Here is a 57,671-nt window from a genome sequence, read left to right on the forward strand (position 1 = left end):
GACCTCAAGCTCGACCCGGCCGGCGTGCAGGCCCGGCTCGCCAACGAGACCAAGGCCGGCAAGGCCGACCTGTCGCTGCGCAAGTCGCTCGGCGGGGCCTACGGCGGCGGCTGGCTGTCGGCCGACGCGAAGACGTTCACCGTCGGCGTCACCAGCGAGGCCCAGGCCGCGAAGGTACGCGCCGCCGGAGCGACCCCGCAGCTAGTCGCCCGCAGCCTCACCCAGCTCGACGCGGTCAAGGCCCAGCTCGACACCGTCGCCGCCAAGGCCCCCAAGACGGTCCCCGGCTGGTACGTCGACGTGACCACCAACCAGGTCGTGGTGCTCGCCAAGTCGGGCGCCGACGCGGCCGCCTTCGTCAAGCAGAGCGGAGTCGACGCCGCCGCGGTGCGCGTCGAGGCGAGCGCCGAGACCCCGGTGCCCTACATCGACGTCATCGGCGGCAACGCGTACTACATCGGCAGCGGCAGCCGCTGCTCGGTCGGCTTCTCGGTCAACGGCGGCTTCGTCACCGCCGGCCACTGCGGCAGCACCGGGGCGACCACCACCCAGCCGAGCGGCACCTTCGCCGGGTCCAGCTTCCCCGGCAACGACTACGCCTGGGTCCGGGTCAACTCCGGCAACACCCCGCGCGGGCTGGTCAACAACTACGCGGGCGGCACCGTGACGGTGTCCGGCTCGACCGAGGCCGCCGTCGGCGCGTCGGTCTGCCGGTCCGGCTCCACCACCGGCTGGCACTGCGGCACCATCCAGGCCCGCAACTCGTCGGTCACCTACCCGCAGGGCACCGTCAACGGCCTGATCCGCACTAACGTCTGCGCCGAGCCGGGCGACTCCGGCGGCTCGCTCATCGCGGGCAGCCAGGCGCAGGGCGTCACCTCCGGCGGCTCCGGCAACTGCTCGTCGGGCGGCACGACCTACTTCCAGCCGGTCAACGAGATCCTGTCGGCGTACAGCCTGACCCTGGTGACCGGCAGCGGCCCGCCGCCGTCGTCCCCGCCGCCCGGCGGCAGCGGCTGCACCGGCTACGAGTTCAGCCGCAGCGGCTCGCTGTCCAGCGGCGGCAGCGCCTACCAGCCGGACAACAGCTACTACCAGTCCACCAGCTCCGGCACCCACCGCGGCTGCGTGGCGGGCCCGTCGGGCACGGACTTCGACCTCTACCTGCAGAAGTGGAACGGGTCGGCGTGGGCGAACGTGGCCTCCGGCACGACCCCGTCGAACGCGGAGACGCTGACCTACTCCGGCACGGCCGGCTACTACCGGTACCGGGTGTACGCGTACAGCGGCTCGGGCTCGTACGCGATGGGCTTCACCAACCCGTGACGGCCTGCTGACCCCCGAAACGCCGGAGCCCGGTTCCTGGCCAGGAACCGGGCTCCGGTCTTGCCCGGTGGGCCGTGGGCGAGCTTTCCGCCCAGCTCACGAGGCGGATTCCGAAAGCCCCGATTGTGTTAGCGTGCATTCCTCATATTGGGGATGGACGACCGCATGCAACTCATGGCGCACCCGACGCCCGCTGCCCCGACCACGGTGCAGCCGACGCCGACCGACCGAGGGTTCCGGCCCGACATTCAGGGCCTCCGGGCGATAGCGGTCATGGTGGTGGTGCTCTACCACCTCTGGCCGACGCACCTGACCGGCGGTTATGTGGGCGTCGACGTGTTCTTCGTGATCTCCGGCTTCCTCATCACCGGACATCTGTGGCGTGAGATCGAGACGCGCGGCACCATCCGGCTGGGCTCCTTCTACGCGCGGCGTGCGCTGCGGCTGCTGCCCGCGGCGGGGCTGGTGCTGGTGGCCACGGCGGTGGCCAGCTACCTGCTGCTGCCCGACGACCGCTGGGCCGACACGTTCAAGCAGCTGGTGGCGAGTGCCGCATATGTCCAGAACTGGGTGCTCGCCGGCAACTCCGTCGACTACCTGCTGCAGAACGCGCCGGACAGCCCGGTGCAGCACTTCTGGTCGCTGTCGGTGGAGGAGCAGTTCTACGCCTTCTGGCCGCTGCTCATCCTCGTCACGATGCGGCTGCTCCGCCGGAAGCAGGCCGTCGTCGCGGTGCTCTCGGCGCTGCTGGTCGTCTCCCTTGCCTACTCGGTCTACCAGACCGGCGCCGACCCGAAGCAGGCCTACTTCATCACCCCGACCCGGGTGTGGGAGTTCGCCGCCGGCGCCCTGTGCGCCCTGGTGACCTTCCGGGCCCGCGCCGTCTGGGGCTGGCTGGGCCTGGCCGCCGTGCTCGCCTCGGCCGTGCTCTACACCAAGGCCACGGCGTTCCCCGGCTACGCCGCACTGCTGCCGGTGCTCGGCACCGCCGCGCTCATCTTGGCCAGCCCCGAGGGCCGGGGTTCGGTGGGACGATGGCTGTCGTTGCGGCCGGCCACCGCGATCGGCGACATCTCGTACGCCGTCTACCTGTGGCACTGGCCGCTGCTCCTGCTGCTGCCGCTCGCGCTGGACGTGCCGCTCGCGCTGCCCGCCAAGGTCGCGGTGCTGGCGGCCACCCTGCTCCTGGCGTGGCTCAGCACTCACTACTTCGAGACCCCGCTGCGCGCGAACCGAGTGCTCAAGGTGCGCCGCTGGCCGTCGCTCGCGATCGCCGCGTCCCTGGTCGCCGCCATGCTCGGCGCGTCCGCCTACGCGAACGCGGAGCTCGACGACCGCGCCGCCGAAGCCGCCGCCAGCTACACCAGCCGGCTCGACGAGGCGGGGGGCGGGTGCATCGGCGCGGCCGTGTTCACCGGGACCGACTGCGCGCCGCCCTTCGGTTCGGGTCCGCGGATGTCGGCGACGCTGGCCGTCAAGGACCAGTCCAATCCGGAGTACACGGCCTGCGACCCGACGCTCGACACCCGCCACGTCCTGGAGTGCTCCTTCGGCCCGAAGGACGCGGCCTACCGGGTGGCCATGGTCGGCGACTCGCACGCCACCCAGTGGCTGGGCACGCTGCGCAGGCTGGCCGACGAGAACCGGCTCCGGGTGAAGACCTACTTCAAGATGTCGTGCCCGTTCGCCGAGGCGATCCGGGTCCTGCCGCGCGAGGCGAAGGAGCGCCAGGACAACTGCACGGCGTGGCAGGAGGAGGTCACCAGCCGCATCGTCGACGATCCGGAGATCGACTACGTGCTGGTCACCGCATACTCTGCCGCCTATCGGTTCGAGGCGCTGCCGGGTCGGCCGGCGCTCGCCGATCAGAACGAGGCGTTCATCGGCAAGTGGCAGCGGTTGCTGGCGGCCGGCAAACGCGTCGTCGTGCTGCGCGACACCCCGAGCATGCTCGGCAAATCCATTCCGTCCTGCGTCGAGAAGGAGCAGGCCAACCTGCGCCGCTGCGCGGTGGCCCGGGACAAGGCCCTGAAGCCCGACCTGATCTCGGCCGCGGCGGCCGCCCTCGGCGACCCCCGGGTCACCGTCATGGATCTCAGCGACGGGCTGTGCGATGCGCAATGGTGCTACGGCTTCGCTGGGGATGTGGTCGTCTACCGCGACAGCAACCACCTCACCTGGCAGTACGCCCAGACACTCGCGCCGGCGTTCTGGCAGGCCTTGGTGAAGGCCGCAGGCCCGCTTACGTAGGGACGCACAAGACCGAGGGCCCTCGTCCGTTCCCGGATGAGGGCCCTCGGCCTTCGTGCTGTTGGTAGCGGGGACAGGATTTGAACCTGCGACCTCTGGGTTATGAGCCCAGCGAGCTACCGAGCTGCTCCACCCCGCGTCGGCTGGTCCAGACTATGTCACCGTTGTCGACCGTGTCCAATCGATTATCGGCCGACATTCATGGACGCCATCCCTTGGCACGAGGGCCGCCACCGCGTTCGATGACTGGCAACAAACCTTCCAGAAAGGAGTCGGTCGATGCGAACCTTCCGCGCGGTCGCGGTCACGGCAGCCATCGCCCTGCTGGGCGCGACGATCCCCTACCTGACCAGCACCGCGGCACACGCCGCCGGACCAGTGCTGCGCGTGACGGTCACCCAGGTCAGCGTATGGGCCACCGGGTACGGCGCCGACGTGACGATCACCAACACCGGCGACGCCCCCGCCACCGCCTGGACCGTCGCGTTCGACCTGCCCGCGGGCACCACGGTCAGCTCGTCGTGGAGTTCCGTCCGCACCCAGAGCGGACAGCGCTACACCTTCACCAACGTGGGCTGGAACGGCACCGTCAACCCGGGCGCCGCGCAGACCTTCGGCTTCAACGCCGCCGGGGTCGGCACCCCGGTCAACTGCACCGTGAACGGCGGGTCCTGCACCGGCGGCCCCGGCCCGTCACCGTCCGCCCCGGCGTCGCCCAGCGCCTCCCCCAGCGCGTCGCCGTCCCCGTCCGCCTCACCGTCCGGCCCACCGCCGTCGTCGCCGCCCCCGCCCGGCGGCCCGGTCGTCGACGTCGCCACCGCCGCGCAGCTGAGCAGTGCCCTGAACAGCGCGATCCCGGGCACCACGATCCGGCTCGCGGCGGGGACCTACCGCGGAGCGTTCGCCACCACCCGGCCGGGCACGGCCGACGCGCGGATCACGCTGACCGGGCCGCGTGCCGCGGTGCTGATCAACGACGGGCCGAGCGGCACCGCGCCGTCCTGCCCGGCGCCCACCGCCGGCTGGGACTCCGGGTACGGCCTGTGGCTGTTCGGCGCGCCGTACTGGAACCTCACCGGGTTCACCGTGGCCGAGTCGAAGAAGGGGATCGTGCTCGACGACTCCCACCACGTGGCGATCAGCGGCGTGCACGTGCACCACACCGAGGACGAGGGGGTGCACTTCCGCCGCTCCTCGGCCGACGGGATCATCCGCGACTCGGTCATCGAGTACACCGGCCAGGTCCAGCCCGGCTACGGGGAGGGCGTCTACCTCGGCTCGGCCGCCTCCAACTGGGCCTGCCACGGCAACTCCGGCGGCGTCGACCGCTCCGACCGGGTCCAGGTGCTGAACAACCGCATCGGCCCGTACGTCGCCGCGGAGCACATCGACATCAAGGAGGGCACGTTCGACGGGGTGGTCCGCGGCAACACGTTCGACGGGCGCGGCATCTCCGGGCAGAACTCGGCCGACTCGTGGATCGACGCCAAGGGCATCGGCTACCTCATCGAGAGCAACACCGGCACGTTCGCCGCGCCGGGCGTGTTCGCCAACGGCTACGAGACGCACAACCCGGTGACCACCCCGTCCTTCCTGAACGGCTGCGGCAACGTGTGGCGCGGCAACAGCTCGGACCTGGGCGGCGTCGGCCAGTACGCGATCCGGATCACCTCGACCTCGAAGTGCGCCGGCAACCTCAACGTGGTGCACGCCTCCAACACGGTCGCCAACGCCACCGCGGGCCTGACCAACATCGCGGTCACACCCTGAAAGGCGGGCTCAGGCCCCGGCCGGTCGCGCCGGGGCCCGGGTCGGCCGGGCGGATTCGCCGTTCCTGACCTGCCGCATGAACACCTTGGCCACGCACCCCGGCAGGGCGGCGCTCCAGGAGTGGTCGCCGGCCCGGTAGGCGCTCGGGCTCTCGCCGACGACCTCGGTGAACCGGCTGCTGAACGAGCCCAGCGAGGTGAACCCGACGGCCAGGCAGACCTCGGTGACGCTCAGGTCGCCCCGGCGCAGCAGGGCCTGGGCGCGTTCGATCCGGCGGCTCATCAGGTAGCTGTAAGGCGTCTCGCCGAAGGCGGCCCGGAAGCTTCGCGAGAAGTGCCCCGGCGACATCAGCGCAGTCCGCGCCAACGCGGCCACGTCCAGCGGCTGCGCGTATTCGCGGTCCATCCGGTCACGGGCCTGCCGCAGCCGGACCAGGTCGTCCCTCGTCACTCTGGTCACCTTACCCACATGCAGAAGGACCCGGCTCCATCGGAACCGGGTCCTTCGTTCGTAGCGGGGACAGGATTTGAACCTGCGACCTCTGGGTTATGAGCCCAGCGAGCTACCGAGCTGCTCCACCCCGCGTCGGTTTCTAAACCATAGCCGGTTGATCGCATCGCCCGCAAATCGACACGGGGTGAGCGCCGTCTCAGCGCCCACCCCGTGTCGTCTCAGCCTGCCGTCGTCAGCCGGTGGTGGCCGGCGACGGGGATGGCGCGGCCGGGGAGGGCGAGGTAGCCGGGGGCGGCGTCGTGCCGCTCGCCTGCTCGAACTCCTTCATTGCCGCCTCCAGCGCGGCCAGCGCCTTGCCGTACGCCTCGAAGTTGCCGGACTGCTGGGCGGCCCGGACGTCGTCGATGGCCTTGTTGACCTTCTCGGCGGCGGCTGCCAGGGTCGGCGAACCCGTCGTCGGCGGCGGCTGGTTGCCGGGTGTGGTCACCGGTGGTGCGCCAGTGCCGGTGCCGACCAGCTGTTTGATGCCGTCGGTGAGGGTGTCCGCGAAGGCCACCTTGTCGCCATAGCTGACCAGCACCTTCTTCATCAGCGGGTACGCCTTCTCCCCGCTGGAGCGCAGGTAGATCGGCTCGACGTAGAGCATGCCGCCGCCGTACGGCAGGGACAGCAGGTTGCCCTTGACGACGTTGGCACCCCAGATGTTGAGGTCGCTGCGCGCCGACTCGAAGTTCTCCATCAGCTGCTGCGCCTGGCCCGGTCCGGGGATCCGGCCGTCCTTGCTCAGCTCCAGCACCTGCAGGGTCGGCTTGCCGTCGACGTACGACCCGGAGATCAGCGCCGCGAGGTTCTGCCGTTCCCGCGGGGTCACCGCGGCGGTGAGCTGGAAGCGCGGCCCGGTCTGCCCCGGCAGCTGGGTCAGCAGGTAGTACGGCGGCTGCTTGGCCGAACCCGCGTTGGCCGGGTCGTTGGGCACGGCCCAGAAGTCGGGCGCGTTGAAGAAGTCGTTGGCGTTGTTGACGTGGAACCGGGTGAGCAGGTCACGCTGCACCTTGAACATGTCCGCCGGGTAGCGGAAGTGCTCGGCCAGCTCCGCCGGGATCTTCGCCTTCTCCGTGATCAGCTTGCCGCCGAAGGCGCTGTTCCACGCCTTGAGGATCGGGTCCTTGTCGTCGAACTCGTACAGCGTGACGGTGCCGTCGTACGCGTCGACGGTCGCCTTCACCGAGTTGCGGATGTAGTTGATGTCCTGCCGGGCGAGCCGGAACGTGCCGTCGCCGGTCAGCGAGTCACTGGTCGCGTCCTGCAGGTCGATGCGCTGCGCGTAGGGGTAGTTCGCGCTGGTCGTGTAGCCGTCGACGATCCACACGATGCGCCCGCCGACCGCGGCCGGGTACGGGTCGCCGTCCAGGGTCAGGAACGGGGCGACCTTCTGCACCCGGGTGCGCGGGTCGCGCTCGTAGAGGATCTTGGAGTTGTCGTTGACCGCATCGGCCAGCAGGAAGTTCGACTCCGCGTACTTGATCGAGTAGAGCAGCCGCCGCCAGGTGGAACCGAGGTCGACGCCGCCCGTGCCGGTGTAGGTGTAGCGGGCGTCGGTGGCCTCGCCGGTGGGCCGGTCGTACTCGGCGCTGGTGCCGCCGTCGGGCTTGCCGACGATGGCGTACTCACCCATGCGCTCGCCGTAGTAGATGCGCGGCTGCTCGACCGGCAGCTTGTCGGTCGACGACGAGCAGCCCTGGTCGGCGCCCTGCGCCTGGCCGGTGAAGAAGCCGGAGACGAAGTAGGGCTGGCCGGCGCAGACCGTGGTGTTGGCGGGCGCGGCGACCAGGCCGTAGCCGTGGGTGTAGACCGTGTGCTTGTTGATCCAGTTGCTCTGCGCCTGGGTCAGTTTGCTGTACTCGATCTCGCGCACGCCGACCACGTAGTCGGCGGTCTTGCCGTCGATGGTGTAGCGGTCGATGTCGAGCTTGTCGCCGAACTGGTAGAAGCTGCGCACCTGCGACAGCTGCGTGTAGGTCTCGGCGACCACCGCCGGGTCCAGCAGGCGGATGCTCGGCACGATCGTCTTGTCCTGCGCCAGCGCGGCCGGCGGCACGACCGTGTCCGAGGCGTACGGCGTGGTCGTCGCGGTGTCGAGGCCGTACGCGGCGCGCGTGGCCTGGATCGTCCGGTCGATGTACGGCGCTTCCTTGACGTTGCGGCTCGGGTCCACCTGGAACGTCTGCACGCCCCACGGGTAGATGCCGCCGATGGCGACCGCGGAGATGGCCAGCAGGCCCAGCGCGACGCCCGGCCACACCAGGTTGCGCATGACCGCGTTCGAGAAGATCAGGATGGCGATGACGACGATCACCGAGATGTAGGTGAGCATCTCCTTGGCCGGCAGCAGCGCCTGGATGTCGGTGTAACCCGCGCCGGTCAGGTCGGTGCCGGAGATGGTGTCCAGCAGCAGCGCCCGGCGGTCCAGCACGTACGCGATCGCCTTGAGGCTGACGAACAGCGCGACCAGGCCGGTCAGGTGGGCCCGCGCGCCGGTGGTCATCCGGTCGCCCGCGCCGGACAGCCGCACCCCGCCGTAGAGGTAGTGCACGCCGAGCGCGCCGATCAGCGCCAGCACCGTCACGGTGAAGCCGGTGTTCAGCAGGTACTGCCAGAACGGCAGCTTGAACACGTAGAACCCGATGTCGATGTTGAACTGCGGGTCCGTCTGGTGGAACGGCTGGGCGTTCTCGAACAGCAGCCACTGCTGCCAGTGCCCCTGCGCGGCCAGCCCGGCGAAGAACGCGACCGCACCCGCGGCCAGCGCGAACCAGCGCATCAGGTGCGGACCGAGCAGATACCGGTAGCGCTCCAGCGCCTGCTGCTCGACCCCGGTCGGCGGCAGGAACGGGCGCAGCTTGTACGCCAGGTACAGGTTGCCGAAGAGGAAGGCCCAGATGATCAGGCCGAACACCGCGAACAGGCCTATCCGCGTGCCGAGCTGGCCGGTGAAGACCTGGGTCGCGCCCAGTTCGTCGAACCAGAGCCATTCGGTCCAGGCCTCGACCACCCAGCCCAGGACGGCGAAGAAGACAAGAAGGCCGGTCAGCACGATGAGCCAGGCTCGTCCGCGACGGCTCATGTGCGGCAGTTGACTTGATCGGGTCACCACGGTGGAAGCCTACGTTGCCGTGCAAGAGCGCGGCACTGATGGCAGGCCTTACGGAACCGTGGTGAGTCGTCTGACGTGCTGTTTCACGCGGGCCACGCCGAAGCGGACCCGCGTTTCTCAGCTTATTGACAGGAAAGCGTCGACTGCGGCTGATCAGCAGGTGGGCGGTGTGCCACCGGAGCGCACCGTCGCCAGGGCGGCCAGTGCGTCGTCCAGGGTGGCCACCTTGGCCAGCGGCAGGCCGGGCAGCGCGTTCGCCTTGGCCTCTTCGCAGTTCGCGGCCGGGGTCAGGAAGATCTTGGCGCCGGCCGCCTTCGCCCCGTACAGCTTCTGCGGGATGCCGCCGATCGGCCCGACGTTGCCCTCGTCGTCTATGGTGCCCGTGCCCGCGATGACCTTGCCGCCGGTGAGGTCCTCCGGCGTGAGCTTGTCGATGATGCCGAGCGCGAACATCAGCCCGGCGCTCGGGCCGGCGATGTCGTCGAGCTTGATGTTCAGCGTGAACGGGTGCGGCTGGTCGGTCTTGACCTCGATGCCGACCCGCGGCGTGTTGTCCTCGGCCGAGGCGGGTTTGGTGGTCACCTCGACCGTGGTCGGGGCCTTGTCGCGGGTGACGCCGAGCTTGAGGGTGGAGCCTGCGGGCTTGGCCTGGATCAGCTCCAGCAACTTGCCGTTGGAGGTCACCGCGGCGCCGTCGACCGTGTCGATCACGTCGCCCGGCTTCAGCCTGCCGTCCGACGCGCCGCCCGCGACGACCTTCTCCACCGAGATGCGCACCGGGTAGCCCAGCTCGCGCAGCGCCGCGGTCTCCGCGCTGGACTGCGAGTTCTTGAAGTCCTCCTGGCCCTGCTGGTCGATCTCCTCGCGGGTGGCCTCCGGCGGGTAGAGCAGCTCGTACGGCACGACCGCCTCCTCGTCGGACCACCACCCCCGGATCACCGAGACCAGGTCGGTCGACGACTGCACGTTGACGGTGACCAACCGCAGCTGCCCGTCGGACTTCGAGACCGCGGGACCGCCGGTGATCGAGATGACCTCGTGGCAGCCCTCCCCGGCGCCGGCAGCGCCCGGTGTACACAGCTCGCCCTTGTCGTCGACGGCGGTCAGCGTGTCCACGGTCGGGCCGGCGCTCTCCACCACGTACGGCACCCGCACCTGCCCGATGGCGAACAGCAGCAGCACGGCCAGGACCGCGCCCAGCACCACAGTCAACCCGCGACGTCTCATGGCGGCCAGCCTATCCGGGCGTCCCTCGCGCGCGCCGGACCCTGACTTGTCCCCGATCACGGGGAGGGTATGAGTCACTTCGGCTCAACTTCGCGTACGGTGGAGAGCGTGCCTGACACCCCGTTCGGGTTCGCCCTTCCTGGCGGCCAACCACCAGACCCCAACGACCCGCAGCAGATGCAGCAGTTCCTCGCCGGGCTGCAGCAGCTGATGGCGATGAGTTCCAGCGGCGGCGGCCCCGTCAACTGGGACCTCGCCCGGCAGGTCGCCACCACCTCGCTCAACAGCGAGGGCGACCCGGCCGTGACCGCCGCCGACCGCGCCGCGGTCGACGAGGCGCTGCGCCTGGCCGACCTGTGGCTCGACCCCGCCACCGCGCTACCCAGCGGCGTGGTCACCACCGCGGCGTGGAACCGCAATGAGTGGATCTTCAACACGCTGGACGTCTGGCGCAAGCTGGCCGACCCGGTCGCCGAACGCATGGTCAACGCCATGGGCGACCTGGTCCCGCCGGAGGCCCGCGCCCAGCTCGGCCCGATGGCCGCGATGATCAGCAGCCTGGGTGGCGCGCTGTTCGGCGGCCAGTTCGGCACCGCACTGGCCAAGCTCGCCGTCGAGGTGCTCTCGGCCGGTGACATCGGCCTGCCGCTCGGCCCCAGCGGCACCGCCGCCCTCGTGCCGGCCAACATCCGGGCGTACGGCGACGGCCTCGACATCGACTCCGGCGAGCTGCGCCTGTTCGTGGCCCTGCGGGAGACCGCCCACCAGCGGCTCTTCGGCCACGTGCCGTGGCTGCGCGGGCACGTGCTCAGCGCTGTGGAGGCGTACGCCAACGGCATCCGGGTAGACCGGGAGGCCATCGAGGAGGCGCTCGGCCGGGTCAACCCCGCCGACCCGGAGTCGATGGCCGAGCTGCAGCTCGAAGGCATCTTCACTCCCGACGACAGCCCCCAGCAGCAGGCCGCCCTGCGCCGCCTGGAGACCGTGCTCGCCCTGGTCGAAGGCTGGGTGACGCACGTGGTCGAGCAGGCCGCGGGCAACCGCCTGCCCAACGTCGTACGCCTCTCCGAGACGTTCCGCCGCCGCCGCGCGGCCGGTGGACCCGCGGAGCAGACGTTCGCCGCGCTCGTCGGCCTGGAGCTGCGGCCCCGCCGGCTGCGCGAGGCGGCGGCGCTGTGGGCGGCGCTCACCGAGCACCGCGGGGTGTCCGGCCGCGACGCCCTGTGGGAGCACCCCGACCTGCTGCCCGACGACGAGGACTTCGCCGACCCGGCCGGCTACGCGGCCGCCGCCGACACCGCGGTCCTCGACCTCAGCGGCCTCGACGACCTCCCCAGCCACGACGAGGGCAACCCCGACAACGGCCCCAAGCAGGACTGACCTCCGCCCGCTCGCACCGCTTTTTCATCGACGTTGGCCTATCACATCGAATCCGGGGCACGGATTTTCGATGTGATAGGCCAACGTCGATAGCGGGGCCGGCCGCCGCCGCAAGCGACGTTGACGGGGCACGTTGACGGGGCAACGTCGACGGGCGGCGGTGACGGAACGACGGCGTCGAGCGGGATGGCTATTCGGCGCGGGCGTGTTCGGCGGCGGCGATGCCCTCGAGGTAACCCCGGGCGCGTTCGGTGCGCGGGTAGCGGCCGACCAGGGCCCAGAACCGGGCGTTGTGGCTCGGCACGATCAGGTGCACCAGCTCGTGGAGGAGCACGTAGTCGCCGACCCAGCCCGGCATCTCACGCACCCGCTCGGACAGCCGGATGGTGCGGTCGGCGGGGGTGCAGGAGCCCCAGCGGCCGTTCTGATTGCCGACCCAGCGCACGGTCGCGGGCACCGCGACGGCCCCGAACTCGGGCAGATAGCGGCAGGCGAGCTGGCGGGCGCGGACTTCGAGATCGGCGTCGCTGCGCTGGCTGCGCTGATCGCGCGCGGCGAGCCGGGCGAGCATCTTGCTCACCCACTCGCTCTCCTCGGCCCGGGAGAACTGACTGGGAATGAGCACCACGACCCGCTCCCCCTCGCGGTAGGCGGACACCGTCCGCCGCCGGCGCTCACTGCGCCGGACCTCTACCACGGGCTTGCGTGCGGCGGCCATTAACGACCGGCGCAGACCAGGGGGCACCCGGGGGTAACCAGGGGGGTGTTACTCACGGAAGGGACGCTAGCGGCCCGGTGCCAGGGGGGCGCAAGAGTCAATCTTGTGATCATCGCCAGATTTGCCGGGATAGGTGGCCTTCGCCAAGAAAATTCTTCCGGCCGTGACCCGCGCCACTGGTACGCATAAGGGACATTACTCAATGCACAGGCGTCTTTAAGAAAATGCCTCATTTTCTACAAGCGTGATGACTCCGGCGTGTCCCGCGTAACCTGACTACTCAGATCGATTCGGGCAGGCAGACTTCCACCGTCACAGCGCAAGCCGCCGGGACGAGTCACCGTGGATCATGAGGAGGAATCGTGGCCGAAGAGAAGTACAACGGCTACTGCGTGAAGTGCAAGGAAAAGCGTGATTTCACCGGCAAGGTGGAGATCTCCAAGACTGGCATGCGGATGGCCAAGGGGCCCTGCCCCGTCTGCGGGACGACCGTGAACCGCATTCTCGGCAAGGCCTGAGGGACAACGCGAGACAGGAGCCCGCAGACACTGCGGGCTCCTGTCGCTTTCCCGACAATCTTCCCCAAGATCTGTGGATAACCCAGGTCAGTGCTGTGGAAAACCTCTTGATCACCGGGGACGGGCTGTGGATAACCGGGGGCGTACCCCACCGGGCGCTGGCACCCTCACGGCTGTGAGCCCCTCCCCGATGTCCCGCCCGGCCCTGCTGCCGGGGCTGCGCCCGATGTGGCGCGACCGGCACACCGTCCAGCTCGGCACGGATCCCGAGCACGCCGTCGTGCTGGAGCTGCCGCACCGGTCCGCGGCCCGGCTGCTCGACCTGCTCGACGGCTCCCGCACCGAGCGGGCCGTGCTGGCCGAGATGGCACGGCTCGGCATGCGGGCCGACGACGTCCACGAGGTGCTGGCCGCGCTGGCCGCACACGGGCTGGTCCTGCCGGCACACGCACTGATGCCGGCGGCGCTGCCCGCCGACCACCGGGCCCGGCTGGCCGACGAGGCGGCCGCGCTCGCCCTACGCCGGACCGAGACCGCCGGGACCCCGGCCCGGGTGCTCCAGCGGCGGGGCCAGGCCCGCGTGATCATCGCGGGGGCAGGCCCCACCGCACGCCTGGTCGCCACAGCCCTGCTGGACGCCGGAGTGGGCAAGGTGGGCACGGTGGCCTCCCCCGGCGCGGCAGCCACCGTGAACAGCCCGCCAGGGCCGCACGCGGCCACCCTGCGCGCGACTGACGCCACGTTCCGCGTGCAGGTGGGGCACGCGGTCTCCACCCGCGGAACCCGCCGCAGGGTGCCGCACCTGGCGCTGACCGTACGCGACGGGGTGGCCGTGGTCGGACCGCTCGTGCCCGCCTCGGGCGGGCCCTGCCTGCGCTGCCTCGACCTGCACCGCACCGACCGCGACCCGTCCTGGCCCCGGCTGGCGGCCCAGCTCGCCCAGGCCCCGGCCGGGAGCGACCCGTGCCCGGCGGCGACCCGGCTCACCGCCGCCGGTTTCGCCGCCGCCGAGGTGCTGGCCTACCTCGACGGGGCGGCGCCGACCACGATCGGCAGCACGGTCGAGATCAACGGCGTGCTGCCCTGGCGGCGGCGCTCCTGGTCGCCCCACCCGTCCTGCGACTGCACCCGGCGGCGGCGCGGCTGACATCTCCACAGGGTCTTCACCGGCGGGAACGGGCCGAAATCCGCGTGGTCGGCAACAATGGCACGGTGACCGACATCCCGCGCCGTGCCGTCTCCCGGACCGCCAAGCTGGCTTCTCTTCCCCTGGGCTTCGCCGGGCGGACCGTGCTCGGCTTCGGCAAGCGGGTGACCGGCCTCGCCTCCGACGTGATCTCCGCGGAGATCCAGGAGCGGACGGCCGAGCAGCTGTTCAGCGTGCTGGGTCAGCTCAAGGGCGGCGCGATGAAGCTCGGCCAGGCGCTGAGCGTGTTCGAGGCGGCGCTGCCGGACGCCCTGGCGGAGCCCTACCGCGACGCGCTGACCAAGCTCCAGGAGGCGGCCCCGCCGCTGCCCGCTGCCACGGTGCACAAGGTGCTGGCGGAGCAACTGGGCAGCGACTGGCGTGCGCTGTTCCGTGAGTTCGACGACACGCCCGCCGCCGCGGCCAGCATCGGCCAGGTCCACCGGGCCGAGTGGAAGGTGCCGCGCAAGCGCACCGGCATCCCGGTCGCGGTGAAGATCCAGTACCCGGGCGCGGGCGACGCGCTGATCGCGGACCTGGCCCAGCTCTCCCGGCTGGCCGGGCTGTTCAAGGTGATCCAGCCTGGTCTGGACGTCAAGCCGCTGGTCACCGAGTTGCGCGCGCGGGTGGTAGAGGAGCTGGACTACGAGCTGGAGGCGGCCAGCCAGCGCGCCTTCGCGGCGGCGTACGCGGGGGACGAGCAGATCCTGGTGCCGCAGGTGCTGGCCGCCGCGCCGCGGGTGCTGGTCACCGAGTGGGTCGAGGGCATCCCGCTGTCGAAGATCATCGGCGGCGGCACGGTGGCCCAGCGCGACCGGGCCGGGGCGCTCATGGCCACGCTGCACTTCTCCGCCCCCGAGCGGGCCGGGCTGCTGCACGCCGACCCGCACCCGGGCAACTACCGGCTGCTGCCCGACGACCGGCTCGCCGTCATCGACTTCGGCGCGGTCGCGCGCCTGCCCCAGGGCCTGCCCGAGCCGGTGGGCCGGATCACCCGGCTCGCCCTGGCCGGGCGCGCCGACGAGGTGCTCAAGGGGCTGCAGGGCGAGGGTTTCGTGCGCGCCAACGCCGACATCGACGCGCAGGCGGTGCTGGACTACGTGCGGCCGATGCTGGAGCCGCTGGCCGCCGAGGAGTTCCGCTTCACCCGGGCCTGGCTGCGCGAGGAGGCGGCCCGGCTGGCCAGCCCGCGCAGCCCCGCGTACCAGCTGGGGCGGCAGCTGAACCTGCCGCCGTCGTACCTGATGATCCACCGGGTGACGCTGGGCTCCATCGGCGTGCTGTGCCAGCTCGAGGCCAAGGCGCCGTACCGCGCCATCCTGGAGCGCTGGCTCCCCGGCTTCGCCGAACCGACCAACTGAGCTGCGGAAATGCGGATGCCCGCCGGTGCGGCCGGCGGGCATCCGTCTTTGATTCACTTATCGCTGCGACAGCTCACGTGCACGCCGGCGCGCGGCGATGGTGATCTGACGGGCGGAACGGGAAGCCTCAGAGGGGATGTTCTGAGGCTCAAGCATTCGGGCCCGACTCATGATTTCGTGGATCATATAGATGTCGCTGATTCCGTTTCTCATTGCTTCTCTCCGTTGCGCTGGTAGTGACTTAGCCGGCAGGCGGCTGGATTGGGTGTTGCGGAGTTGCTCAGGCTGCGAGACGGACGGACTCGCGAGCGGTGACCGCGGCGACACGCGCCTCGGTCTCGGCCACCAGGGCCGCCTCGCGAGCGAGGTCGTCCTTGCGGGGACGGCCACGCGGACGCTTGCGCGCCACGACCGCACCACGCTCGAAGATCTCGCCGCCCCAGACGCCCCAGGGCTCCTCGCGCTCCAGCGCCCCGGAGAGGCACTCGGCCTTGAGCGGGCACTCGCCGCAAAGCGACTTCGCCAGCTCAAGCTCCGCAGGAGCGTCGGAGAACCACAGGTCCGGGTCGAACTTCCGGCAGGGCAGCTCCGCACCCAGCTCGACGCTGAAGTCGAGAACTGGGGCCAACGCCAGACTCATCTTCCGGTCACCTTCCTTTCATCTCGATCTCGTGGATCGCTTTCCATGGGGGTGGAAATAACTAAGGCCGCGGATCCCGGTGTACGGGTTCCGCGGCCTCGAGGTGAGCCGGTGGTCTGGTTTAGACCTTTGGTTTACCTCGAGGTGGGAGCCCGCTGAATCCATCGAGCTTCATGCCCGAGGACTCCTGGTTCCGGTAGGCCAGGGTGGTGCTGATGGTGCTGGTGATGCTCTTCGGCTTGGTGGCTCCCGCGGGGGCCACCTTGATCGGGTTCGGGTTCCAGGCCAGCTGTCGCAGGACCGGCAGCTGCTCCACCGGCAGACCGGTGGCGGTCGAGCCGCCCAGTGCGCCCAATGCGCCCTTGACGCCACGCGTGGCGTGGCCGGCGGGTGCGAGTTCCAGGGCGAACGGCGCGACCTTGACCGACTGAGCACAGGCAGCGGCGAGCGCCGCCGGAACGGCCGCGTTCGTGGTCTTGAACGTGATCTCCATGGGACTCGCCTCCTTACTTGCCTCGTCGGTACAGAACGTGATCCACCATCCAGGAGCAGCACTGATGCGCGCTCTTGGAGGTGTGACCGAAGGCTATGCCTCCCGGGCGGGAAGGCGCAAACGGTTTTACGGCTCTGTTGCCAAATCTTTTTGAAGATCTTCTGAAGTCGGTTGTTCAGGCAGCAAATCCGCCACCGAAGCGCCCTTCAACAGCGCGAGAACTGCCTCGCCGTAGAGCTCCAACTTGCGCGGGCCGATGCCGGCGATCTCCACGAGCCCCGCTCTGTCGGATGGCTGACGCTCGGCCAGCGCGGTGAGGGTGGCGTCGGTGAAGACGACGTACGCCGGGATCTTCGCCGCGGCGGCAACCCGGGCCCGCCAGTCGCCCAGCCGCTCGAACAGCTCCTCGTCCAGCGAGGAGGGGCAGCCCGCACACCGGCCCAGTTTGCGCTCCGGCCCGGCGAGCAGCGTCGCCCCGCACACCCGGCAGCTCACGATGACGGTCTTGCGCGGCACCCGGGGTGCGCCCGGTCCGGGCCGCTCGGCCCGCGGTGCGGCGGCCTGCCCACCGAACGGCGAGAGCCCCGGCACGCCCTGCAGGAACCGGCACGGACGACGGGCCCGGCCCCCGGACAAGCGGGCCTCGCCGTAGCTGAGCCACAGCACCCGCCGCGCCCGGGTGACGCCGACGTACAGCAGCCGGCGCTCCTCCTCCAGCGCCTCGGCGCTGCGCGCGTACGCGGTGGGCATGGTGCCCTCGACGAGCCCGACCAGGAACACCGCGTCCCACTCCAGGCCCTTGGCGGAGTGCAGGCTGGCCAGGGTCACCCCGGCGACGGTCGGGGCGTGCTGGGCCTGGGCGCGCCTGCCCAACTCGGCGGTGAACCCGGCGAGCCCCTCGTCGGCGCCGGGCGCGGGACGGAACTCGGCGGCCAGGCGCACCAGCGCGGCCAGCGCCTCCCAGCGCTCCCGCGCGGCTCCGCCGGACGGCGGCCGCTCGGGCTGCCAGCCGAGGCCGACCAGCACCGCGCTGACCGTGCCGACCAGGTCGTCGCCGCCGTCGGCGCGGGAGGCCGAGCGCAGCGCCACCATCGCCTGGCGGATCTCGGCCCGCTCGAAGAAGCGCTCCCCACCCCGCAGCACGTACGGCACCCCGGCGTCGGCCAGCGCCTCCTCGTACGTCTCCGATTGGGCGTTGGCGCGGAACAGCACCGCGATCTCCGACGCGGGGGTGCCCGCCGCGATCAGGTCGGCGCAGCGGCGGGCCACCGCGACGGCCTCGGCGTGCTCGTCGGGAAAGACCCGCGCGTCCGGCTCGGGCCCGGCCGGGCGCTGGCCGACCAGGTCCAGCCGCAGCCGGGCCTCGCTGCCCTTGGCCTGCCGGATGACGGCGTTGGCCAGGCCCACCACCTGCGGGGTGGACCGGTAGTCGCGGACCAGCCGGACCACGGTCGCGTCGCGGTGCGTACGGGCGAAGTCCACCAGGTACGACGAGGTCGCGCCGGTGAACGAGTAGATGGTCTGCGCCGCGTCGCCGACCACGGTCAGGTCCCTGCGCCCGCCCAGCCACGCCTCCAGCAGCCGCTGCTGCAGCGGGTTCACGTCCTGGTACTCGTCGACGACGAAGTGCCGGTACTGCGCGCGGACCTGCTCGGCGACGTCGGAGTGCTCCTCGATGCCCCAGCACATGGCGCGTAGCAGGTCCTCGAAATCGATCACGCCCTGCTGGCGCTTGACGTGCTCGTACGCCGTGTAGACGGACGCCACCTGGGCCGCTTCCAGCGGGGTCTCCCGGCCGGCCTTGGCGGCGGCGACCACGTACTCGCCGGGTTCCACCAGCGACGACTTCGACCACTCGATCTCGGCCGCGAGGTCGCGCGCGCCGGTGCGGTCGGCCCGCACCCCGGCCCGTGCCGCGGCGAGCACGATCAGCCGCGCCTTGCTCTCGACCAGCTCCGGCATCTCCCGGCCGCGCAGCAGCCGGGGCGCGAAGAAGCGCAGCTGGCGCAGGGCGGCGGCGTGGAACGTACGGGCCTGCACGCCGTGCGCGTCGAGCCCGGCCAGCCGCTCGCGCAGTTGCGCCGCGGCCCGTGCGGTGAAAGTGACGGCGAGCACGTGCTTCGGCTGGACCTGCCCGGTGATCACGCGATGCGCGATCCGGTGGGTGATCGCCCTGGTCTTGCCGGTGCCCGCGCCCGCCAGGATGCACACCGGACCGGGCGGCGCCGTGACCGCGGCCGCCTGCTCCTCGTCCAGGCCGGCAAGTACCTTTCGGGCCGTGTCGGGGGCAGCGTCTCGGGTCACAACAGGGAATCATCCCAGGTGTCGTTGATGTTGCCACCGCTAGAGTCCCCGGGAGCCCCCGCTCCCCCGACCCGAGGATCGCCATGCTGACCATGTACTCGACCACGTGGTGTGGTTACTGCCACCGCCTGCGCAGCCAGCTCGACCGTGAGGGCATCGCCTACACGGTGATCGACATCGAGCAGGACCCGAACGCGGCGGACTTCGTGATGAGCGTGAACGGCGGCAACCAGACCGTGCCGACCCTGCGCTTCGCCGACGGCAGCGCCCTGACCAACCCCAGCGTCATCCAGGTCAAGGCCCACCTGGCCGCGATCGCCGAAACCGCCGCCGACCCGGCCTGAGGTTTCTTTTCAAGATCGCCGTTTCGGGACACGAAGCGAGGCCAGACCTCGCCTTCCGCCCTCAAACGGCGATCTTCGCGTGCGCCGCGTCGGGGCGGCACCGGTCCCCGGGGCGCGGCGGGAGGGTCAGCTGGGCCAGCGGGGGGCGTCTAGGCGGACAACTTTGACGCGCTGGCGGCCGGATCGGACGGCGCCGACCGAGGCGAGGGCGCGGGCGAGCTGGAGCGCGGCGTCAAGGCTGTCCGCCTCCGCCACCTGGCGGCGCTGCTCAGGACTGGCTGTCTCGTCGCGCAGCGGCTGCTCATCGAGGAACGACGCGTTCACGTCCTCGGGCGCGAAGGGTCGTACCTCGGTGCGAACGATCAGGTACCGCATGCGCTGCTCCGTCACTGCCTGCCGGGCGGAGGTCGACTGTGGAGTCCATGGGTGGAACTTCCACATTCGGCTGATGTCATGCTTGTGCATTTCCCCAGCTGGAATCAAGCAAGACGCGACGATCGTCGGGCAGCACCGCCCGAACGGGTGACGGAGCGTAGTTTTCTGCCGAGGAGATCAGCTGATCCGGGCGTTTATCCACGCCCGCGACCGTAGCGGGTCCAGCGCGGCTTCGCCGAGCCAGCCGAAGACACGTGCATATCGCTCGACGCTGTTGCGGTCGGTGAGCACCAGCTCACGGGCGAGCGTCTCGACAGCCACCGTCTCCGGATCATCCGGGTCGGGAAAGTGATAGATAGAAAATCCCGTATATGGTAAGAAGTGCTGGCCGATCACGGCCGCGCACGGCAGTACTCTGATCGTCACGTTGGGTAACTGCGCAAGGGTCGCCAGGTGGGCCAGCTGCCCGTCCCGCACCTCGTCCGGCGCACCCCTGCCGAGCAGCGCCTGCTCGTCCAGGATCGCCTCGTAGCGCGGTGCGTCCGAGGTCCTGGTCAGAATCGTCTGGCGGGCCAGCCGCGCCGCCACCTCGGTGTCCGGCTCCTGCGGCGCGGGCAGCTCCGCCGCCGGCCCCACCACCGGATTCGGGCGCTGCGCGGGCACTGCGCCCGCGGGTGACTCCTGCCCGGACAGCGGCCGCGAGGACAGGATGCGGGCCCGCGCGTACTCCGGCGTCTGCAGCAGGCCGGGGACGATCGACAGGCCGTACTCCCTGATCCGGGCGCTGCCCGCCTCCAGCTCGGCATAACCGCGCTGCCGCTGGGTCATCACCGGGTACGCCCGCAGCCAGCCCCGGGTGTTGCCGGCGTCGCGCGCGATGGCCACCAGCTGGTCCCGGTCCCGCCCACGCACCTCGTACAGGTCGAGCAGGTCCAGCACATCGGCGAGATCCGGACGGCTGCGCCCGTTCTCCAAACGCGACAGTTTCGACTTGGCCGCCCAGCCCACCTGGTCGACGACCTGCTCACCGGTGAGACCGGCGGTCTCACGCAGGCGGCGCAGCTCCACGCCGAGGCGCTGGCGGCGGACGATCGGGCTGGATCCTCGCGGCAAGGGGACCTCCGTCGGCGAACCAGCCCTCAGGCTAAGCCGCCCGCCCGCCCCCACCCCGGCTCCGACACACCTTTCGCCCGGTTGATCACACTCTTGCCCGGTGCCGAGCAAGGTCATCACGGTGCCAGGGCAGCGACACGCCGCCGAACACGCCCATAGGTTCATGATCAACCCGGTGCGGGGTGGGTCAGTTGCCGCGGAGCCAGGTGAGGACGAGCTGGTGGGCGATGGAGGATCGGTTCGGGAGAGTGAAGGAGTCGTCGGAGCCGTCCAGGACGCGGGCGACCTGCTCGCGCGTGAACCACTGCGCGTCGATCAGCTCGTCCGGGTCGGTGCGCAGCGGCGCGGCCGCCGGGTCGGCGACCGCGATGAAACCCAGCATCAGCGAGCGGGGGTACGGGAACGCCTGGCTGCCGTGGTAGCGGATGTCTGAGACCCGCACCCCCGCCTCCTCGTACACCTCGCGGGCGACCGCGTCCTCGGCGGTCTCCCCCGCCTCGACGAAACCGGCGAGCACCGAGTAGCGGCGCTTGGCCGCCCCGGCCCACACCACGTTCGCGCCGAGCAGGATGCGTCCCTGGGGCCCGGCCACCCCGTCGTGCACCGCCATGATCACAGCCGGGTCGGTACGCGGGAAGTGCAGGTCGCCGTCGGCGTCCCGGCGCACCCAGCCGCCCTGCTCCACCGTGGTCGGCTTGCCGCTGCGCGGGGCGTACAGGTGGTCGCGGTGCCAGCGCACCAGCGCCAGCGCCTGGGTCAGCAGCGCCGTGTCGCGGGGCGGCAGGTCCGCGCCGACCTCCCATAGGTGCTTCGGCTCGGCGCCGGGCACCTCGGGCAGCTCGCTGTTCACCGCGAAGTAGGCCGTGCCGCCCGCGTCGACGCCCAGGAACAGCGGCTCGGCGGCCGGACCGCCGGTGCCGACCTGCGCCGAGCCCACCAGCACCAACCGGTCGTCGCGGATCAGCGCGCGGCCGTCGTCTCCGATCACGACCACCTGGCCGCGGGCCCAGGCGTCGGCCAGCCACTGCGGGTCGGCGCGCCGGAACGCGGCCCGGTCGAGATCCGACCGGGCCGCGGAAGGTGTTTCGTTCATTACCGGCAACTCGCTCCGCTCACCGTCACGCCGCGGGCCTCGACTCGACCTGGATCGGCACGATCGCCGCCACCGCGGCCTGGATCTTCTCGGCGTCGCCGAGGATCACCGGAGCCGCCACGGCCGGCGCGAGGTACGTCGCCGCGACGCGATGCACGTCCTCCAGGGTGGCCGCGGCCAGCCGGGCCGAGTGCTCGGCCAGGAAGCTCAGCCGCAGCCCGAAACCGGCGTAGGTGCTGGCCAGACCGGCCAGGCCAGACTGCGTCGACATGCCCAGCTGCAGCGTGCCCAGGGCGTACTGCCGCGCCTGCTCCAGCTCCTCCTCGCGCACCGGCAGCGCCGCGATGCGGCCCAGCTCGTACAGCGTCTCGACCAGGGCCGGGGCGGTGACCTCGGTGGCCACTTCGGCGGAGACGGTCAGCGTGGAACCGGCCACCGAGTGCTCGATCACCGAGTGCGGGCCGTACGTGTAGCCCTTGTCCTCGCGGATGTTCTCGACCCAGCGGGAGGAGAAGTAGCCGCCGAAGACCATGTTCGCGAGCTGGAGAGCGGCGTGGTCGGGGTGGGTGCGCCCCACCGCCGGCAGCGCGAGGCGCAGCGACGACTGCACCGCGCCGGGCCGGTCCACCAGCAGCAGCGGGCCGGGCACCAGCAGCGGGATGGGCGGCAGGTCGGCCGTTTCGCCGCCACCGTTCCAGCCGCCGAGGCGCTTGGCCGCGGTCTGCACCGCCTGCTCCGGGTCGATGTCGCCGACGATGACCAGGGTCGCCCCGGCCGGGTGCAGCCGCCGGGCGTGCAGCGCGCGCAGCGCCTCCGGGCTGACCGCGCGCACCTGTTCGACCGATGGCGTCTGCACCGCGTACGGATGCCCCGGGTAGATGCGCTTGAGCAGCGCGACGCGGGCCAGGTGGGCGGGCTGGCTCTGGGCGACCTGGATCCGGTCGGCCAGCCGCTCCACCTCTGTGGTGACCTCGCCCTCCGGATACACGGCGTCGTCGAGCACCTCGGCCAACAGCTCCAGCAGCCGGTCCAGCCCGGACACCAGCGAGTTGCCGCTGATCTGCAGCCGGTCCGGGTCGATCCCGGCACCGAGGCCGCCACCGACGGTCTGCAGCTCGGCGGCGATCTCGACGGTGCTGCGCGTGCTGGTGCCGGAGAACAGCGTCTGCGCCAGCACCGCCGCCTCGGCCAGCTCGGCCTTGGCGAACGGCACGCGCAGCCGCACCTCGGCCAGCGGCACGCTCGGCCGGCGGATGGCCAGCACGGTCAGCCCGTTGGGCAGCGTCTGCTCCGCCTCCAGCGGCAGCGCCAGCGGCCGGTTCTCATCAAGCTCGGGAAGGGCGATGACGCTCATGCCTGCTCCTCGCTACGCTCGTCGACGGCATGAGCTCCGCGGAGCCCGTCGGTTCGCTCGCTGCGCTCGCTCACTGGTTTCCTCCGGGCACGACCTCGATCGAAGCCCGGCGGTGCGGGCGCAGGGTGGCGGCGGCCGACCGGACCTGCTCCTCGGTCACCTCCGCGATCTGGTGCGGCAGGTCGTTGAGCAGCCCCGGGTTGCCCCGCTGCAGCTCCAGCACGGCCATGCGCAGCGCGCGGCCGAGCACCGCGTCGGTCTCACGCAGCAGGTGGGTGGCCATCCGGGCCTGGGTGCGGGCCAGCTCGCCCGGGGTCAGCCCGTCGGTGGCCAGCCGGTCCAGCTCCTCGTCGATGGTGACCAGCACCTTGTCCACGCTGCCGCCGGGCGGCAGGTGCGACTGCAGCAGCAGCGCCGTGGGGTCGCGCACCTCGAACGGCTCGCCCATGAAGCCCAGGTAGCCGCCGACGCTGGTGACGCTGCGGTCCTTCAGCACCAGGCGCTCCACCAGCCGGGACGCGTCGCCGTCGGTGAGCACCTCGGCCAGCACCACGTACGGCAGGTAGCCGGCGAAGTCGGTGATCGGGTCCGGGACCCGCCACGCCGAGGCAACCGCGGGCAGCGGGGCGAGCTTGTCCACGTACGACTCGCGCCGCTCGGCGGTCAGGTCGGGCTCGGTGAAGTCGGCCCGCGACGGTGCCGGGCGGGCCGGCACATCGCTGAAGTGGCGCTCGATCAGCATCCGGGCGTGCCCGGACGCGAAGTCGCCGGAGACGCTGAGCGTCGCGTTGCCGCAGGCGTAGTACTTGTCGAAGAACTCCGCCGCGTCGGGGACGGTGGCCGCCTCCAGGTCGCTGAAGGAGCCGTAGCCGTCGTGCGCGTTCGGGAACGTGTCGAACATGACCGGTGGGAGCTTGAGCCACGGGAAGCCGCCGTACGGGCGGTTCAGCACGTTGACCCGGATCTCCTCCTTGACCACGTCGATCTGGTTCTTGAGGTTCTCCTCGGTGAGCCGGGGCCCGCGCATGCGGTCGGCTTCCAGGAAGAGCATGCGCTCCAGCGCGTTGCTCGGCACGGTCTCGAAGTAGTCGGTGTAGTCCAGGTGGGTGGAGCCGTTGAAGGTGCCGCCCGCCCCCTGCACGTGCCGGAAGTGGGCCAGCTTCTCCAGGTTGGCCGAGCCTTGGAACATCAGGTGTTCGAAGAGGTGGGCGAAGCCGGTGCGGCCCTGCGGCTCGGACCGGATTCCCACGTCGTAGACGACCGCGACACCGATCACCGGTGCGCTGCGGTCCGGGCTGAGCACGACGCGCAAACCGTTGGGGAGCGTGAACCGCTCGACCTCGTACGCCGTGCGCGGGATCTGGATGCTGGTCTCGGTGGACACAAAGCCGACCCTAGCAAGCTGGCGGAGGAGGCGTCCGCAGCAGCGGCGGTGAAATGCACGACCGCCGCCGCTGCGGACGGGTCAGGACTCCACGCACTCGGCGACCGGCGAGCGGTCCCCCGCGTCACCCAGGGCGACGGCAAGCGCCCGTGCCTGCGCGCGGATCTCCGGGGCGGCCGTGGTCTCCCAGAGCACGCCGCGGCGGGTCGGGCCGAGCGTCCACAGGGCCGGGTGCGGCGAGCCGTCGCGGCGCAGCAGCGCCCCGTGCGGGTCGGTGTCCAGTCCCAGCCGGTACGGGCCCGGCCGGGCCATGCCCTCGGCGACCAGCGCGCGGACCAGCGGGTCGGACTCGACGATCCGGCCGGGGCCGGTGCAGTTGACCACGGCGGCGAACGTCGGAGCGGTGATCGCGCCGCCGTGGCGCTCGCGCAGCGCGACGCGTACCCCCTGGTCGGCGGCCTCGATGCCGCACAGCTCGGCGGCGCGGATGCGCAGCGCGCCGCTGACGCGCAGCGCGCCGATGCCGTCCGCGACCCCCGGGGCCATCCGGTGTCGGTGCACCTCCCAGTAGCGCGCCAGGTGCCGCAGGAAGCGGTGCTGGCCTGGCTCGGGCAGGCTCTGCCACAGCGCGTCCCAGTGCGGCCGCAGCGCGTCGAACACGGCCCGCCAGTCCCCGGTCTCGGCGGCCAGCCGCCGCAGCGAGCGCAGCAGCTTGGCGGCCGACCCGGCGGCCAGCAGCTCGGGTAGCGCGGCCTGGACCTGTGCCGCCGCCCGCGCGGGCGACACCGGCGCGGACACCGCGGCTGCCGCAGGCGTGGCCACCGCGACGGCAGCGCCGGCCGGGGCCGGCAGGACGGCTCCCGCGGTGTCCGCGGCGAGCTGCGTGGCCCGGGTCGGGACGGTGTCCGGGCCGGGGGCGGCGGGCCGCCGGTGGGGCTGCGGCAGCAACCCGTGCCGCGACACCGCGGTGAGGTCGTGCCGGCCCGCGTTCGACAGGGTCAGCGCCACGTCGACGGCGGTCAGCCCGGTGCCGATGAGCAAGATCGGGCCCTCGGGCAGGTCGTCCAGCGCGCCGGGCCGCCACGGGTCGGCCACGTACGCCCCCGAGCGGGCCGCGGCGGCGTCGAGCCGGGCCAGGGCCGACGGGGCGGGGTGGCCGAGGGCCAGCACCACGCGGTCGGCGGGGATCACCACGTCGTCGGCGAGCAGCACGGTGAGCGGGCCCCCGCTGCCGGACGGCTCGAAGATGCGGGCTACCCGGCCGCGCTGCACGGTGAGCCTGCCCTGCGCGGTCTCGTCGGCGGTCCGCAGCACCTCGGTCAGGTAGTCGCCGTACCAGCTGCGCGGCACGAAATCGGTGGGAGCGGTGCGCGGGTCGCGTCGGCGGCACCAGCGCAGGAAGTCGTCGGGCCGGTCGGGATCGGCGCTCATCGCGGCGACGGGCGAGTTCAGCAGGTGCCATGGCGCGGCGGTGCTGTAGGCCAGCCCTCGGCCGGGCCGCGCGCCGGGATCGACCAGCACCACGTGCCAGCCGGCTCGCAGCAGTTCACGGGTGGCGAGCACGCCACTGCAACCGCCGCCGACCACCACCGCGATGCCCATGGCCGTACCTCCTCCGTGTCGCTGATCAAGTTAGCGCCGACCGCCCGCAGCACGCGCGGAGGCCATCACAAAGCCCATATAACCTACCGGCACGATAGGATATACAGCGTACACGCGCCAGTGGCGGCCGACCGCGGGACGCGAGCAGCCGTCTTCGGCAATGATCTGTTAACCCGTCGCGCACCCGCTCCGGTCGCGGTCCCGAACCCTGGACGGATCAGGCGGCCGGCTGCCGCCGCACCCGTGCCGAGCGGACCGCCCACACGGTGAGGCCCGCCAGGAAGACCAGCAGCGGCAGGGCCACCAGCCAGCGCCGCCAGTCGCGGCTGTCGGCGAGAGCCACCGGCACCGGCGACGGGCTGGGCGAGGCGGCCTGGCTCGACGGCACCGGGCTGGGCCGCACGCTCGGCGCGGCCTCCTGTGGCACGTTCGCCGCCAGCGCCGCGCTCAGGTTGAGCATGCCCGCCCCGAACCGGCTGTCCGCGCCGGGAGCGCCGGCGTCGGTCGCGGTCGTACGCAGCCGCTGCAGCACCTGCGCGACGGTGGCCTGCGGGTATGCCGACCACACCACCGCAGCCGCGCCCGCCAGCACCGCCGCCGCGCTCGATCCGCCGTCCATCCGGTAGCCGCCGCCCACCCCGGTCGTGATGAGGTCGACGCCGGGCACCGTGATGCCGGTGGTGCGCCCGCTCAGCGGCGCGACGGGCACCTGCCCCGAACGGTCCGCCGGGATCGCGTTGAGCACCCCGGGATACGAGGCCGGCCACGGCGTGAACGGGCGGCCCGCCCGGTCCGCGTCGGCCGCGACGATCAGCACGCCCCGTGCCACGGCCGCCTCGACCGAGGCCTGCAGCCTGCTGCCGGGCACGACGCCCCGCCCGATACAGATGATCTTCGCGCCGCCGAACACGGCCCGGTCGATCGCGGTGGCCAGCGCGTCCGGATCACCGGTCGCGCCGGGCGAGGGCGCGAACGCGATCGGCAGGATCTGCGCACCGGGGGCCACTCCGAGCACGCCCGCCGTACGCGGGTCGGCCGGGGCCGCACTCGCGCTCGGCGCGGGCGAGCCGGACGACGTCGGCCGCGGCGCACCCGCCGACACCCCAGGAACATGGCCGTGACCTGCGATGAGTCCGGCGAGTCCAGTGCCCCGACCATCCACATCGGTGTTCGAGACCGGGTCGGGGCCGCCGAGCACCTGGCCGCTCAGGTCGGGGTGCGTTCTGTCCACACCGGAGTCCAGGACCGCGACCAGCACTCCGGCGCCGGTGGCCCGCTGGTGGACCGCGGGCAGGTCGAGGTTCGCGAGCTGCCACTGCATGCCACGCACCACGTCCGGCTCGGCCGCGGCCGCGGGCACGCCCAGCAGCAGCACGGCGGCCGAGACAGCAGCCGTGATCAGGGACTTCGGACCAGACATCGCACGTACTCCGGCGGGTATCGAGGCGTTCAGCACGGTCATCGTCAGCCGGCCATGGGCGGGGCCGGCGGATGCACCTCCACGACGATACCGGCCTGCGCCGCGTGCCACGGCGCGAGCACCACGGCACCGGCCACCCCGACACCGATCAGCGCAAGGAGCATCACCAGGAGCAGTTCCCGGACCGATGACTCCACGGCGCGCCTCCCTCGGGATGCGTGTGTCCGCACACACAATGCCCGCTGCGTGCGACATCACGCAGTCGGTTTCCGGACCGGTCTGTCCGCCGGTTCGGCTGAGATGCCACCGAAAAGGATGACGGCGCGCCCCGGGTCGGACATCCGACTAGTCGGCGTCCTGCGTGGGCAGTGCCGTCAGCAGCGCTGTCAGCCCGGCCTCGTCGAGCAGGTCTGCGGGCCGCACGGTCAGGTTGTCGCGTACGTAGTGGAACGCGGCGCTGACCTTGGCGACCGGCACACCCGCCAGCGCCGCCCAGGCAAGACGGTAGGCCGCCAGCTGCACCGCGGCCGCGGTCGCCGTCGCGCCGGTCGGCACCCGGCCGGTCTTCCAGTCGACCACCTCGTAACCGCCAGCGGGGTCGCGGAAGACCGCGTCCATCCGTCCACGCACGACGGTGCCACCCAGCTCCACCACGAACGGCGTCTCCACCTCGACCGGCACCCGGTCGGCCCAGACGCTCTGCTCGAAGCGCTCCTTCAGCACCCCCAGCGCCTCGTCGGGCGCGGCGTCCTCGTCGGCCGCGCCGGGCAGGTCGTCCAGGTCGAGCAGCTGGTCGGCGCCGTAGCGCTGCTCCAGCCAGTGGTGGAAGGCCGTGCCGCGGCGGGCGTACGGGTCCGGGGCGGCCGGCAGCGGCCTGCGCAGCCGCCGGGCCAGCGCGGCCGGGTCCTTGCGCAGTGCCACCAGCTGCGACACCGACAGGTGCGCGGGCAGCACGACGTCGGCCCGGTTCGCCCGGCGGACCTGCTCCTCGCGTTCGATCAGCAGCAGGTCGGCCTCCTGCCGCCAGCGCCGGGTCACCTCGTCGTGCTCGGCCGTCCCGCCGTCCGGCGCGTCGAGCATGGCCCGGACCAGGTCGGCGGCGGCCTCGACGGTGGGCCGTCGCGCGCCCAGCGGATCGCTGGGCCAAGTCGCGGCGACCTCGCCGCTGGTCGGGTTGGCGGCGTCGGGTTCCGGCTCCGGCGTCCACACGTCGACGTGGCCCTCCCCGGACCGGCACACCTCGACGATCTCCTCCAGCAACACGGACGGGCCGCGCGGCTTGCGCACCTTGTCACCCCACCAGTAGCCGGAGGCGAACAGCCAGGTGCGCGGGCGGGTGACCGCGACGTACGCCAGGCGGCGCTCCTCGCGGGCGTCGTGCTCCTTCCACTGCTGCTCGAAGTCGGCGACGGCGCGGCCCAGCTCCTTCTGGTCCGCGGCGCTCTTCACGGCCAGCACGGGCAGCCCGTCACGGTCGCCACGCAGCGGGAACGGCAGCACGCCCAGGCCCTTGAGGAAGTGGTCGGTGCCCTTGCTCGGGCCCGGCCAGACGTCCTTGGTCAGCCCCGCCACCGCGACGACGTCCCACTCCAAGCCCTTGGCGGCATGCGCGGTGAGGATCTGCACCGCGCCCTCAGCCACGTCGATCTCGCCCGGGGCCAGCCCGCGCTCCTCGTCCTCGGCCGCCGACAGGAAGGACAGGAACGCGCCCAGCGGCGCGCCGTCGGTCTCCACCGCGAACCGGGCCGCGACCTCGCCGAGCGTGTCCAGGTGCGCGCGGGCCAGCCCGGCGTCCCCGGCCCGCACCGCGACCTCCACGTCCAGGCCCGCGGTGCGCTCGATGTCGGCGATCAGGTCGCTCACCGGCTGGTCCAGGCGCGCACGCAAGGCCGCCAGCTCCTTCGCGTACGCCGACAGCCGGGTGTACGCCGCGGGCGAGTACTGGTCCGGCTCGCCGAGATCCTCCAGCGCCTCGGCCAGCGCCGCGTCGTCGAGCCGGTCCGTGACGATCTCGGCGTCATCGCCGGCCGGGCGGCGCTCGTGCGCCAGCGCCCGGGACCGCCGGTGCAGCGCCACCAGGTCACGTGGCCCGATCCGCCAGCGCGCCCCGGTGAGCAGCCGCAGCAGGCTCGCCCCGTCGGTCGGGTCGTTGAGCACCCGCAGCGTGCACACCACGTCGCGCACCTCGGGCGTGTCCAGCAGGCCGCCCAGGCCGACCACCTCGACCGGCAGGCCCCGGGCTCGCAGCGCCGCCTCGATCGGTGCGATCTGCGAGCGCACCCGCACCAACACCGCCGAGGTGGGCCGCCGGTCCACGGGGATGTGCGCCGGGTTCTGGTCGTCGGCCGTGCCCGCCTCGCTGCGCCACGCGGTGACGATCTGGTCGGCGATCCACTCCGCCTCGTCCAGGTGCGACTCCAGCAGCGCGCACTGCACGATGCCCGGCTCGGGACTGCCGGAGGTCAGCGAGACCACCCGCGCGCCCCGGTCACGCAGCGGCGCGGAGATCGCGTTGGCCACCGACAGGATCTCCGACCGGTTCCGAAAACTGCGCCCGAGCTGCGCCTGCGCGGCCGGCTCGCCGTCGCGGTCGGGGAACTCCCCCGGGAAGCGGTCGAGGGTGCCCGCGCTGGCCCCGCGCCAGCCGTAGATGGACTGGCACGGGTCGCCGACCGCGGTCACCGGATGCCCCAGCCCGGACACCCCGCCCTCGACCACCGCCACGTCCCCGGCGAACAACGCCCGCAGCAGCGTGACCTGGGCATGGCTGGTGTCCTGGTACTCGTCGAGCAGCACTACCCGGAACCGGTCGCGCTCGGCCGCGCCGACCTCGGGATGGTCGCGGGCCACCCGCGCCGCGCGCGACATCTGGTCGCCGAAGTCCATCGCCTCCAGCAGCTGCTTGCGGTCGGCGTACTTGCGCACCAGCGGCAGCAGCTGCAACCGGGCACGCTGGCGGGCCAGCAGGTCGCGCACGTCGGCCATCACCCGGCCCGGCTTCGCGTCGACGCTCGCGTGGAAGCGGCCCGTCCAGGTGGCGAGGCTGTCCGCGGTGACCAGGTGCTCGGCCAGCTCACCGGCGAGCGCCAGCACCGCCGACACCACCGTGCTCGGCGCGGCCTCCACCGCCGACATGTCCCCGGTGTACGAGCGCACCACCTCGTCGGCGAGCTGCCAGCAGGACGCCTCGGTGAGCAGCCGGGTGCTCGGCTCGTACCCGGCGCGCAGCCCGTGCTCGGTGACGATGCGCGCCGCGAACGAGTGGTACGTGGCGATCGACGGCTCGCCGTCGAGCCCTTCGGTGAACCGGGTGCCGACGTGGCGGCGCAGCTGACCGAGGCGCACCCGCACCCGGTGGGCCAGCTCGCCCGCCGCCTTGCGGGTGAAGGTCAGCCCCAGCACGTGCTCCGGGCGTACGTGCTGGTTCGCGACCAGCCACAGCACCCGGGCCGCCATGGTCTCCGTCTTGCCCGAGCCCGCGCCCGCGACGACCAGCAGCGGCGCGACCGGGGCGCTGATCACCGCGGCCTGCTCGGCGGTCGGCGGCTTGAGCCCCAGCGCCGCCGCCAGCTCCTCCGGCGTCCACCGCGGCCCCTCCTCGACAACCGTCCGACTGACCAGCTCGCTCACGCTCGCACCTCGCTACGCTCGGCGCTCCCGCGAGCCCACACGTTGCCCCTGGTTCGCTCGCTGCGCTCGCTCACGGCTCCACCACCTGGCGGCCCTTGCCGGAGACCGGGCAGCTGCTCTTCACCGGGCAGACCCGGCACTTGTCGTTGACCTTCGCGACGAAGGTGGAGGCGGCCATGGTGGCCGCGGTGCGATGCACCATGGCGTGCGCCCACTGCGGGTCGGCGGTCTCGCCGATCGCGTCCTGCACCTGCTCCTTGGCGTCCCGATGACCGGTGCCGAGCTGCACCAGCGCCGCCCCGCCCGACTCGTCGCCCTCGGGGAAGCCGCCCGCCTCGACCGCCACCTGGTATGCCCCCAGCTGCGGGTGCTCGGGCAGCTCCTCGCGGGTGGCCGTGGTCGTCTTGCCGGTCTTGAGGTCGATCACCACGAGCCGGCCCTGGTCGTCGACCTCCAGCCGGTCCACCCGGCCGACCAGGTCGATCGGCGGCTCCGCGTCCAGCCGCACGGTGAACTCACGCTCGATCGCGACCAGCCGCCGCGGGTTCTCGGCCAGCCAGCGGGTCAGCTTGCCCAGCATCTCCGCCGAGCGGTCCCGCTCCCGCCCGGCCAGCCAGGCCGCGGCCAGCTCGATCGCGTCGAAACGCGCCGCGACGTAGTCGACCAGCACCGCCGGGTCGCTCATCGCCTCGTCGGCCAGCATCGCCGCGGCGTGCACCAGGTTGCCGACGCCCTGCGCCGCCGTCGAGGCCGCCGCACCGCCGTGCCGTTCCAGCAGCCAGCGCAGCCCGCAGCGCAGCGCGCTCTCCATGGTGGACGGGGTGACCCGCACCGGCTCGTCCGGCCCGTGCAGCGGGCCGTCGTCGGACAGCTCCGGCAAGCCCCACCAGTGGTCGGGATGCGCACCGGGCACCCCGGCGGCGGCCAGCCGGGCCAGCTCGCGGGCGGCGGCGTGCCGCCGGACCGGATCGGGGCCGGTGACCGCGGAGCGCAGCTCGGCGACCAGCGCGGACAGCGTCAGCGCGCGTGGCGGCCGGGCCAGCTCCAACTCGGCCACCTCGTCCTCGTCCACCTTGACCGGCGGGGCCAGCTCGAACAGGAAGCGGCTGGGCCGGTCCTCGCCGTCCGCGCCGCCGACCGCGCCGGAGTCGACCGCGGTGACCACCAGCCGCCGCCGGGCCCGGGTCGCCGCCACGTAGAACAGCCGCCGCTCCTCGGTGAGCAGGGCGGCGGTCTGCGCGACCCGCTGCGCCTTCTCCCCCGGCTGGGCGCGCTGCGCCACCTCGTCCACGAGCTGCTCGGAGCCGAGCAGGCTGCCGCGCAGCCGCAGGTCGGGCCAGACGCCCTCCTGCACCCCGGCCACCACCACGACGTCCCACTCCAGGCCCTTGGCCGCGTGCGCGGTGAGCAGGCGCACCGCCTCACCCCGGTCGCCGCTGGCGGCCAGCGAGTCTGCGGGCAGCTGCTGGTCCGCGACGTGCTCCAGGAACGTGTCGATACGCGCGCCCGGCAACCGGTCGGTGAACCGCGCCGCGGCGTCGAACAGCACCATGATCGCGTCGAGGTCGCGGTCCGCGGTCTCCGCGCGGCGCTGCTGGTCCAGTCCCATCGCGGGCGCGGTGGCGACGACGGCCCAGCGTTCGGCCAGACCGCTGGCCCGCCAGACCGACCAGAGCACCTCCTCGGCGGTGGCCCTCGGCCGGCCCGCCGTCTCCCGCGCCGTGGCCAGCAGCATCGCGATCCGGGTCGCGGGCGCGGCCCAGCGCCGGTCCAGCGCCGCCAGCTCAGCCGGATCGCGTAGCGCCTCCACCAGCAACTCGCCCGAGCCCCGGGTGTCGCCACCGGCGATCGCGAGCGCCCGCAGGCCCTGGCGCAGCCGCCGCTCGGCCATCGGGTCGGCCCCGCCCAGCGGCGAGTGCAGCAGCGCGACCGCCGCCTCCTCGGTGAGCAACTCCGGCTTCAGCGCGCAGCGCAGCAGCGTGAGCAGCGGTTTCACGGCCGGCTGCTGGTGCAGCGGCAGGTCCTCGGCCAGCACCTTGGTCGGCACGCCAGCCTGGCGCAGGGCCCGTTCATAGGCCGGGAGCTGCGAGTTCGTAGAGCGCATGATGACCGCCATGCGCGAGAACGGCACGCCGTCAACCAGGTGCGCCCGCCGGAGCCGGTGCGCCACGAACGCGGCTTCGCTGACCCGGCTGCGCAAGGCCACCACCTCGACCCCGACGTCAGGGTCGTCGGCAGACTCGCCCCGGCCGACCGGCCCGGCACCGCCCGTGGTCGCCGCCTGCTGCCCGGAGCCGGCCGCGCCAGTGGCCACCGCCGGTGGCCGAACGCCCGGACCTCCCGCTGCCCGTGCGGGCCCGTCGGCGAGCAGCCCGGCCTGCTCCTGGCGCGGCGCGGGCACCACTGGCAGATGACCCGGCAGGCGGCGCGCGATGCGGGCCGTCGCATTGCGGACCGCAGGGGCGGCTCGGTGCGTGGTCGCCAGCACCACCTGCTCCGTGCCCGGGAACAGCTCGCCGAAGGTGCGCACGATCTGGGGGTCTGCGCCACGGAAGGCGTAGGTGGAGGAGTCGGGGTCCGCGAACGCGGTCAGCGGCAGTCCCGTCCCGATCAGCTGGAGCAGCTCGACCTGCGCCGGGTCGGTGTCGGCGAGTTCGTCGACGTAGACGGCGGACAGCCGGGAGCGTTCGGCGGCCAGCAGCTCGGGGTCGCGGCGCAGCATGGCGGTGGCGGCGCGGACCAGCTCGGCGTGGTCGTAGCCGGCCGAGCCGCGGGTGGAGGCGTCGCGCAGCGCCATGGTCTGCTCGTACTCGTGTAGGAAACGGGCGGCGGCCTGCCAGTCGTCACGCCGCTGCCAGAGCGGGTCCTCCGGGCCGATGCCGCGCTCGGCGGCCCGCAGTAGCAGGTCACGCAGCTGCTCGGCGAACGCGCGGGTGCCCAGCGCCGGGAGCAGCCGATCCGGCCAGGCGGCGTCCTCGCCGGGCAGCAGCTCCCGGATGACGAGGTCCTGCTCGGGGCCGGAGAGCAGGCGCGGGGACGGATCGCCCTGCAGCGCCGCCGAGCGACGCAGGAGGCCGAAGGCGTACGCCGGAAAGGTCCTGACCAGCGGTTCGTGCCCGACGCCCTGGGCGATGCGGGCCTCGATGCGCCGCCGCAGCGACTGCGATCCCCGTCGGCCGAACGTCAGCACCAGGACGCGCTGTGGGTCCACGCCCTCGGCCACGCGCCGGGCGACCGCCTCGACCAGGGTCGTCGTCTTGCCGGTGCCCGGTCCGCCGCGCACCAGCAGCGGGCCCGACCCGTGCTCGATCACCCGCTGCTGAGCGGCGTCGGCACGCAACGACGGCCGGTCGGGACCACTGCCCCGAACCAGCCGCCAGTCCCGCTGAACGCCGCTGCTCACGCCGAACATTCCAGCACGAGCGGGCGACACCGCGGCAGCAGCCGAGCCGGTTGTGGCGCCGCCTGCATCCCGACGCCGGGAACAGATGTCACGAAAGCCCTGAAACGGCTGAGCCGGCCACCCCGGTGCGGGGGGTGGCCGGCTCAGCCGTGATCAGGGTGTGGCGGTCAGGCCGGCTGCAGGATCAGCGTCCACGTGGTGGTCGTGGTGCTGGCCGCGGCGCCGGTGGCGGTCAGGCCGCCGTAGGAGCCGGCCGGCAGCGAGGCGCCGGTGTCGGCGAGCAGACCGGTGACCCGGCCGCCGCCCGTCTGGGACGAGTTGCTGCGCACCTCCACGCCGGCCGGGGCCGTGAGCGAGGTGGACGCGGCGTCGCCGTGCACCCAGTACGACACGCCCCAGCTCTGCGCGGCCGTCACGGTCGCGAAGGGCGTGACGCGCGCCGCCGAGCTGGTCGTCTCGGTGCCGTTGGCGAAGACGAGGGGCGACACGGTGTCGACGCCGCGGTAGGCGGCGAGCACGAAGTTGCCCTTCGACTGCTGTCCCAGCGTCACCTGCACGGTGGTGCCCGCCATGCCTGCGGTGGCCGTCTTGCGCCACACCGTGGTGGTGGCGTATCCGCCGTCGAGCCGGTCGAGCTGGGTCCACCCGCCGCCGGTCGGCGTGCCGGTGGTGCCGTGCGTGTTCTGGCTCAGGAACAGCAGCAGCTGGTCGCCCGCCTGGACGCCCGACGGCACCGTCACCGTGTGGGTGAGGGCGTTGACGTTCGAGGTGGCCTGCCCGACGAACGAGATCAGCTCCGCGACGGGCGCGACGGTGACCTGCCGCGTGTCCGTGTCGGTGCTGCCCGAGTCGTCGGTGACGGTCAGCGTGACGTTGTAGGTGCCCGCCGCCGCGTACGTGTGCGACGCGGTGCCGATGCTGTCGGTGTCGGCGGAGGTGCCGTCACCGAAGTTCCAGGCGTAGTTCTGGATCGCGCCGCCGCTGTCGGTGGAGCCCGTGCCGTCGAACGAGCAGACCAGGCCGGTGCAGGACGGCTCCAGGTCGGCCGTGGGCGGCGTGTTGCCGGTGCCGCCGGACCCCTTCAGGATCTTGATGTAGTCGATGTCACCGATGAAGTAGTCGCAGGTGACCTCGACGCCGTCACACGTGCCCTTGCCGCCGATCGACAGCTGCCACGTGTTGGCGACATTGCCGGTCGGGCCGTTGGCCCGGCTGGTGCGCACCCCGTCGACGTACATCTCGACGTAGGCGGAGGTGCGGTTGCAGGTGACGGTGTGCCACTGGCCGTCCGAGATCGACTCGGTGGCGTAGCCGGTCCGCGAGGCGCCGTTGCCGCCCCGGAACAGGCAGCGCGGGATGCCGCCCGGCGCCTCGAACTTCCAGTAGCCGCCGGCCGTCGCGCCCTGCCCCTTCTGCATGATGTTGCCGAAGGAGTAGGTGCTGCGGTAGCGGATGGTGAGCGAGAAGTCACCGGAGTCGGGGTTCAGGTCGCTGTGCGCCGGAACCCGGTTGATGTGACCCGGCTTGTACGCCATCTCGCCCGGGAGCACCACCGGGAAGCGGTGGCCAGTCGCGCCGCCGTAGACGACACCCGTGGTCAGGTCCGACCCGATGGTGCCGTTGCGCCCGTTGCCGCTGCTGTCCACGAGCACGGTCGAGCCGTTGGGCTCGTCCATGCTCCAGAAGGCGACCGTGTTGGTGGCGACCGCGTGTGCCGGTGTGGCGCCTATGGCGACACCGGCGGCCACCAGCGCGGCGGCTACACCCAGTCTGCCGACTGTGCGGAGCAACCGCGTCTTGCTGATCTGCATAGGATGATCCCCCTCATCGTGGCCGGGTTACACCCTCGCACGCAGGCCGGAACCCCTCCATAACCCAATGAGCCGATAAGCGGGGTCATCCGGACGCATCCGTATCCACTCGGAAAGGTGCGACCTCGCTGAACGCACGATCCGGGCTGGACGGCCGACGGTCCCCGATTGAGCGTCGGAAGGCCGTCACGGTGGGCATACGAAATGGCCGTGGGCGGGATCCGAGCCGCTTTCGCTCGCATCCCGCCCACGGCGGGTACCGGATTTCCGGTCGGGCGCCCGGTGTCCGTGCACTCGAACGCCCGCCCGTGCCTCATCCGGTCTGGCAGTAACGCGTCGTCACCAGGGGGACGGCGCCGGGGGCACGACGACCGGCGGGCGGTCGTCGCAGGTGATGGTGTTCGGCAGTTCCCAGGAGGCCATCCAGGGCCCGGTGGTGCCGCCGCCGTCGTTGCCGCCCAGGTCGGTCACCACGAACTCGGAACCGGCCGGGGTGAAGTGGAACGAGCCGCAGTTGTTGATGCCGACCGCGCCGACGTTGCGGGCGTCCACGTTCTCGAACGACGCGCCGCCCTCGACCCGGCCACTGACCACGGAGGTGCCGGTGCCGTCGATCCGCAGGTCCTTGAACTTGACGCCGCGGATCTGGTACAGGTCCTTCACCGACCACTCGCTGACCATCATGATCGCGTTGTAGGTGCTGTCGAGGTAGTGATCCCCGGTCACCTGGATGTCCGCGTCGATGGTCTTGTCCAGCGCGTAGATCCAGATCGCGCCGAGGCCGATGTTCCAGTTCAGCTCGTACGTGCCGGCCCGGACCACGCTGTTGTTCGTGAACTTCAGGTAGCCGTCGAACGCGGTCGCGCCGAAGCGGGAACCGGCGTGCAGGCCGGAGCCCTCCCGGATCGGGTCGGCGACCAGGTTGTTCGACACGGTGTTGTTCGTGCCGCCGTAGATCGCGATGCCGTTGGCCAGCGTCGGGGTCTGCACGGTGTTGTGGTCGTACACGTTGTTCGCGTCGGCGACGCCGTCGGACCACATGGCCAGGCCGTCGTCACCGGTGTTGCGCACGAAGTTGTTCTGCACCAGCGAGTTCGTGACGCCCTTGCGGAAGTTCAGCGCGTCGGCGATCTGGTCCACGATGATGTTGTTCTTGATCTTGATGTTGTCCATCGGACCGTCGAACCACATGCCGACCTTGGTGTGCCGGATGTACAGGCCCTCGATCGTCGAGTCGCTCAGCGCGCCGCCCACGCCGTTGACCTGGTCGGTGTCGATGCGCTCGCGCACGTCACCCTGGATGGTGAAGCCGGACAGGTGCACGTTGCTGCTGCCGCCGTCCTCGGCGTACTTGCCGTAGAAGCCGACGCCGGTGTGCACCGAGCCGTCCTCGGCCGGCTCGCTGAGCGCGACCTCCTTGCCCTTGATGATCGTGTACCAGCTGCCCGCGCCCTCGATCGTGACGTCGTCGACGACGATGTGCCGGTTGACCTGGTACACGCCCGGAGGCACGTACACCTTCAGGTTCCACTTCTTGGCGAACGCGATGGCCCGGTCGAACGCGTCGGCCGACTCGCGGCGGCCGGTCGGGTCCGCGCCGAACGCCAGCACGTTGGACGCCACCAGGCGCACGTGCGGCTTACCGACCAGCTCGGAGTCGAGCAGGTCGATGACGGTCCAGGCGGCGTTGCTGCCGGCCGGCACGGTCAGCCGCACCTTGTCGCCTGCCTTGTACGTCTTGCCGAGCAGCAGGCGCTGCTCGTCGTAGAAGTGCATGGGACGGAACGGCGTGCTGATGACCGGCTTCGGGTCGGTGAACGCCGGCACGCACGCGCACTCGGTGATCCACCAGTCCTCGTGCAGCAGGCCCGCGTTGGGGTCGTTGCTGAACGGGTACTGGTTGTACAGCCAGGCGAACTCGGAGGTCAGCGTCATGACCTGCTTGTTCTTGCCGTTGACGGTGACATTCAGCGGCGCGGTGATGCCGCCGCCGTTCGGCGCGTCCGGGATGCTGTAGCGAACGGTGATCGCGTTCGCGGCGGCCGGCAGCGTGAACTCGACGTGCTGGCCGGGGGTCAGCTTGACCGCCTTGCGGCCGGAGGCCTCCGCGGGCAGTGTGTACGCCGCGCGGTCGGGCCCGATGACGGTGCCGTTGGTCGCCGCGTTCTCGGCTTCCTGCTCGAGGAAGTTGACGCTGGCGCCGCGGCCCGCGACGAGGGCCGGGTCGAGCGCGGCGCGCGTGACCACGGGCGCGGCGCCGGTGGTGGCGGCATTGGCCGTGCCGGCGCTGCCGACGAGGCTGAGACCGACGGCGGCGACGGTGGCGGAGGCGACCGCCATCGGGGCCCACCGCCGGGGCCGGCGGGACCCCGCCGCAGCTCCTGTGATGCTCCGTGACATCGAAGACTCGTTTCTGGAGGGAACGGAGGAACGATGGAACGCCTGAGACGCTCGAGGCGGAGCGGACGCCAGGAGGTGTAGGTGACTTTAGATTCCCTGTGTCGCCCACCACAAGGTTCTGCGTAATCTTTTCGTAACGCTGGCACGGCAAATACAAGTAGCCATTAGGTTGTTGCGCTCCTGACGCAATTCCTTGCGAAGACCACAGTCGATGCCCGAGTGGCGACCGCGCACGTAGGGGCCAACCCCGACAACCACCGGACAGACACCGGGCGTGTGTTCACCGGACGATGGACCCGGCATCACCGACGGCAGACCACCTCAGCGCAGGGAGCTCGGAGTGCACCCCATGGACGACAACCCACGGCCGGATCCCCACCCGCACGGACGGCACGCGGCCGCATCCGATCCGGAACCGACGGTGCCGTGGCGTCGTGAGCCCGACCCGGATGCGACGGTGCCCCTGCGGCACGTCCCCGAGCCGGATCCGGCGACCCCGCCGGGGCGTACCCCCGAATCCGGCTCGGCGACCCCGCCCGCACCCGCGACCGAGCCCACCGGAGACATCGCCGCCGGGCGCGCGGCGGGGGGCGCGCCGCGGCGGCGGCTGCCCCGGCCGCAGCTCGGGCGGCGGCTGCGCGTGCTGGCCGGCGTCGACGAGCGGCTGCTCGACCGGGTGCCGCAGGAACGCGCCTGGTACACCTCGCTCGGCGGCGTGGTGCTGGGCACCGCGACCATCGCGGCCATCTCCATGTACTTCGCGATCACCCAGGCGATGGGCGCGTCGAGCTGGCTGGCCGTGTTCCCGGTGCTGGTCTGGTTCCTGTTCATCCTGAACGTGGACCGCTGGCTGGTCTCCAGCCGGCTCGGCGAGGGCTGGTTCCGCCGGGTCCCCGTGCTGGCGATGCGGGTGCTGATGGCGTTCTTCTTCGGAGTGATCATCGCCGAGCCGCTGGTGCTGCGCATCTTCGAGACCGCCGTCATCCAGCACGTCGCCGACCAGCGCACCGAGGCGCTCGCACAGCTCGCCGGGCGGCTCAAGACCTGCAACCCGGTGCCCGGTTCCACCGAGCCGGCCGCGCCCGCCGACTGCAAGGCCACCGAGACCTTCAACTTCGACCAGTCCCCGGTGGCGACGCTGCGCGAGCTGGCCACTCGCCGCGCCGACGCGGACGCGCTGGCCAAGACCGTCGACGCGGACTCGGTCCAGCTGCGGGCCATCAACGACATGGCCCGGCGGGAGTGCGTCGGCGACTCCGGCGCGGGCCTGACCGGTCAGCGCGGCGTCGGCCCCAACTGCCGCCGGCTGCGCGCCGAGGCGGACGCGTTCAAACGGACCCGCCAGATCGACGCCAACGGCGTGAAGCTGGTCAACCTGCGTACCCAGATCTCGGAACTGGAGTCGGCGGCCCGCACCTCGCACGCCGCGTTCGAGGCCGAGCGCGAGACGAAGATCAAGGAGCGGGTCGCCGAGGAGCGCAGCCACCAGGGCCGGATCGGCCTCCTGGAACGCCTGGGCGCGCTGCACGACCTGGCCGACTCCAGCGGCGTGCTGGCCGTCGGCATCTGGGCGGTGCGCATCTTCTTCATCCTGGTCGACTGCATGCCGATCCTGGTCAAGTTCGTCGGCGGTTCCACGACGTACGACAAGCTGGTCAGCGCCCAGCTCGCGGTCGCCGAGCGCGACCTCAACCACGACATCGAGGCCGAGTACGCCGAACGCGAGGCCGTGCTCCGCAAACGCCGCGCCGAGATCGACCTCGAAATCCTGGAACACAAGGCCGAACTCAACTCGCGCCTGCACCGCGCCGCCGACCGCCTCAGCGAACGCGTCTAACCCAAGGAAGGGCACCTTCACATCGCCATGCGTTGCAGAAGGTGCCCTTCTTAACCTCCGGTGCCGGCCCGAGCCCGCACGCTGCGGCGATGCGCCGCATGCGTTAAGAAGGTGCCCTTCCTCTACGCATGGCGATGGGAAGGTGCCCTTCCTTCGGTCAGTCGGCGATGCCGCCGGAGGAGCGGATGGCCTGCTGCTCGGCGGCGAGGGTCTTGTCGGCGTGCGCGATGTGCTCGACGGCCTCGTCGACGTCGTCGGTGCACACGATGAGGTCCAGGTCCACTGCGTTGATCTTGCCATCGGCCAGCATGGTGTCGCGCATCCAGGACAGCAGGCCGCTCCAGTAGGCCGTGCCCATCATCACCACCGGGAACCGGGTGACCTTCTCCGTCTGCACCAGGGTGAGCGCCTCGAACAGCTCGTCCATGGTGCCCATGCCGCCGGGCAGCACCACGAAGGCCTGGGCGTACTTCACGAACATGGTCTTGCGGACGAAGAAGTAGCGGAAGTCGATGCCGACGTCGACCCACTCGTTCATGCCCTGCTCGAACGGCAGCTCGATGCCCAGCCCGATGGAGAGCCCGCCGGCCTCGGTGCACCCGCGATTGGCCGCCTCCATCACCCCCGGCCCACCACCGGTGATCACGGCGTATCCGGCCCGCGCCAGCGCCGCGCCCAGCCGCTGCGCCATCGCGCACTCGGGCGAGTCGGCCGCGCTGCGGGCGCTGCCGAACACGCTCACCGCAGGGGGGAGGTCACTGAGCGTGTCGAAACCCTCGACGAATTCACTCAGGATGCGCAGCGTCCGCCAAGAGTCGCGGACCTTCCAATCCGGACGCCCCGCCGAGTCCAGCAGGGCCTGGTCCGCGGTACCCGAGGACACCGCGTCGCGGCGCAGGGTCACCCGGCCGCGGTGCCGCTCGTGTCGATGGTTGCTTTGCGTCATGGCATCACCGTAGACCGGCTCGCTCGTTTACGTGACGACGCGGCACGCACATCCCCAGCAAATTCCCAGCGGATTACGCAACTTTTCGCCATGCTGTGGCGTCAAGGTTGTCATACAGCGTTGCTTGAATAAGGCCGACGACGAGGGAGGCGATGAATGTGATGACCCGCAGCGAGGTGCTTCGCCAGAAGCAGGCCATGCGCCAGCGCATCCGCGCCACCGTGCACGCGCGCCGCATCGCCATGGTGGTCGACGCCAAGGAGTTCGAGCCGGTCGACGAGCCCGCCGCCGCCCGCTGAGGGCCGGCTCAGCCCGCCAGCCAGCGGCGGAGCAGCTCTGCGCCCGCCTCGATCTTGTCGATCTCCACGTGCTCGTCGGGCTTGTGCGCCAGGTTGGGATCGCCCGGCCCGAAGTTGAGCGCCGGGATGCCCAGCGCCGCGAACCGTGCCACGTCCGTCCAGCCCAGCTTCGCCGCGGGCGTCGCCCCGGTCAGCGCCAGGAACTCGGCCGCGGGCGGCGCAGACAGCCCCGGCAGCGCACCCGGCGCCGAGTCCGTGATCTCGATCTCGTATCCGCCGAACACCTCGCGCAGGTGCGCCTCGGCCTGCTCCTCCGAGCGGTCCGGGGCGAAGCGGAAGTTCACCTCGATCTCGCACGCGTCGGGGATCACGTTGCCGGCTACCCCGCCCTTGATCGACACCGCGTTCAGCCCCTCCCGGTACCGGCAGCCGTCAATCTCGACCTCGCGGGCCTGGTAGTCCGACAGCCGCCGGAGCACCTCGCCCGCCTTGTGGATCGCGTTGTCGCCCAGCCACGAGCGGGCCGCGTGCGCCCGTACGCCACTCGTGCGCACTCGCGCCCGCATGGTGCCCTGGCAGCCCGCCTCGACGATGCCGTACGTCGGTTCCAGCAGCACCGCGAAGTCGGCCTCCAGCAGCTCCGGCCGCAGGTCGCCGACGATCTTCAGGCCGTTGCGGACCGCCTCGACCTCCTCGCACTCGTAGAAGAAGTACGTGACGTCGTAGCGCGGGTCCGGGCAGGTCGCTGCCAGGTGTAGCGCGATGGCCGTGCCGCTTTTCATGTCCGAGGTGCCGCAGCCCCACATGATCTTGCCGTCCACGGTGGACGGGAAGTTGTCCGCGATCGGCACCGTGTCCAGGTGTCCGGCCAGGACCACCCGCTGCTCGCGACCCAGCTCGGTGCGCGCGATCACGGTGTGCCCGATGCGTTCCACCCGCAGGTGGGCGCAGGCTTCGAGCGCCTCCTGCACCGCGTCGGCGATCTCCTTCTCGTTGCCCGAGACGGACTCGATGTCGACCAGCGCACGAGTCAGGGCGATGGGATCGGCGAGCACCTGCGGCGTCAGCGGGTTGGGCATACCGGTAGCGTAGACACCGTGAGCAGCACACGTTCCGACCGGCCCGCCTGGGGCTTCGGTCTTGCCACCGTCAGCGGCGACCAGACCCTCGAAGTGTGGTACCCGACCGGCCAGCTCGGCCTCGACATCTGCGGCGTCTCCGCGCTGGACCTCAAGGGCGCCGAGCCCGCCCTGCCCGGCCTGCGGGTCGCGCGAGTGCACACGGTCATCCCCACGCTGGCCGAGCCGCCGCGCGACACCGCCGACGCGTACCTGCGGCTGCACCTGCTCTCCAACCGGCTCATCCAGCCGCACCAGGCCAACCTCGACGGCATCTTCGGGCTGCTGCCGAACAACGCCTGGACCTCGGCCGGCGTGTGCCCGCCGGACCGGGTCGACGAGCTGCGCCTGATCGAGCGCGCCGCCGGCCGCCACCTCGCCGTGTACGGCGTGGACAAGTTCCCGCGGATGACCGACTACGTCGTGCCGGCGGGCGTGCGCATCGCCGACGCCGACCGGGTGCGGCTGGGCGCGCACCTGTCCTCGGGCACCACGGTCATGCAGAAGGGCTTCGTCAACTTCAACGCCGGCACGCTGGGCACCTCCATGGTCGAGGGCAGCATCTCCGCCGGTGTCGTCGTCGGCGAGGGCTCCGACATCGGCGCGGGCGCGTCCATCATGGGCACCCTGTCCGGCGGCGGCAAGGAGACCATCAGCGTCGGGCAGCGCAGCCTCGTCGGCGCGAACGCCGGCATCGGCATCTCGCTCGGCGACGACTGCGTGGTCGAGGCCGGCTGCTACGTCACCGCGGGCACCAAGGTCACGCTGGTCTCCACCGGTGAGGTGGTCAAGGCGCTGACCCTGTCCGGCGCGTCCAACGTGCTGTTCCTGCGCAACTCGGTGACCGGCGCGGTCGAGGCCCGTCCGCGCACCGGCACCGGCATCGTGCTCAACGCCGCCCTGCACGCCAACGACTGACCTCACCACGGAGGCGCCTCTTGGACCCGCGACGGATAGCCGGGCTGCTCGACACGCCCGGCTGCCGCCGCCGGCAGGTGCTGGACGCCGCGCAGGTCGACCTCGGGCTGCTGGCCGAGGCCATCGGCGCGCCCCCGGGCGGGCAGAGCCCGTACGCCCGGGAGCGGGACGGGACGTTCACGCACCTGGCCACGGCCCGGCTGCCGGAGCTGGTCGGACGGCACCTCGGCATCGACTGCGACGGTGCCGTCGAGACGTCGGAGCTGCCGGTCGGCGCGGGCCTGTGGGTGTGGCGCTCGCCGAAGCTGCGCCTCGGCGGGTTGCCGGTCACTCCGGAGCAGATCGTGCTGGCCGGTGACGGCAAACTGCTGCACCCCGTGGAGATCAGGTCGTACGCCTGCCTGGACGGTCACGCCGACCCGACCAAGGTCGCCGGCACCGCCCGCGAGCTGGCCGTCGTCGTGGCGGCGCTCCGGCAGGCCGCGCCGGTGCCGGAGCGCGTCAGCAGCCGCTGCCTGCTGGTGCTGCCGCGCAACTTCGGCCTCGCCCCGGTCGGCACCCTGCTCGACGTCGCGCCCCAGGTGCGCCGCCTGAGCTGGTCGCTGGCCCAGCTCGACGCCGTCGACCTGCCGTCCGCGCTGCGGCTGCCCCAGCTCGCCGGAGACACCCTGGTCAACGCCTTGACCGAGGTCGAGGCCCGGTTCGGCGACGGCTGTCCGAGCTGTCCGATGTATACCCACTGCCGCCAGGACGCGGAGCGCTCCGGCACGGTCGCCCGTGCGGGCGGTGCGGCGGCGAACCTGTGCGGGCCGGTCGGCACGGCCGTGCACGCGCTGGCCCTGGCCCACGGCGAGCGTGCCCCCTCCGGCGAGGCGGAGCAGGCGATCTCGGACGAGCTGGCCCGCGCCGCCGCCGCGTACGGCTGGGCGTTCGGCGGATCCGGCCTCGCCGTGGACGGGAAGCGGGGTGCCCGGTGAGCCTCGACGTGTACCAGCGGCTGCTGGCGCTGTCGCAGGGCCGGGCGGTGCCCGCGGCGTCCCGCGCGCACCGGCACCTGTCCCCGCGGCCCTGGCTGCTGACCGGATACCACCTGGCCGGTGAGCCGTCCGCCCCGGTCGCCATCCGCTACGGCTCCTTCCGCGACTCCCCCAAACTGCTCACCGTCGCCGAGCCCCGCGACCGCGCGCTGCGCTTCGCCGCGCTCGGCGGGCTCGCCCGCGACCTGGCCACCTACCTGAGCCGTTACACCGTCACCGAACCCGTCGTGCGGGCCACCGGCAACGGCCGCGAGCTGGACGTGGACCAGTGCTGCGTGGACGCCCCGCAGCTGGTGGTGCCCAACGAGGCCACCGCCCACTGGGTCGGCCTGCTCGGGCAGTACCTGCGCACCCTCGACGACCCGGTGCTCGCCGCGGCCGGGGCGCACCTGGGCTGGATCGCCTCGCGCCGCCACCTGCCCGGGTCGAGCGTGCTGCTGACCGCGACCGACCTGCTCACCACGCACTGGCGCACCGGCCAGCTGCCCACCGAAGACGGGCACCTGGGCCGTCTGCTGGCCTGGATCGAGCCGCCCGCCGGGTCCGACGCCTGGCAGGCCGCCCGCGACGCCGAGGAGATGCCGCCGGCCGGGCCCGCCAGCGACCCGTCCTGGGACCAGGTCGTGCTGCGCCCCGCCCTGGAGCGGGCCAAGGAGCAGGGCGACGTGCGCCGGCTCAAGCTCGCTGCCGCCGAGGTGCTCGACGGGGCGTGGCGGGACACCTGGGCGGCGATCGACCTGGTGCGGATGCTGCCGCCGGGCGAGCACGTGGCCAAGCGCTGGGAATCGGACCGCTGGTCGTGGACCCGGCACCGGGAGCGCGTGCTCGCGGGCACGGTGTCGTTCAGCGCGCGGCTGTCCGACGTGCCGGCGTACCGCTTCCTGCACGAGCTGGAGACCCGCACGGCCGCCCTGGAACGGCAGATGGCCCTGGACGATCCGCTGGTGATGGCCCGTTACCTGGCCACCGGCGAGGCGGTCGCCGGGGTCGTCATCAAACGCGACCCGGAGCACACGGTCGTCAACTCCGGCGGCCGGTCGGTGCTGCGGCCGCTGCTGTGGGTGCGCACTCCGGCCGCGTTCGACCGGCCCGCGGGCACCGAGCTGTGGTGGGGCAAGGTCGGCATGGTGGTGCGCGGCTCCACCGACGACACCGTCGAGCTGATGGTGACCAGCGGCGCGGTGACCCGGCCCAAGCTTGGCCTGCTGCCCGACGCCGATGCCGAGGTGGTGCTCGCCCCGTTCGGGCCGTTGCAGTATTTCCCCGACAATCTGCCCGACGAACTGCCCTGGCCGACCCGGTCGTCGCGCCCGCAGGCCGCGCCCGAGCCGGAGCAGGACGACGACCTGGATACCGACCTGGCCGCCCTCGCCCCGCAGACCGTGGCGTCGTCGCCCGACCCCGGCGGCACCGCGGTAGCCGGTCGTGTCCCGGGGCACCGTGCCGCCCCGGACGGCGCGGTCGCCCCCACCGAGCCGCGAGGTGCCCGGTGAGCAGCGCCGGAGCGCGGCACGAGGCCGCGATCGAGGAGGTCTGGGATCGGGTACGCGGCACCGACCGGGCCGTCGTCGTCGACTCCCCGCCCGGCGCGGGCAAGTCCACGCTGGTCCGGGAGCTGGCGAAACGCCTGGTGGCGGTGGGCGAGCACGTGCCGATCGTGGTGCAGACCAACGACCAGGCCGACGACCTGGTGATCGCGCTGGCCGGGGCCGGGCTGTCCACCGGCCGCCTGCACGGCCAGGACTGGACGCCGCCCGCGGGCTGGCCCCGGCAGCGGGTGCGCACCGGCACCAAGCTCGGCGAACTGGGCGGCTGCGACGTCATCGTCGGCACGGCCGCCAAGTGGGCGTTCGTCAAGGCCGACGAGCGCACCTGGCCGCTGGGCGTCATCGACGAGGCATACCAGATGTCGGCGGCGGCGCTGGTCCGGGTCGGGCACCTGTTCGACCGGCTGCTGCTGGTCGGCGACCCGGGACAGCTCGCCCCGTTCACGGTCGCCGACGAGCACTCGGTGCGCTCGCTGGCGACCTGGCCGCTGGACACCGCCGCCGGGACGCTGCTGCGCCACCACCCGGACACGCCCGTCATACCACTGCCGGTGAGCTGGCGGCTCGCCCCGCACACCGCGCCGGTCATCTCCGACGCGTTCTACACCCGCGCGTTCACCGCCGGAGCTGCACCGACCGACCGGCGGCTGGAACTGGCCAGCCTGGCCCATCCGGCGCTGGCGCACGCCGCCGAGCACGGCTGGGCGCTGCTGGAGCTGCCCGCCGCGCACGTGCCGCGGACCGACCCGGCCCTGGTCGCGACGCTGGCCGACCTGGTGCACCAGCTCGTCACCGCCGAGGTGTCCACCGTGGACCCGTCGGGGCCCCGTCCGCTGAGCCGGGCCGACGTCGCCGTCGGCGTGGTGCACCGGGACCAGAAGGCGCACGTCGAAGCCGCGTTGCAGCGCCGGGGCGTCACCGGGGTCACCGTCGACACCGCCAACCGGCTGCAGGGCAGGCAGTACGAGGTGGTGCTGGCCTGGCATCCGCTCAGCGGGCGGCGTGACGCCAGCGCGTTCCATCTGGAGGCGGGACGGCTGTGCGTGCTCGCGTCCCGGCACCGGCAGGCGTGTGTCGTGGTCAGCCGGGCGGGCGTCGAGGAGCAGCTGCACGCGTACCCGGCAGCGGAGCCGGTCTGGCTCGGCACGGACCCGCCGCAGGTCGACGGCTGGGAGGCCAACCGGGCTTTCCTGGAACGGCTGAACCCGCACCGCATCACCGCCCACTGACCGGGCCGCGCTGGTCGCTGCCGACCGCTGGAGTCCTGCGTACCTGACGGGATGGAGGAACAGAACCCAGGTCGCAACCGACCCGGCGGGCGGCGGCGCTGGCGGCGGGCCGCTACATTGCGGCCCTCGGGGAGACGGAAGGCGGAACGGTGTCGTTGCCGGTCATCGCGGTATTCATGATCATGGGCGTGTGCCTGGTGTGCCTGCTGGCCGCGTTCCGGCCCGTCACCCCGACCCGCATCACGCGGTTCGCCCTGCGGCACGGCCTCGACCTGACGCCGCACCGCGCCGCCTCTGCCGTCGCCTACCTCACCCACACCCGGCACTGGCGCACCCTCGGCACACTCGTCGCCGCCGTGGTGGTGCTGCTGGCGGGCCTGCCCGAGCAGCGGGCGTCCCTGGAAGCCCTACCGCTGCTGGCCGGCTGGCTGGCCGGAGCGCTGCTGGCCGAGCTGCGAATCCACCACTCGGCGGGCCCGCTGCCCGCTGACGACCCGGCGCACGCCCAGCCCGCCCCGGCGGCGAAGGTCCCGGCCGCGGGACCGGAGCTCGACCTGGATGTGACCACCCGGCGAGTCCCGTTCACCGTGTTCGATCAGCACGCCGTGGCCGAGCTCGTCCCACGCTGGTTCGCGCGGGTGCCGCTCGTCCTGGCCGGGCTCGCCGTGCTGACCACGGCCATGGCGGTCACGCTGTCGAATGTCCTGGCGGCCGACGGTGACGCCGTGCCGCATGCCGGCATCACGACCCGCTTCGGCGAGGGCCTCGGTCGGGCCGTCTGGTGGGGTGTCGCCGCGGTCGCGGTCGGGCTGGTGGTCGCGCTGGCCAACCGGCAGATCGCCCGCCGCCGGGCGCGGGCGGGCGACGCGACGAGCATCGACCGGGTGATACGCGTCCACTCGATCGCCGCGCTGACCTCGATCGGCGTACTGTTCGGCGGGCTCTGCCTGCTCAAGCAGCTCGGCGTTGTCGCCGAGGGCCTGGCCGGGCAGACCCTGGTGTGGGTGAGCCACGTCGGCACCGCCTGCACCCTCGGTCTGCTGTTCCTGGCGGTCGCCCTGTGGCGGGAGTCGGAGCCCGCAGGGCGGCCGCGGTGGACGCCCGCCATCGCCGTCGTCCTGGTGGTGGCCACCATGTCGGCGATCGGGGTCGGCGTGTGGCGTGACCGGCCGCCGTACGGTCCGGAGCAGGTTCGTCCCGTCGTCAGGCTCCGGCTGAGCGACCCGGAGCACCTCGAAGCCGACGCGGGGATCGTCGGGTTGCACGTTGCCGACGGCGTGTTCGGCGGCAAGGACTCCCGGATCTTCCTCGGCCGGCTGCACGTGTCCGTGCCCGCCGACGGAACGACCACCGGCCGATACGCCCTCATCGTGATCGACAGACGAACCAACCGCATCGCGCCGGTGATCAGCACCCGCCACCCGGGCGCGTGGGGCAGCGAAGCGGTCCGCCTCCCCGACGCCTGGCTGCGCTACCCGTGGCTGTCCGCGCTGGCCCCGATCCAGCAGGGCGACAAGATGCTCCATCCGGACGCGGTGACGGTGTACCCCGACCCGGCCGAGCGGTCGACAAGCTTCTTCGGCCACTTCCCGGACGCGGTCGGGATGAGACCGAGTGACCTGCTGGTCGCGCTGGTCTTCCACGGCCCGCAGGATCAGATCTACTGGGCGGTCCAGGTGCCGGTGACGGTGGTCTGACCGCTCAGGACAGCCGCTCGACCGCGGCCCGGACGCGCTCGTCGGTGGCGGTCAGCGCCACCCTGACGTGCTTCGCGCCGCCAGGTCCGTAGATCGCCCCGGGAGCGACCAGCACACCCAGCTCGGCCAGCGCGTCCACCGTCGCCCAGCAGTCCTCGCCGCGGGTCGCCCACAGGTAGAGCCCCGCCTCGGAGTGCTCGATGGTGAACCCCGCGCCGAGCAGGGCGTCCCGAAGCAGCTCGCGGCGGGCGGCATAGCGGGCCCGCTGCTCGTCCACGTGGGACTCGTCGGCCAGCGCCGCGATCATCGCGGCCTGCACCGGCGCGGGCATGATCATGCCGGCGTGTTTGCGCACCGCCAGCAGCTCCCCCACCAGCTCCGCGTCCCCGGCCACGAACCCGGCACGGTATCCGGCCAGGTTGGACCGCTTGGACAGCGAGTGCACCGCCAGCACGCCGGTGTAGTCCCCGTCGCACAGCGACAGCACCGAGACCGGCTGCGCCGTCCAGGGCAGAGTGAGATAGCACTCATCGCTCACCAGCACCGCGCCGGTCTCGCGGGCGTACGCGATCCAGGCGCGCAGCTCCGCCTCGGACGCCACCCGTCCGTGCGGGTTGCCGGGCGAGTTGATCCAGATCAGGGCGGGCCGCTCGCCCTCGGGCGGCACGTCGGCCCGCAGCACCCGCGCCCCGGCCAGCTGCACGCCGACCTCGTACGTCGGGTAGCACACCTCGGGGATGACGACGGTGTCACCGGCGCCGACGCCCAGCAGTGTGGGCAGCCAGGCCACCAGCTCCTTGGAGCCGATGGTGGGCAGCACGCCGAACCCTGGAGCGGCCCCGCAGGACCGGGCGGTCCAGGCGGTGATCTCCTGCCGGAGCTCGACGGTCCCGGCGGTCAGCGGGTAGCCGGGCGCGTCCGAGGCCTCGGCCAGCGCCTTGCGCACGACCGCGGGCACCGGGTCGACCGGCGTGCCGATGGACAGGTCCACGATGCCGTCAGGGTGCGCCGCGGCGCGGCGTTTCGACGGCTCCAGCAGGTCCCAGGGGAAGTCCGGCAGGCCGGCGGAGACTCTCCGCCGGCCTGGACCGGAAACCGGCGTGCTCAGTGGTCGCCTTCCTTGGCGGGCTGGGCCGCGACGAACGGCGCGTCCGCGCTGATCTTTCCGATCTTCGAGGCGCCGCCGGGCGAGCCGAGCTCGTTGAAGAACTCGTAGTTCGCGGTGGTGTAGTCGCGCCACTGCTCCGGCACGTCGTCCTCGTAGAAGATCGCCTCCACCGGGCAGACCGGCTCACACGCACCGCAGTCGACGCACTCGTCCGGGTGGATGTAGAGCATGCGGTTGCCCTCGTAGATGCAGTCGACAGGGCACTCCTCGATGCAGGCCTTGTCGAGCACATCGACGCACGGCTCGGCGATGATGTAGGTCACGGGTCGTCCCTCCACGCACTCTCATACGGAACATGACAGTGCACGTTCCGCCGCTCCACGCGGCCAAGTCAAAGCCTAGTATCCGGGTGAGGGAGGTAGGTAGTCAGTGTTGGCTAAGCATGATCTCGGGTCCCGCGTGGTGGTACGCAGATTCGTCGGAATCCGGGAGGATCGCCCGCAGTTCACCGATGTGCTGGGCGATCTCACCGAGCTCGGCGACACGTCCCTGACCGTCGCGACGTCCCACGGAGTGGTCGTCGTACCGCTGGCCGAGGTGCACCGCGCGAAGGTCGTGCCGGCCCGGCGCGGCCCGACCGCCCGCGAGATCGCGGCCCTGGAACTGGCCGCCACCGAGGCCTGGCCGCCGCCGGTGGTCGAGGAACTGGGCGCCTGGCGGCTGCGGGCGGCCGGCGGCTACACCGGCCGGGCCAACTCCGCGCTGCCCATCGGCGATCCCGGCCTGCCGCTGCCCGAGGCACTGGACGCCGTCGTCGCCTTCTACCGCCGCCAGGGCCTGCCCCCGCAGGTCGACGTGCCGCTCCCGCTGGCCGCGAGCGTCGAGCGGGAACTGCTCAAGGCCGGCTGGCACGCCGAGTGCACGGTCGAGGTGCAGGTCTGCCCGATCGACGAGCTGATCGCGGTGACCCCGCCCGGCGACGGGTTCGAGCTGACCCCGACCATGTCGCCGGGCTACCTGGCGATGGTGGCCGACGACCGGGGCCCGCTGCCGGACGCCGCGCTGCACGTGCTGACCGCGGTGCCCGAGCTGGTGTTCGCCCAGCGGTACGACGACGACGGCACCCTGCTGGCCCGCGCCCGCGGCACCGTCACCGGCAACGGCCGCTGGCTGGGCGTCTTCGGCGTCGAGACGGCCCCCGCCGCCCGCCGCCGCGGCCTGGCCCAGCAGTCCATGGGCGCACTGGCCCGCTGGGCCGCCCAGCGCGGGGCCACCGACGCCTTCCTCCAGGTCGAATCCCGCAACACCCCCGCCCTGGCCATGTACGCCAAACTCGCCTTCACCCGCCACCACCACTACACCCGCTACCAACTCCGCTGAATGGAAGGGCACCTTCCCATCGCCATGCGTAGAGGAAGGTGCCCTTGTTAACGCGAGACCCGGCGTGACCTGGGGGATCGACCCACTGCGCCCGCAGGCTCCTGAACCCGCAGCTCAGCCACCCTGGGACGTGAAGAAGGGCACCTTCTACATCGCGGAGCGATAAGAAGGTGCCCTTCCTTTGGGCTAGACGCGGCGGGGGTGGGCCTTGGCGCGGTCGGAGTAGGCCTTGAGCTGCTTGGCCCGGTAGTCGGCGGCGAACGCCATCAGGGCCGCCATGCCCAGGCCGGTGCCGACGGCGAAGACCGCGCCGTAGAACCAGACCTGCTGGAAGAACGCGCCCGCGCCGTGCACGAAGGGGTTCTCACCGGCGGCCAGGGGGCCGAGGAAGATGCTCAGCAGGCAGCCGGCCAGGGCCGCGAAGCCGAGGTCGGCGGCCACCCGCGACCACGGCCGGGTGCGACCCCAGTACAGCGCCATCGCGAAGAACACGAGCCCGACCACACCCAGTGCGATGAACCCCGCCGTGGCCTCGGTGTCCGGATCATCGATGCCCTTCGCCACCCAGCGGGCGATCACGTTGATCACGAACAGCACGCCGGCGATCACGCCTACCGGCAGCCACCGCTCCTTCATCGAAGCCTCCTCAGGGCTTGGCAGTCAGTGGCGGCTTCTTCGCCTCGCACACGAACTGTGGCTCAGCGTCATACCGCCAGGTGAACTTCTCCCGCTTGATCTCTTTACCGTCCTTGCGGAAGATACGCCAGGCATCCTGAGTGAAACCTTCGCTACCCGCAGTAGCGATGCAGGTCGGGCCGTCCTCCAGCACCACCTTTTCCGGCTGCGCGATGTCGCGCTTCGGGTCGTACTGCGTGGTGATGCTGTCGTAGACCTTGGTCGACCACATGCTGACCGTCACCGAGTCCTCGGTGTGCGACGTGTCGATGAGCACGCCGTACGGCGTGGTGTTGGTGAACCTGAGGTCCAGCGTCGGGTACATGATGGTCGACTCGATGACCGCCGGGTACCGGGTGAAGTAGTACGAGTGCGGCTTGTGCTCGACGTCCTTCATGCCCGCGTAGTAGGAGGCGTTGAAGATCGTCGTGGTGAACTGCGACGCGCCGCCGCCGACGCCGGGGACCAGCTTGCCGTCCATGATCACGGGCGCGTCGTGGTAGCCCTCGGCGTAGCCGCGCGGACCGGTGTGCCCGTTCAGCGAGAAGGTCTCGCCCGGCCTCACGATCGCGCCGTCGACCTCCTTCGCGATCTGCACGATGTTCTTGCTGCGCGGGCTGGACAGGCCGCCGGTGAAGTACGTCGTGAAGCTGGAGACCTGCTCCTTGATGCCCAGCTGGGCGAGGTCGCCGGTGGTCGTGGCGGGCTTGACCTCCTTGAAACCCGCCGGCACGGTGCGGTCCGTGGTGCGCTTCAGCACGGGCATCAGGTCGGTGGCGAGCTTCGCGGTGTCGACCAGCGTGCCGCCGCTGGCCGCCACGACCTGCGGCACGCCGCCGGTGCCGTCGATGGTCGCGTTCTTGGGCTGCACTTCGACCTTGGCCAGGTCCTTGCCCAGCGCCTTGCGCAGCCGCTTCTCGTCGACCCGGCTGTAGAGCTTGCCGTCGGCGTCCGCGCCGATCACGAGGCTCGCCGCGATCGCCTTCGGCGACATGGTGACCGTGCCTTTGCTCGTGGTGACCGCGACCGGCGCGGACACCGCCGGCTGGGCCACCTCTGCGATCATCTTGTCGACATCGGCGTTCGAGCTGGCCGGGTCCCGGTCGCCCAGCGGCACCTCGACCTCGGCGTGCCGCAGCCAGCCGTCGCGGACCGCGTCCGCCGCCTCGGCGGAGTCCAGGCCGCGCCCCGCCTTCGGGTACACCGGTTTCGGCGTGGTGCCGTCGAAGCTCACCCCCGGCAGGGTCATCGCGGTGCCAGACTTCTGCGCCGCCGGGGCCAGCGCCGTCGCCAGCCGCGCCTCGTCGACGGTGACCACGGGGGCCACCTCGTCGCCGCCGAACAACGTGGCAAACGGGTTGTGCCCCCGCTTCACGGCCGCCGCGACGGTCGCGTCCACGTCGACCGCCAGGCCGACGTCCTGCGGCTGCACGGTCGCGGTCTGCTCTCCCACGCGTACGGTCAGCGACGCGGCAAGCTGGTCGGCCCTGCCCGCGAGCCCGGTGCGCAGCGCGTCGGCCGCCTCGGCCGTGGTCCCGCCGATGTCGATGCCGAGCACCTTCGCGCCGCGGGGCACGTCGGCACTGAAGGCGTGGCCGGCGAACGCGCCGGACACGGTGAGCGCGAGCACGGAGGCCAGACCTGCGATCAGCCAGCGTCGGTGAGGAACGGGGGCGACGGACAAGACGGCACCTCATCATCATTGGTGGGAGACGTTGACCGGCAAGGCTAGCGCATTACACGAAAGTCGCCCACATTCAAGAAAATGGTGGCTAATGGCCGAATATGTCCGAGATGGTGGCGGTGGGACGGCTGCCTACTACGAGCACGAGGTGGCCCCGCACGTACGCCGGCTGCGCTCCCGGGCGCTGCGCGACCGCCTGGCGGAGAGCCTGCTGTTCCTGCCGATGATGATGCTGGCCGGGGCCGTCGTGCTCGGCGGGGTCCTCGCCGAGATCGACGAGCGCTACATGATCAACCCCAATGAGGTGATCACGTTCACCCCGGACGTCGCCGTCACCCTGCTCGGCATCATCGCCGGCGCCACGATCACCACCGCCGGTGTCGTCTTCTCTCTGCTGGTGGTCTCGCTGCAGCTGGCCAGCGGGCAGTTCTCGCCGCGGGTGCTGCGCGGCTTCTGGCGCGACCGCCACGGCCAGGTGCTCGTCGGCCTGCTGCTCAGCACGTTCGCGTTCTGCGTGCTGGCACTCGCGCGCATCGACACCGCCGCCGTGCACGCTCCCCCGCTCACCGTGGGCTTCGCGCTGCTGCTCACCCTGCTCTCGGTCATCGCGATCGTCGTCTACCTGGACCGGATCAGCCGAAACCAGTACGTCGGCCGGATCGTGCAGCGCGTCGCCCGGGAGACCCAGGGCCTGATCAGCGAGCTGCCGTACGGGGCCCACATCGGGGCCAAGGTCGGCGAGCCCGTCGACCCGCCCGACGTCGGCACGCTCGGCCGACCGATGATCGTCACCGCGGCCGCCGACGGCTGGGTGCAGCAGCTCAGCCGACGCGCCGTCGTCGCCGCCGTACCGGCCGGCACGGTACTGCGCCTGGAGACCAGGGTCGGCGCGTTCCTCACCGCGGGCACCCCGCTCGCCACCGTATGGCCGCCGCCGGCCGACACCGCCACCGCGGCGCGCCTCATCGCCGAGGCCGTCATCGTCGGCCCCGCCCGCACCATGCAGCAGGACATCGACTTCGGCCTGCGCCAGTTGTCCGACGTCGCCCTGCGCGCCCTGTCCCCCGCGGTCAACGACCCGACCACCGCGGTCGAGGTCGTGCTGCGCATCGGCTCGGTCATGCGGCCCCTGCTGCTCGCCGACTGCCCGACCCAGGCGGTACGCGACACCGAGGGCCGCATCCTGCTCACCCCGTGCGACCTGGACCACACCGAATTCGTCGAGCACGCGTTCAACCAACTGCGGCGCTACGCCGCGCCTCATCCCAGCGTCCTCGTGCCGCTCCTGCGGACCATGGGCATGCTGCGCAACTGCTGCCTGTCCGGCTACCGCGGCGAGATGACCCCCGATCGCGTACGCACCATCGCCGCGCTGGACCGCCAGATCGAGCTGACCCTGCAGGGCGCTCGCGCCACCGACATGCTGCCCGCCGACCTCGCCATCGTGGAAGCCGCCGCCACCCGCGCGACCGGCACGCCGCCGACCTGACCCTTGATCATTCGACTTGCCAGGCAAGCGGGCGAAAGCGCGGTCGAGATACGCACAGATGCCAGGCAAGACCGATGGTCTTCGCGTACGCGGCCGCAGGTCAGCGGCGTCGCCTCCGCGCGGCGAGCAGCAGGCGGCTGCCCGACAGGCCGAGGATGAAGATCACGACCGTGTTCCGGCCCGTCTCGGCGACGCTCCGGACGTGACGCACCTGCTCCTGCACCAGCACGACGGGTCGCCGCACCGGGCTCGGTGGCGGAGGGGGCGACGGCTCCGGGGACGGACTGGGCTCCGGAGACGGAGACGGCGGCGCAGGCGGCTCCGGCAGCGGCACGACCGGAGCCACCCCCACGGGCGGCGCCGCACTGGGCGACGGACTCGGCGACGGTGACGGGCTCGGGGAGGGAGGTGGCGGCAGTGACGGACTCGGGGACGGGAACGGACTTGGAGACGGTGACGAGCTCGGACTCGGCGACGGACTCGGGCTGGGAATCGGCGACGGACTCGGGCTCGGGCTCGGTGCAGCACTCGGGCTGGGACTCGGCGACGCGGACGGGCTAGGCGACGGCGACAGGCTCGGGCTCGGAGACGGGCTAGGGCTGGGAGACGCGGATGGGCTCGGGCTCGGGCTCGGGCTCGGGCTTGGTGACGGGCTAGGGCTGGGAGACGCGGATGGGCTCGGGCTCGGGCTCGGGCTCGGGGATGGTGACGGGCTCGGGGATGGAGATGGGCTCGGGCTCGGAGATAGCGATGGCGATGGACTCGGGGACGGTGGGCTCGGGGTGGCGGGTAGCCAGGCCGCGTCCGTGAGGTACACCGGCTGCGAGCCGGACAGCAACGTCGCGACCCCGGTGGACAGCGCGATGCGGTACTGCCGCAGCGGCCGGCCAAGCCCGTTCGCGGTGACGTGCAGCGTGTCGCCGATCAGCGCCACGGAACCGTAAGACCCGCCTGGCCGCAGGTCACCGGTGAGATCGCTGCGGCTGACCTGCCCACTGACCGGATCCACCGCGACCAGCCGAGGCGACGGCCCCGACCCGTCCACTCCCACCAGGGCCTGCCGGTATGGGTCGTAGTCCCAGTCATCCACACGCACCGGGCCAGACAGTGCCACATTCCTCGTGACCTGCCCAAACGTCGCCGAACCGGCCCGCACGTCGACGCCTTTCAACCGCCCGCCGACTGCAAGCAGCAACTCCCCGTCGACGATGGTCCCCGCATTCGCGCTGCTCAGGGAGCCATGGACCGGTCCGTGATCGGCGACCGTCCCATCCGGACGGATTGCGACGAGATGGCCGCCACCGCCGAGCGGCACCAGTCGAAACCGCGCCGCGATGCCGTAGAGCAGCCCTTGCGCCGGGTCGTACCCGATGGCGTTGACCGTGTGCTGCAGCCATCTCCCGCGTATCACCGCACCGGTGTCGGGATTCAGACTGACCAGCTCGGACGGTGCGTTGGGCACCGCGGACCGCACCTGCAGCAGCTCACCCGGCGGCGCGGCGGTGTGTCCCAGCGCGGCGCGCGGAGCCAGCAGCGCGACGGCTGACGGGAGGCCGATCGCCGTGGCCAGGAACAGCCCCACGACGAGGGGTCGAAATCTGGACGTCGCACGCATAGCATCTTGTATAGCCCTAAACGCCTTGTTTGGGCGAATAGTGTTTTTGGAGGAAACTCATGCGGGCGTACGCGAGCGGTCTCCTGTGGTTCCTCGGCATCTGCGGCATCGCGGCGCTCGCCGTGGTGTTCATCCGCCGCTCGTGGCCACCGGACCGCCGCGCCGACACCCACGACGTGCTCAGCGTGGTGTTCTCGATGACCGGCACGCTGTACGCCGTGGTCGCCGCGTTCGTGTTCATCGACGTGTGGCAGATCGGCAACGACGCCCGCGACGCGACGTACCGCGAGGCACAGGCGGTGCAGTCAGTGGCGTGGGCCGCCGAGACCGGGCCACCGGAGGTGCGCGCGTCGATCCGACTGCTGTCGCGCGCCTACCTGCGC

General features: G+C 72.0%; 45 protein-coding genes and 2 tRNA genes (2 of these 47 running past the window's edge). 19 read left to right on the forward strand and 28 right to left on the reverse strand.

Annotated features, from left to right (window positions below; all coding sequences use genetic code 11):
- Together AB0B66_RS02020 and AB0B66_RS02025 are read left to right on the forward strand one after the other, a co-directional pair.
- Positions 1 to 1,326 carry the 3' portion of a S1 family peptidase gene (locus tag AB0B66_RS02020; protein ID WP_360521376.1) on the forward strand. It extends 162 nt beyond the left edge of the window, so 1,326 of the gene's 1,488 nt are visible here — the last part of the coding sequence; the start codon falls outside the window, past its left edge; its stop codon occupies positions 1,324 to 1,326.
- Between the two features lie 165 nt (positions 1,327 to 1,491).
- Positions 1,492 to 3,576 (forward strand): acyltransferase family protein, encoded by a 2,085-nt coding sequence (locus AB0B66_RS02025; protein ID WP_360521378.1) that lies wholly within the window; start codon positions 1,492 to 1,494, stop codon positions 3,574 to 3,576.
- A gap of 62 nt (positions 3,577 to 3,638) precedes the next feature.
- Here AB0B66_RS02025 and AB0B66_RS02030 read toward each other — a convergent pair.
- Positions 3,639 to 3,715 (reverse strand) — tRNA-Met (locus AB0B66_RS02030).
- Between the two features lie 140 nt (positions 3,716 to 3,855).
- On the opposite strand from AB0B66_RS02030, the gene AB0B66_RS02035 reads away from it, so the two are divergent.
- Positions 3,856 to 5,346, forward strand: a complete 1,491-nt coding sequence (locus tag AB0B66_RS02035; protein WP_360521381.1) for a cellulose binding domain-containing protein — start codon at positions 3,856 to 3,858, stop codon at positions 5,344 to 5,346.
- 9 nt (positions 5,347 to 5,355) lie between these two features.
- Here the strand turns inward: AB0B66_RS02035 and AB0B66_RS02040 are convergent, their stop codons facing one another.
- The 4 genes from AB0B66_RS02040 to AB0B66_RS02055 form a co-directional block, all read right to left on the reverse strand.
- Positions 5,356 to 5,751: a helix-turn-helix transcriptional regulator gene (locus AB0B66_RS02040; RefSeq protein ID WP_360521765.1), complete on the reverse strand. Its 396-nt coding sequence runs from the start codon at positions 5,749 to 5,751 to the stop codon at positions 5,356 to 5,358.
- Positions 5,752 to 5,857: 106 nt separating this feature from the next.
- Positions 5,858 to 5,931 (reverse strand) — tRNA-Met (locus tag AB0B66_RS02045).
- Positions 5,932 to 6,031: 100 nt separating this feature from the next.
- Positions 6,032 to 8,923 (reverse strand): UPF0182 family protein, encoded by a 2,892-nt coding sequence (locus AB0B66_RS02050; RefSeq protein ID WP_360521384.1) that lies wholly within the window; start codon positions 8,921 to 8,923, stop codon positions 6,032 to 6,034.
- 183 nt (positions 8,924 to 9,106) lie between these two features.
- A complete protein-coding gene (locus AB0B66_RS02055; RefSeq protein ID WP_360521387.1) occupies positions 9,107 to 10,180 on the reverse strand; it encodes a PDZ domain-containing protein in 1,074 nt (357 codons plus the stop codon).
- 108 nt (positions 10,181 to 10,288) lie between these two features.
- Between AB0B66_RS02055 and AB0B66_RS02060 the strand changes: the two genes are divergently transcribed.
- On the forward strand, positions 10,289 to 11,560 hold the full coding sequence (locus tag AB0B66_RS02060) for a zinc-dependent metalloprotease (RefSeq protein ID WP_360521390.1): 1,272 nt from the start codon (positions 10,289 to 10,291) through the stop codon (positions 11,558 to 11,560).
- A 190-nt stretch (positions 11,561 to 11,750) separates the two neighbouring features.
- Here the strand turns inward: AB0B66_RS02060 and AB0B66_RS02065 are convergent, their stop codons facing one another.
- Positions 11,751 to 12,278, reverse strand: coding sequence for a M48 family metallopeptidase (locus AB0B66_RS02065; protein ID WP_360521393.1), 528 nt, complete (start codon positions 12,276 to 12,278; stop codon positions 11,751 to 11,753).
- Positions 12,279 to 12,640: 362 nt separating this feature from the next.
- Here AB0B66_RS02065 and AB0B66_RS02070 point away from each other — a divergent pair, with 362 nt between their 5' ends.
- The 3 genes from AB0B66_RS02070 (at position 12,641) to AB0B66_RS02080 (ending at position 15,343) form a co-directional block, all read left to right on the forward strand.
- Positions 12,641 to 12,796 (forward strand): DUF5679 domain-containing protein, encoded by a 156-nt coding sequence (locus tag AB0B66_RS02070; protein WP_166381884.1) that lies wholly within the window; start codon positions 12,641 to 12,643, stop codon positions 12,794 to 12,796.
- Positions 12,797 to 12,971: 175 nt separating this feature from the next.
- Positions 12,972 to 13,943 carry a hypothetical protein gene (locus AB0B66_RS02075; protein WP_360521396.1) on the forward strand — a complete coding sequence of 324 codons (972 nt, stop codon included), beginning with the start codon at positions 12,972 to 12,974 and terminating at the stop codon, positions 13,941 to 13,943.
- A gap of 65 nt (positions 13,944 to 14,008) precedes the next feature.
- A complete protein-coding gene (locus AB0B66_RS02080) occupies positions 14,009 to 15,343 on the forward strand; it encodes an AarF/ABC1/UbiB kinase family protein (RefSeq protein WP_360521399.1) in 1,335 nt (444 codons plus the stop codon).
- A gap of 280 nt (positions 15,344 to 15,623) precedes the next feature.
- On the opposite strand, the gene AB0B66_RS02085 is transcribed toward AB0B66_RS02080, so the two are convergent.
- From AB0B66_RS02085 to AB0B66_RS02095, 3 genes are all read right to left on the reverse strand, one after another.
- On the reverse strand, positions 15,624 to 15,983 hold the full coding sequence (locus tag AB0B66_RS02085; RefSeq protein WP_360521402.1) for a WhiB family transcriptional regulator: 360 nt from the start codon (positions 15,981 to 15,983) through the stop codon (positions 15,624 to 15,626).
- A gap of 121 nt (positions 15,984 to 16,104) precedes the next feature.
- A complete protein-coding gene (locus AB0B66_RS02090) occupies positions 16,105 to 16,476 on the reverse strand; it encodes a hypothetical protein (RefSeq protein WP_360521405.1) in 372 nt (123 codons plus the stop codon).
- A 126-nt stretch (positions 16,477 to 16,602) separates the two neighbouring features.
- Positions 16,603 to 18,780: an ATP-dependent DNA helicase UvrD2 gene (locus AB0B66_RS02095; RefSeq protein ID WP_360521408.1), complete on the reverse strand. Its 2,178-nt coding sequence runs from the start codon at positions 18,778 to 18,780 to the stop codon at positions 16,603 to 16,605.
- Positions 18,781 to 18,863: 83 nt separating this feature from the next.
- Between AB0B66_RS02095 and AB0B66_RS02100 the strand changes: the two genes are divergently transcribed.
- Positions 18,864 to 19,124 (forward strand): mycoredoxin, encoded by a 261-nt coding sequence (locus AB0B66_RS02100; RefSeq protein WP_360521411.1) that lies wholly within the window; start codon positions 18,864 to 18,866, stop codon positions 19,122 to 19,124.
- A 126-nt stretch (positions 19,125 to 19,250) separates the two neighbouring features.
- On the opposite strand, the gene AB0B66_RS02105 is transcribed toward AB0B66_RS02100, so the two are convergent.
- The 12 genes from AB0B66_RS02105 to AB0B66_RS02160 form a co-directional block, all read right to left on the reverse strand.
- Positions 19,251 to 19,499, reverse strand: a complete 249-nt coding sequence (locus AB0B66_RS02105) for a hypothetical protein (protein WP_203693850.1) — start codon at positions 19,497 to 19,499, stop codon at positions 19,251 to 19,253.
- Between the two features lie 177 nt (positions 19,500 to 19,676).
- Positions 19,677 to 20,612, reverse strand: coding sequence for a helix-turn-helix transcriptional regulator (locus AB0B66_RS02110; protein WP_360521415.1), 936 nt, complete (start codon positions 20,610 to 20,612; stop codon positions 19,677 to 19,679).
- 187 nt (positions 20,613 to 20,799) lie between these two features.
- On the reverse strand, positions 20,800 to 21,705 hold the full coding sequence (gene nudC, locus AB0B66_RS02115; protein WP_360521418.1) for an NAD(+) diphosphatase: 906 nt from the start codon (positions 21,703 to 21,705) through the stop codon (positions 20,800 to 20,802).
- Positions 21,706 to 21,730: 25 nt separating this feature from the next.
- On the reverse strand, positions 21,731 to 23,059 hold the full coding sequence (locus AB0B66_RS02120) for a pitrilysin family protein (RefSeq protein ID WP_360521421.1): 1,329 nt from the start codon (positions 23,057 to 23,059) through the stop codon (positions 21,731 to 21,733).
- 70 nt (positions 23,060 to 23,129) lie between these two features.
- Positions 23,130 to 24,443: a pitrilysin family protein gene (locus tag AB0B66_RS02125; protein ID WP_360521424.1), complete on the reverse strand. Its 1,314-nt coding sequence runs from the start codon at positions 24,441 to 24,443 to the stop codon at positions 23,130 to 23,132.
- Between the two features lie 81 nt (positions 24,444 to 24,524).
- On the reverse strand, positions 24,525 to 26,045 hold the full coding sequence (locus AB0B66_RS02130) for an FAD/NAD(P)-binding protein (protein WP_360521427.1): 1,521 nt from the start codon (positions 26,043 to 26,045) through the stop codon (positions 24,525 to 24,527).
- 217 nt (positions 26,046 to 26,262) lie between these two features.
- A complete protein-coding gene (locus AB0B66_RS02135; protein WP_360521430.1) occupies positions 26,263 to 27,465 on the reverse strand; it encodes a S8 family serine peptidase in 1,203 nt (400 codons plus the stop codon).
- 44 nt (positions 27,466 to 27,509) lie between these two features.
- Positions 27,510 to 27,662, reverse strand: coding sequence for a hypothetical protein (locus AB0B66_RS02140; protein ID WP_360521433.1), 153 nt, complete (start codon positions 27,660 to 27,662; stop codon positions 27,510 to 27,512).
- A 148-nt stretch (positions 27,663 to 27,810) separates the two neighbouring features.
- Positions 27,811 to 31,095: a UvrD-helicase domain-containing protein gene (locus AB0B66_RS02145; protein ID WP_360521436.1), complete on the reverse strand. Its 3,285-nt coding sequence runs from the start codon at positions 31,093 to 31,095 to the stop codon at positions 27,811 to 27,813.
- 70 nt (positions 31,096 to 31,165) lie between these two features.
- A complete protein-coding gene (locus AB0B66_RS02150) occupies positions 31,166 to 34,435 on the reverse strand; it encodes an ATP-dependent DNA helicase (RefSeq protein ID WP_360521768.1) in 3,270 nt (1,089 codons plus the stop codon).
- Positions 34,436 to 34,665: 230 nt separating this feature from the next.
- Positions 34,666 to 36,309, reverse strand: a complete 1,644-nt coding sequence (locus tag AB0B66_RS02155; protein WP_360521439.1) for a PKD domain-containing protein — start codon at positions 36,307 to 36,309, stop codon at positions 34,666 to 34,668.
- Between the two features lie 339 nt (positions 36,310 to 36,648).
- Complete coding sequence (locus tag AB0B66_RS02160; RefSeq protein ID WP_360521442.1) at positions 36,649 to 38,649, reverse strand: glycosyl hydrolase family 28-related protein; 2,001 nt, start codon at positions 38,647 to 38,649, stop codon at positions 36,649 to 36,651.
- Positions 38,650 to 39,058: 409 nt separating this feature from the next.
- Between AB0B66_RS02160 and AB0B66_RS02165 the strand changes: the two genes are divergently transcribed.
- On the forward strand, positions 39,059 to 40,546 hold the full coding sequence (locus tag AB0B66_RS02165; RefSeq protein ID WP_360521445.1) for a DUF4407 domain-containing protein: 1,488 nt from the start codon (positions 39,059 to 39,061) through the stop codon (positions 40,544 to 40,546).
- Positions 40,547 to 40,703: 157 nt separating this feature from the next.
- Here the strand turns inward: AB0B66_RS02165 and AB0B66_RS02170 are convergent, their stop codons facing one another.
- Positions 40,704 to 41,492, reverse strand: a complete 789-nt coding sequence (locus AB0B66_RS02170; protein WP_360521448.1) for a TIGR00730 family Rossman fold protein — start codon at positions 41,490 to 41,492, stop codon at positions 40,704 to 40,706.
- A gap of 152 nt (positions 41,493 to 41,644) precedes the next feature.
- On the opposite strand from AB0B66_RS02170, the gene AB0B66_RS02175 reads away from it, so the two are divergent.
- Positions 41,645 to 41,791, forward strand: a complete 147-nt coding sequence (locus tag AB0B66_RS02175) for a hypothetical protein (RefSeq protein WP_360521451.1) — start codon at positions 41,645 to 41,647, stop codon at positions 41,789 to 41,791.
- A gap of 8 nt (positions 41,792 to 41,799) precedes the next feature.
- Here AB0B66_RS02175 and dapE read toward each other — a convergent pair whose 3' ends face one another.
- Positions 41,800 to 42,870, reverse strand: a complete 1,071-nt coding sequence (dapE, locus tag AB0B66_RS02180) for a succinyl-diaminopimelate desuccinylase (RefSeq protein WP_360521454.1) — start codon at positions 42,868 to 42,870, stop codon at positions 41,800 to 41,802.
- An 18-nt stretch (positions 42,871 to 42,888) separates the two neighbouring features.
- On the opposite strand from dapE, the gene AB0B66_RS02185 reads away from it, so the two are divergent.
- The 5 genes from AB0B66_RS02185 to AB0B66_RS02205 all read left to right on the forward strand — a co-directional run bounded on the left by AB0B66_RS02185 (position 42,889) and on the right by AB0B66_RS02205 (position 49,337).
- Positions 42,889 to 43,827: a DapH/DapD/GlmU-related protein gene (locus tag AB0B66_RS02185; RefSeq protein WP_360521457.1), complete on the forward strand. Its 939-nt coding sequence runs from the start codon at positions 42,889 to 42,891 to the stop codon at positions 43,825 to 43,827.
- A 20-nt stretch (positions 43,828 to 43,847) separates the two neighbouring features.
- Positions 43,848 to 44,804 carry a hypothetical protein gene (locus AB0B66_RS02190; protein ID WP_360521460.1) on the forward strand — a complete coding sequence of 319 codons (957 nt, stop codon included), beginning with the start codon at positions 43,848 to 43,850 and terminating at the stop codon, positions 44,802 to 44,804.
- The gene (locus AB0B66_RS02195) at positions 44,801 to 46,357 is read left to right on the forward strand and encodes a hypothetical protein (RefSeq protein ID WP_360521463.1); all 1,557 of its coding nucleotides are present in this window, start codon (positions 44,801 to 44,803) and stop codon (positions 46,355 to 46,357) included. The genes AB0B66_RS02190 and AB0B66_RS02195 overlap by 4 nt, the downstream gene beginning before the upstream one ends.
- Positions 46,354 to 47,640, forward strand: coding sequence for an AAA family ATPase (locus AB0B66_RS02200; protein WP_360521466.1), 1,287 nt, complete (start codon positions 46,354 to 46,356; stop codon positions 47,638 to 47,640). Before AB0B66_RS02195 ends, AB0B66_RS02200 begins: the two co-directional genes overlap by 4 nt.
- 149 nt (positions 47,641 to 47,789) lie before the next feature.
- On the forward strand, positions 47,790 to 49,337 hold the full coding sequence (locus AB0B66_RS02205; protein ID WP_360521469.1) for a hypothetical protein: 1,548 nt from the start codon (positions 47,790 to 47,792) through the stop codon (positions 49,335 to 49,337).
- Between the two features lie 4 nt (positions 49,338 to 49,341).
- Here the strand turns inward: AB0B66_RS02205 and dapC are convergent, their stop codons facing one another.
- Together dapC and fdxA are read right to left on the reverse strand one after the other, a co-directional pair.
- Entirely contained in the window at positions 49,342 to 50,445 is a 1,104-nt protein-coding gene (gene dapC, locus AB0B66_RS02210; RefSeq protein ID WP_360521771.1) for a succinyldiaminopimelate transaminase, read from the reverse strand.
- On the reverse strand, positions 50,442 to 50,768 hold the full coding sequence (fdxA, locus tag AB0B66_RS02215; RefSeq protein ID WP_120318129.1) for a ferredoxin: 327 nt from the start codon (positions 50,766 to 50,768) through the stop codon (positions 50,442 to 50,444). Before fdxA ends, dapC begins: the two co-directional genes overlap by 4 nt.
- 106 nt (positions 50,769 to 50,874) lie before the next feature.
- Between fdxA and AB0B66_RS02220 the strand changes: the two genes are divergently transcribed.
- Complete coding sequence (locus tag AB0B66_RS02220; protein ID WP_360521474.1) at positions 50,875 to 51,825, forward strand: GNAT family N-acetyltransferase; 951 nt, start codon at positions 50,875 to 50,877, stop codon at positions 51,823 to 51,825.
- 186 nt (positions 51,826 to 52,011) lie between these two features.
- Here the strand turns inward: AB0B66_RS02220 and AB0B66_RS02225 are convergent, their stop codons facing one another.
- Entirely contained in the window at positions 52,012 to 52,461 is a 450-nt protein-coding gene (locus tag AB0B66_RS02225; protein WP_360521477.1) for a hypothetical protein, read from the reverse strand.
- Between the two features lie 10 nt (positions 52,462 to 52,471).
- Complete coding sequence (locus tag AB0B66_RS02230) at positions 52,472 to 54,184, reverse strand: VanW family protein (protein ID WP_360521480.1); 1,713 nt, start codon at positions 54,182 to 54,184, stop codon at positions 52,472 to 52,474.
- Positions 54,185 to 54,275: 91 nt separating this feature from the next.
- On the opposite strand from AB0B66_RS02230, the gene AB0B66_RS02235 reads away from it, so the two are divergent.
- Positions 54,276 to 55,673 (forward strand): DUF2254 domain-containing protein, encoded by a 1,398-nt coding sequence (locus tag AB0B66_RS02235; protein ID WP_360521483.1) that lies wholly within the window; start codon positions 54,276 to 54,278, stop codon positions 55,671 to 55,673.
- Positions 55,674 to 55,773: 100 nt separating this feature from the next.
- On the opposite strand, the gene AB0B66_RS02240 is transcribed toward AB0B66_RS02235, so the two are convergent.
- The gene (locus AB0B66_RS02240; RefSeq protein WP_360521486.1) at positions 55,774 to 55,902 is read right to left on the reverse strand and encodes a hypothetical protein; all 129 of its coding nucleotides are present in this window, start codon (positions 55,900 to 55,902) and stop codon (positions 55,774 to 55,776) included.
- A gap of 1,011 nt (positions 55,903 to 56,913) precedes the next feature.
- Here AB0B66_RS02240 and AB0B66_RS02245 point away from each other — a divergent pair.
- Both AB0B66_RS02245 and AB0B66_RS02250 read left to right on the forward strand, forming a co-directional pair.
- On the forward strand, positions 56,914 to 57,219 hold the full coding sequence (locus AB0B66_RS02245) for a hypothetical protein (protein ID WP_360521489.1): 306 nt from the start codon (positions 56,914 to 56,916) through the stop codon (positions 57,217 to 57,219).
- 128 nt (positions 57,220 to 57,347) lie between these two features.
- A protein-coding gene (locus tag AB0B66_RS02250) for a hypothetical protein (RefSeq protein ID WP_360521492.1) crosses the window boundary here: on the forward strand, positions 57,348 to 57,671 show its start. 432 nt of this gene lie beyond the right edge of the window; the window shows 324 of its 756 coding nt (coding positions 1–324); it begins with the start codon at positions 57,348 to 57,350; the stop codon falls past the right edge of the window.

Origin of the sequence: Catellatospora sp. NPDC049111 (assembly GCF_040648615.1) — a bacterium.
Taxonomy (GTDB): domain Bacteria; phylum Actinomycetota; class Actinomycetes; order Mycobacteriales; family Micromonosporaceae; genus Catellatospora; species Catellatospora aurea.

What these genes read in the sequence shown, in the direction of transcription:
- AB0B66_RS02165 (WP_360521445.1), top strand. Translation starts at nt 39,059, where the DNA reads ATGGACGACAACCCACGGCCGGATCCCCACCCGCACGGACGGCACGCG.
- AB0B66_RS02130 (WP_360521427.1), bottom strand. Translation starts at nt 26,045, where the DNA reads ATGGGCATCGCGGTGGTGGTCGGCGGCGGTTGCAGTGGCGTGCTCGCC.
- AB0B66_RS02055 (WP_360521387.1), bottom strand. Translation starts at nt 10,180, where the DNA reads ATGAGACGTCGCGGGTTGACTGTGGTGCTGGGCGCGGTCCTGGCCGTG.
- AB0B66_RS02050 (WP_360521384.1), bottom strand. Translation starts at nt 8,923, where the DNA reads ATGAGCCGTCGCGGACGAGCCTGGCTCATCGTGCTGACCGGCCTTCTT.
- AB0B66_RS02235 (WP_360521483.1), top strand. Translation starts at nt 54,276, where the DNA reads ATGGCCGAATATGTCCGAGATGGTGGCGGTGGGACGGCTGCCTACTAC.
- AB0B66_RS02170 (WP_360521448.1), bottom strand. Translation starts at nt 41,492, where the DNA reads ATGACGCAAAGCAACCATCGACACGAGCGGCACCGCGGCCGGGTGACC.
- AB0B66_RS02135 (WP_360521430.1), bottom strand. Translation starts at nt 27,465, where the DNA reads ATGTCTGGTCCGAAGTCCCTGATCACGGCTGCTGTCTCGGCCGCCGTG.
- AB0B66_RS02035 (WP_360521381.1), top strand. Translation starts at nt 3,856, where the DNA reads ATGCGAACCTTCCGCGCGGTCGCGGTCACGGCAGCCATCGCCCTGCTG.
- AB0B66_RS02120 (WP_360521421.1), bottom strand. Translation starts at nt 23,059, where the DNA reads ATGAGCGTCATCGCCCTTCCCGAGCTTGATGAGAACCGGCCGCTGGCG.
- AB0B66_RS02040 (WP_360521765.1), bottom strand. Translation starts at nt 5,751, where the DNA reads ATGGACCGCGAATACGCGCAGCCGCTGGACGTGGCCGCGTTGGCGCGG.
- AB0B66_RS02160 (WP_360521442.1), bottom strand. Translation starts at nt 38,649, where the DNA reads ATGGCGGTCGCCTCCGCCACCGTCGCCGCCGTCGGTCTCAGCCTCGTC.
- AB0B66_RS02105 (WP_203693850.1), bottom strand. Translation starts at nt 19,499, where the DNA reads ATGCGGTACCTGATCGTTCGCACCGAGGTACGACCCTTCGCGCCCGAG.
- nudC (WP_360521418.1), bottom strand. Translation starts at nt 21,705, where the DNA reads ATGAACGAAACACCTTCCGCGGCCCGGTCGGATCTCGACCGGGCCGCG.
- AB0B66_RS02100 (WP_360521411.1), top strand. Translation starts at nt 18,864, where the DNA reads ATGCTGACCATGTACTCGACCACGTGGTGTGGTTACTGCCACCGCCTG.
- AB0B66_RS02065 (WP_360521393.1), bottom strand. Translation starts at nt 12,278, where the DNA reads ATGGCCGCCGCACGCAAGCCCGTGGTAGAGGTCCGGCGCAGTGAGCGC.
- AB0B66_RS02155 (WP_360521439.1), bottom strand. Translation starts at nt 36,309, where the DNA reads ATGCAGATCAGCAAGACGCGGTTGCTCCGCACAGTCGGCAGACTGGGT.
- dapE (WP_360521454.1), bottom strand. Translation starts at nt 42,870, where the DNA reads ATGCCCAACCCGCTGACGCCGCAGGTGCTCGCCGATCCCATCGCCCTG.
- AB0B66_RS02225 (WP_360521477.1), bottom strand. Translation starts at nt 52,461, where the DNA reads ATGAAGGAGCGGTGGCTGCCGGTAGGCGTGATCGCCGGCGTGCTGTTC.
- AB0B66_RS02175 (WP_360521451.1), top strand. Translation starts at nt 41,645, where the DNA reads ATGAATGTGATGACCCGCAGCGAGGTGCTTCGCCAGAAGCAGGCCATG.
- AB0B66_RS02025 (WP_360521378.1), top strand. Translation starts at nt 1,492, where the DNA reads ATGCAACTCATGGCGCACCCGACGCCCGCTGCCCCGACCACGGTGCAG.
- AB0B66_RS02085 (WP_360521402.1), bottom strand. Translation starts at nt 15,983, where the DNA reads ATGAGTCTGGCGTTGGCCCCAGTTCTCGACTTCAGCGTCGAGCTGGGT.
- AB0B66_RS02090 (WP_360521405.1), bottom strand. Translation starts at nt 16,476, where the DNA reads ATGGAGATCACGTTCAAGACCACGAACGCGGCCGTTCCGGCGGCGCTC.
- AB0B66_RS02245 (WP_360521489.1), top strand. Translation starts at nt 56,914, where the DNA reads ATGGACCGGTCCGTGATCGGCGACCGTCCCATCCGGACGGATTGCGAC.